The organism is Psychrobacter sp. T6-6 (genome assembly GCF_052258185.1).
Taxonomy (GTDB): Bacteria; Pseudomonadota; Gammaproteobacteria; order Pseudomonadales; family Moraxellaceae; genus Psychrobacter.
The window spans coordinates 403,700-449,648 of record NZ_JBQQEX010000003.1 but is presented as its reverse complement, the minus strand read 5'-3'; the positions used below and the strand labels follow the sequence as shown (position 1 = coordinate 449,648).

Below are 45,949 nucleotides of genomic sequence, written 5' to 3'. Positions count from 1 at the left end.
CTGTCTTTGTCCGTTGCGCCCGTTTGGCTGATACTAAAGACGATGCTGTCGTCTGCCCCTTCGGTAGCGCTATCACTCACCGCGGCAATGCTCACCACAGGAATGGCATCTAAAGCATCAATGATGGTGCCAGTGCCACTGTCATTGCCAATGGTAAGCTCGGTGGTTTCATCGTTCTCAAGGATGGCATCATTTGATGTCGGATAGCTGACGGTAAAGTCGGTCACCCCAGCAGGGACGGTGATGGTGCCATCATTATTGTTGATGACGCCGTTGCTAAAGACGGGGGCGTTGCTAAAGTCGGTGGCCTCGGTGGCGCTATTACCTGCCAAGTCAAAGTCATAGGTGACATCCGCTTCGGTGATGCCATTGACGGTGACTTGGTGAACCAGATTGTCCCCTTCTGTGGCGCTGGCATTGCCCACACTAACGCTCGGTTTGTCGCCCTCGTTGACGGTGCCGTCTGCTGCATTTTCATCGAAGATGGTGGCGACATCAGTGGCGGTGCCAATGCTGGCGTTGATCGGATTGCTGATGCTCATGCTTAGGGCTTCTGAGACCTCATAGATGGCATCGTCGACCACTGTGACATTAATGACTGGTGCCGAGCTCTGTCCTGCTGGTATTCTGACACTCGTTCCATTGATAAGAAAATCTTGGATATCATTTGCATTACTCAGAAATACAGTAACACCATCAATGTCAACATAACTAATAGAAGCAATATCTGCCAATTCGATACTGCTTGTATCACTAATTTTTACGTCAACTAAGGTGTTGAAGTTACTAATTTTGTTTTGTGATACAGCGAAAACTAACCCATTATCAATCCCTTCAATCGCTTGACCATCAGTTGCCACAATGCTGACCACGGGTACATCACTTCCTGTCATCGGATTGTTAGGATCGACCGGTGTACTACCATCAGTCGTACCATCATCATATACAGTCGTTTCTACAGTACTATTGGCAGTATCAATAGTAGCTCTGCCCGTGCTGACACTTGTGATCGCTACTTGAAAACCTTCTGCTCCTTCATAGACATCATCATTGACAATCGGCACACTAAAATCAACAGAGGTCTGTCCAGCCGGAATCGTGACTGTTTGCGTGGCTGGCGCACTATAGTCATCACCATCAGCAGATCCAGGTGTGATCGTTATCGTAACTGTAGTATCTGTCTCACTCACTTTATCCAGACTGACTGTGTACAACGCTGTATTCGCATTATCGGCAGCATCTGCTTCGCTTAGGTTCATCACCCCACTAAGGCTCACTATAGAAGCAGGTTCAGCTGGCTCATTGTCATCATCACTGCCACTACTAAGGGCTGCTACTAGACCAGCTAAGCCAACTCCTGCTGCTGCAGGTATCCACCAAGGTATCGCAGCCGCCGCTATATATTCAGTGCCACCCAATGCCTGACCTTCCACATCCCCTGTCTCTAGCTGCGTGACATAGTCGTAAGTCTCACCAGTATCCGGAATATAGTAATAGTACTCACCATCTTCAGCGATTCCGAGCAGTGCACTGTCTGCCTCGTCGTAGAACCCTTCTATTATAAGATCACTGTTTTCGCCATCTTTTTCGAACGAGACATGCAGATCATTTTTTAGACGCTTGGTAATAATATGATTGGGCGCACGACCGATTGCCGTATCATGAAACTCGTAATTAACCTTGTCCACAGCTTGAATAATAGTAGGCTTTCCATCTTCGGTGACTACTTGTACTTGCGCGACAGTCTGAGTTGCACTATTGGTTTTCACTATAATCGTGTTCATATTTTTTACCTTCTATTTATTGTTATCTGTTTTTCAATTGGGATAATATAACTTGAGAGAGATATCACGCGGCACTCATTGCCAAAGAATAATCGGTCAAAGCCGTTTTAAATGAATAAAATCCACTTGGATGCCTTTTATTATTCATTTTGCGGCTGCTCTTCTACTACAGCGATGACGCGGCGATTAAGCTGTCTTCCTGCTGCAGTATCATTACTTGCTCTTGGCTGCGACTCGCCATAGCCAATAGCACTTATACGGTTGGGTGCAACACCGAACTCGTTAACTAGTATCTCTTTCACTGCATTGACTCGGCGCTGTGATAATGCTTGATTGTAGTCATTTTGACCACGGCTATCTGTATGTCCCTCGATAGTTACCACAGTATTCGGGTACTGCTTCATAAACGTGACCAGTTCGGTCGTTTTTGCATAATAGGCTGGACGTACCATCGACTTGTCTGTCTCAAACAATATTTCAAGATCAATAGATATTCTTTCGGATAATGCTGGTGTCGGTGTTTTGATAACAGCAGGTGGATTAATTGGTGGTGCGGCTATGATAGGTAATGGGCAGTTAGGAACAACGCGACTGATTTGATGAGACTGATAACGCTTTTTCTCTAGTAGTTGCAATGCGCTAGCGGTAGTGATCTGCTCTAAGGTGCTTTGACCCTTTTGAGCCATATTCACATAAAAAAAGTAAGTTTGACCACCTACTAACTCATACTCTTTTTTATTTGCCAGCAAGTTATTGTCCTTAAACCCCGTGGCATGAGCGCTTAACTGGTTTATACCAACACATGATTCAACAACCGTATAGTTGCCTGCATGGAGACTCACTTGAAACCGATTGTTTACTGCGATGTTGGCACTCGTTTGTTCAGAGTAACGGTCATTGGATCTAATAAATACCAAACGGGTTTTATCAGAAGATACATTTTGGTCTAATATATAGTTGATATCAGCATCAGTTTGGTTGTTCCATGCAACCTTACTCACATGGCGACTATCTCCATCGTTATCTATACTGTTGTTACCAGTCACAGAGCATGCTGTCATTCCTAATAACATGATCGGTAAGACAATGATATTGATAGACTTTCTGAGTATATTTCCCATGACTACTCCCTTACTTACTGTATTCCGAATCACCTTTGGGCACTTATGTATACTTTTATGCTACCTGTTACTATAGTTGCAAACCAGTACGGTCAAACCATCCAACCGACCGTACATCGCTTTTTACCTGCAAATTTTATCTTAAGTCATTAATTTTATTAATATAAATCAATTATCCAGATCGCTTTATCGTACAAAAACCTCTCATTCTTCTGAGCAGGTGCTATCTTACATGAAAATTCACCCCATCATTAAACAAACTATTGTTTATTTAAATATTTATAAAAATAATAGTTGCTGGTTCTTTAATGTTGCAAAATAAATGCCAACTCATACCACCTTTCAGAAATCCGTACTACCATAAAATAAACCTCGCAAGCTGTTATGCTTGACGAGGTTTGTTTTATGCAGAGTATTCTGTAGTAGTGACTACGTTAATGACTGTCATCCAATAATTCAAAGGTAATGATTAAATCATGACGATAAATCATCTCGATGAGATCTAATATTGCAATATGATGGTCTTGATCTCTAAGTCTATAATACTCAATGCGTACTAATCTAACGATAAAAGACTTATTACTCAAGCAATATATACTATGAAGTAGAAGTTTATATACGCTGAGGCGGTACAGAATATGTGCCGACTACGTGTGCGACAACGTCATCCGAGCCTTCCGAATACAGAGACACCTCACCCACTATCAGCGCTCGCCCTACTTTGAGTAAGGTGCATTCAGCGATAATACGAGCATCTGCTGATGGTTTACGCAAAAAGTTGATAGTCAAGCTCGTCGTCACCGTCAATGGCACGATGCCGATTTTTCCGAGTATTGCCACATAGATAGCAACATCAGCAACAGCCATCATGATAGGGCCAGACACGGTGCCACCGGGACGTAGCTCATTGATACCAATATCGTGTGATAAGGTCGCGCCATGCGCGCTTACTGATTCAACGACGCATTTTGTTTGTGGGAACTCCACTGCCATAAAGGCGTTGATTTCTTCTTTGGTTGCAGACATAATTCTTCCTTGAATGTCACTATCTCGAATATCACTATCTCAAATGTCGCTATCCTAAATGGAACTACCGCTATTGCCGTTGTTAACACTGCCGACATTGCTATTTTCTTTAACACATCCGATTAATGTATCACAGGCGTGCCTTCGGTACTAAACGCAAATCCTTTGTTGCTAAAATTGCCAATCATGACCGCTTCAATGACAGGTTTGACCGTCTCATCCGCGCCTTCAACTTCGATAATAAAGTTAGCACCAGCGCCGCCTTTGTTCTCTTCTTTTTCAACGATATAGTTGAGCGTGGCCATCGCAGGTAGCTCGATTGGCTTGTCTATATAGGATTTGACAAGAGCGCCATCGGTATCGTAATAATCAATTTTATTGATATATAGTGATTTTTCCAACGTGGTATTACGTACGCTCAACGTCGCAGCCAGTAACACTTTACGATTGTCTTTATCAGTATAGATATCAGAATAGATGGGGACATAAAAGGTTTCTTTATAGCTGAACTCGCTACGATCCACATTGGACGTCACCTCCAACGCCTCAATCGGGTCCTGTTGATTCTCGGACAGGGTGACGTTCGGATCTTGCGCGGACGGATCACAGCCAGACAGTAGTGCCATAGCGGCAACCAATAGAGCGGCTACACTGCGCTTATTCATAAACTCCCCCTGTATCTTCTCATGTCACTACGCTGTTGAGCCGTTATTTGATTTTCACACCCACACTACGTAAAAACTGGTTGATGTGTTTGTTCGCGCCATAAATGACCAGTACATCGTGGTCTTTTAATACTTGCTCTGGCGTTGCCAATCCTTGAATGCTCGGTTTGCTCTGAGTACGACCAAAGCTGTCTTCATAATACTCATAGCGCAAGGTACTAAGCAATCGTATATTGAACTTTTGCTCCAATTGCAATTCATCGATGGTCTTACCGATCAATACACTTGGAATATTAATCTCTACCATACTGAAGTTATCGCTTAACTCAAACGAATCGACAAAATAACGTAGCGACAGTCGTTTGGCCCAGCGATTGGCCGCTTCTTTTTCAGGATGAATCAAATCGTCCACCCCAATAGCCTGTAGGACTTTTTCGTGCAGTGGGTTGATACTGCGGCTGATCAACCGTTTTGCTTTTAGGGTCTTAAATAACGCCGTTGCCATCACGTTTGCGCCTTGATCTTCGCCAACTGCCACGATGACGATGTCAGTATCAATGATGGGTAAGCCGCTTACGGTATACTCATCTGTGGCATCCATACAGAGCGTATGAGAGATAACTTCCTTATAGGTTTCGACCCTTTGCATATTGCTATCAATGCCAATCACTTCATGCCCTTGGCTAGTCAATGCAGAGCCTAGTGACGCGCCAAAATTCCCCAATCCTACGATAATATACTTCATGACCTTGATGACCTTTTTTAAACTATATTTTTCGCTTCTAAACGTAAAATTATTTATGTATAAAAATTTAGTTAATCGTAATTTCCTCAGTTGGATAGCGATAATTGCGTTGGCGCATGTTTTTGAGTAGCGCAATAAATATCGTTAGCATACTGACCCGACCAACAAACATAATGACCGATATCACCACTTTGCTAAAATCTGACAAATCTGCTGTTAGATTCAAACTCAGCCCTACTGTACTGTATGCTGAAAAACACTCGAACACTACTTTGATCAAATCAAGCTCTGGCTGATCATAGCTAATGAGTGTCACGCCTGTACCGATAACCAGCAGTGACAACCACATAATAGAAAATGCGCGGCGCACGGAGATTTCCGCAATTTGACGTTTGAACACCTCGATCTTCGTTTGCCCACGGGCTAGACTGAGTGTATTCAATAAGGCAATCGCAAAGGTACTGGTCTTAATACCGCCCCCTGTCGAGTTTGGTGACGCGCCAATCCACATCAAAAATATCGTCAGCATGATTGTTGGGAATGCCAGCTCACCCATATCAATCACATTGAATCCCGCGGTTCTCGGCGTGGCAGCGGTAAAGAATCCTGTGACCAGCTTACCAAAAATACTGGTATGGTCAGCGAGCACATTATCGTATTCAAATATCATTACCCCAACCAGACCGACCAGCAATAGCGCACCAGTCGTAATCAAGGTAATGCGGCTATTGATGTTGAGCAACCAAGGCTGATAAAAATAGCGTTGATCATGACGATACAGTAGTCGCTCAATGCGATGCCGTAGATAGCGCAGTACATTGACCACAATAGTAAAACCCATACCACCAAAGATAAAGGTCATCGCCACGATCAGCTGTAGCGGGTAATTAAAGCGTAGCGAATCGTCATACATGCCAGCACTAAAGGTCGAAAACCCCGCATTACAAAAAGCTGAAATTGCATGAAAAATCGAAAAGAACAACTGCTCAGACCAACTCATATCGGGTATATCATAGATACTGATATAAATCAGTGCCGCTGCTACTGCCTCAACACCAAAAGTCACGTATAAGATTGACTTCAAGGTCGAGACTACGTTGCCCATACCGCGCATATACGACATCTCGCTGATACTGGCTTGCGTCTCATAACTGACGCCGCCCTTAAAAAAGTAACTAAAATAAGTCACAAATGTCAAAATACCTAAGCCGCCGACTTGTATTAAGCCCATAATAATGGCCTGTCCAAACGTCGTAAAATGGGTCGCCGTGTCCACCACAATAAGTCCTGTCACACAAACCGCACTGGTCGCGGTAAAGAGCGCATCAACAAAGGATAACGGCTGCGTTGTGGCATTGGGCATCATTAGCAGCAGGGCGCCTATCAGCACCACCGCCAAAAAGCTTAGAATAAAAAACTGCGCAGGATGCAGAAAGGTACGATTAAGATTAAAATTGTGATCAGAAAGTTCACGGATAAAGGTGACAAACACGGCTATCTTGATGGCGACGAAGCCATCAACAGCGGCAGACAACCCAAAACGCATTAGGTCAGTAAAGTGTGCCGCAAGTAAAATAATAATAGCGATACTGGTAAAGGCATCGAATACCGCCACTTTATTAAGCGTGAACGGCTTATTTGTGTAGATATAACGGCCAACCGTCACCACAAAGCTCAAAAAAATAATGACTAGATAAAAAATATGGAAACCTTGTTGTAGCCACGTCGGCAGTGTAAAACCACTATCTAACAAGGCAACAACGACCCCAATGACACTTATCAGAATCGTAATATTATTCAATAATCGATAACGCATGGCTGCATTCATAGCCTGAATCCATGACAACAATAACCCCGATACTTATACTCCTTTTTTGCCCTATTCACAAAAATTGATTTGAGAGAATCGTAACCAATTATTGGATCTATATAGACTGTATAAGTAATTAAGACAAGATATCAGATACTTGCACGATTATAGAGTATTGATCAGATATGCTTACCTATTGGCGCGTTTGCTAAGTGCCCTTCATTCTTTTTTTGTTGTGACCGTCGACATTTTTACACCGCCCCATGTCACCAGTGCTATGCCAATAGTAATCAGACAACCTCCTAACAGCAAACCCTCAGGCGGATGCTCTCCCTGCAAAAATATCGCAATAGGGACACCAAAGATGGCCCCGACCGCCCCTAGTAGACTGAGCAAAACAGGACCGCCTGTTTTTTGTAATAGAAACAGTAATAAGAATTGTCCAGAAAATACACCTGCCTGTACAGCTATCAACCCAAGCGGTAGCCCACTCTCTAAAGGTATCGTGACAGAAAAGTTAAATACCGCACTAAATAGAACCAGCAGTAGAGAGGCGGCGACTAGCATCCCCGGAGCGAGTGCACTAAATGCGGCATTATCAGGCCAGCGTAGTGTCCGGTATATGTTACCAATGGCGAGTAGTACTGGTCCACACAGCGCGACCAAAATCCAAAACACGCTGGTATCTGGGGCGGAGAGCTTATGGATAGCCAACACCCCTGCTCCTAAAAGTGCCGCAGCGACACCAAGCGCACGGGTGAGGTAGAAGCGCTCTATGCGCAGCAGCAGTGCGCCAAGATACGTCAGCAATGGAGGTAAGGATATAATAAGAGCGACGAACCCTGCGCCAACATGAGGAATCGCTGAAAATAACAGTAAGTTGGCAGCAGCCACACTGACAAAGGCAGCAACGAAATAGTACTTAAAGCTTCTGGCACTAAAAGGAAGTGTTTCTTGTCTAATGAAGGCAACTATCATTAGAATAATAGCTGCACCAGTGATCGACCAAAACAAAAACGCTAGTGGCGTAAGACCGATATCGACAGCGTATTTGGCGAGATTGGTTGAGATACCTGTGAGCGCACCACCGACCAGTAGGCAAGCAACAGGTACCAGCCAAGTCGCATTATAATCAGGTTTTTGCTTGAGGGAGTCATTCATCAACTATCCTATTAGATGACGATGTTTTTGTATAACTATATGGCTTTTGGCAATACTTACTCTTTGGATAATACTGTCGCAGGTAAGCTCTGCACTGCTATAACTGCTGCATCAATAGCGCCAGCAATATAACCAGGAAACGGTGCTGACCACTCGCTACCGCAGCCTGTTAGTTGGTCTTGCCATGCGCCTGTTTTTGGTTTGGCTGGTGGTGCTGCGGCATGTTGCCCGTTACCATTGATATCAGCAGGCATCGCTGTCAATAGGTCTTGCGCCCAGTCCTTGAGATACTCAGCTACCGGACTACTCGCCTGCGTACCAAACAAACGTACCAATTGTGCACGGCAATGTTGTTTTAGCACGATATCAGAGACACTTTGGCGTGCCTGCGCCGGTACACCAAAGAAGCCAAATAGGGCACCATGACTGTCTACAGTAGAAGCATCATGTATCTCAGTGAGTGGTCCTATCGCACTACGCGCGGCCCCTGAGAGACCATTATCTCGCCAAAACGGCGTTTCATAGACTGCCACATATTTGGCATGGGGCGCCATCCACGTTGCTGTATGTTGCCACTGTGTTATTAGCTCCTGTGGTAGCGCTGGCTCAAATGCTATCCGACCCGCTACCAGTCTGGGCGGTAGCGCAAGCAGGACATGACGCGCTCGAGTTATGGTCAGTTGTCCAGAGGTATCTACGCTCTGTACGTTAATATACTCACCTACTCTACTTAACTGCTGCACAGTTTGGTTGGTAATGATGGTTTTAACGTCTAAGCGGGCATATAGCGCCTCAATCAAAGCCGCCATTCCACCGACTAGGCGCATAGAAGACGGCGCGCTTTTATAGCCTTGCATTCGCACGGGTTGCTGATCAGTAGCGCGCTCAACCATCATATCGCCCGCTTCAAACTGCGCAAAACGTGATAAATTCAGCGATTCAATGAGCGTACTTAACTGCGTCTGATAGTCAGGCCAAAACCAAGAGGGACCCAAATCAAATGCATCATCTGTGATTAATGCGTTAGCACTATCTTGATTAGCACTATATTTATTAGCTATGCCTGTGTCATGAGCAGCCTGTCCATTATGGAGCGCACCTGAGAAACTGGCGACTGCAATACGACCGCCCAATCTATCACGCGCTTCTAGCAGCCTATAAGCAATACCTTTTTGCTCTAATAAAAAGGCAGCATACAGTCCACTTAGCCCGCCACCAACAATCACTACCGGTACGTCTTGCATATCAGATTACTCAATTCATAGAGGATTGATTATAGTTGAGACTACTCTGCCAATAGTTTGGTAAGCATCTCATCGATCTCAACCTTAAATTCTTTGTCTTCAATTTTGTTTGCCGTGACTTTGGCATTTTGCAAACTTTGGATGGCTGTTTCTTTTTCACCCATCTCAAGCTGTAGTACTGCCATAGAAAAAGCTATTGAAGACATATGATCTTTTGAGTTGATAGCAGTGGCTTTGATTAGTGCTTTGTCATAGATAACCAATGCCTCATCTAAATCCTCTGTAAAATCAGCCAAGGTTTCCCATTGCTCTGGATGGTCTTTATCAGTATTTTCATTATCGGTACAGATGGCTTTTAGCTCAGTATAAAGCTCGTCAAATTTCGCTTGATTGCCTCTACGATCAGCTTCTAATAGCTCTTCGGCTAACGTATAGATGGCTTTATATATTTTGGTATTGATCATTTTTTTCTCTATTTTTAGTGAAGTAATAAAAGAGTACGTATGTGTATTTATGGTTTAATTGCGAATAGTTTGATGGCAAAAATTTTAATACAGGCAAGCTTAGCACGGTTACTGCAAATGATGAGTGTTTTCAGTTATCAGCAAACACATGGTATGGCTATATAACGTCCATGTAATCAGCGCTCTTGCCAATGCAACCATAAACGCATATCCAGCTCCAGTTGATGATATTCAGGCTCCATATGACAGCACAGCTGATAAAACGCCTTGTTGTGGTCATGCTCTTTGAAGTGCGCAAGCTCATGCACCACTATCATGCGCAAAAAATCTGGCGGCGCGTCTTTGAACAAACTGGCCACCGTGATGCTGTTGTGCGACTTGAGCTTACTGCCTTGTACCCGAGACTGTGTGGTATGCATTCCTAGCGCATGTTTTAGAACTTTTAATTTACTGCTATAGCTGACATTTGATAGCGGGCCAATCTTACGCATGTATTGGTTTTTTATCTCATTGATATAGTGATAGAGCGCCTTATCACTTTGGATCTCATGCTGGGTGGGGTATTTATTTTTGAGATATACCCCTAACCTGCCATCACTCATCATCTCTGCAACTTGAGTTTGGATGTGCTCTGGATAATGAGCAATGTATTTTAATGTAGTCACAACGATATCCTTTGCTTAAATGCTCAATTTATTGGCTGATCAGCACAGTCTTAGTTAATTTTACCTTATACATGCTGCTTGTATTGACTTCTTGCTTTATTAATTACTTTGACTGGTCATCACCTGCTTTCTGACTGAGTTTTTGTCATAAAGAAACCCCATAAGCTGTCATCAACTTATGGGGTGTTTTCTTATATAAGCGTTCAATGATGAGCTATCGTACCTATATAAATGGATAGCTATTTATAGTCAATTAACGCTCTAGATATAAATACTGCAAGTGACGCTCGTACTGATTGAGAATATCGACCAGTACCTGCTCTTTGGTATAACCAACCAAGTCATACTCTTGCGACCCTTCTCTCAAGAATACCTCAGCACGATAATAGTACTCTGCATGCTTGCTTGACGTATTCAGCGTAAAGTTAGGGCGCTCAGCTTTGATCAAATGTACTTCATAAATAAAGTCATCTTCATCACCATGACCGACACGCAGTTTTAGACCGTCAACTTGACCGCTGTCTTGATCCATACCAGCATCGATACCTTCACCAATACTCGCAAGATTATGGATATCTAGCGAGGTTTTTAGACCACCCGCTTCGAACTCTTTTTCGACATCACTCATGGCAGGCATCACCACAGTGTGCAAGAATTTTTCGACCTGCGCATGTCCTGGGAAACTCACAATACGTTGCAAGCGGGCTTTCCAGCCTTTACCGTTATCAAGGACATTGGCAGTACCAATAGTACTCGCTTTGCGTTTGTTGCCTTCTTCTTTTAGTGACTTCCACATCGCTATCATGTAGAGCACAAGAATGATAGAGAATGGCAAGCCTGCGATCACAGAAACCGACTGCAATGAGCCAAAACCACCAGCAAACAATAAGCCTAGCGTAATAAGACCCGTTGCTGCCGCCCAGAATAAACGCAGCCATACCGGTGCATCCGTATCATTAGTCATGCCTCGTGAGCTCAGGTTTGCAAGTACCAACGCCCCTGAATCCGCTGAGGTCACAAAGAATATCAGACCAATCACTACACCAGCAAATGACAGCACCTCGCTATAAGGGAAGTACTCAAATAACGCAAACATACCCATCGCAGCGTCATTAACAGCGATTTCGCCAAGCTCAGTTGCACCATTGGCAACCAAGTCTATTGCCGTGTTACCAAAGATAGAGAACCATGCAAAAATGAAACCCAGTGGAATAAACATCACGCCAAACACGAACTCTCGCAGCGTGCGTCCACGGCTAATACGCGCAATAAATAGACCTACAAATGGTGCCCAAGCAACCCACCATGCCCAGAAAAATATCGTCCACCAAGATTTCCACTCGGCACCAGCAGCACCATCATAAGCATAAACATCGAAGGTCTTATAAATAATGGTCTGGAAATATTGACCGATATTCTGGGTAAAGGTGTTCAATAGGTATACGGTATTACCCATCACGAGTATGGCAAGCAATAGCAAAATTGATGACAACATGTTGAATTCAGACAGACGACGTACGCCTTTTTCGACACCTGTCATCGCAGAGATAGCAGCTGCCGCGACAACGCCCACAATGATCAGTGCCTGAACCATCTTGCTAGATTCGATGCCAAATACATGGGTCAAACCAGCATTAGCTTGTAGCACACCAATACCTAGACTCGTTGCAATACCCATCAACGTACAGACGACACCAAAGGTATCAATACCATCGCCTAGCCAGCCTTTGATTAAGCGTTCACCAAATACTGGTGTCAGCGGCGAGCGTAGTGCCAGCGGCATGTTTTTGCGATAAGCAAAGTAAGCCAACGCCATACCAATCAAGGCATAAATACCCCAGCCATGCAGACCCCAATGTAAAAAGGTTTGCGCTAGTGCTTCGCGCATGGCCTCAGTACTAGCAGGTTCTAAACCTGTATGCGGGGTCAAATAATGCATCAAAGGTTCAGAAGCACCAAAGAACAACAAGTCAATACCGATACCTGCTGAGAACAGCATGGCTGCCCACGCCAAAAACGGAAATTGTGCTTTTTCGTGGTCTTGACCAAGCTTTATGTCGCCGTACTTAGAAAAACCAACAAACAATGCAAAGATACTATAAGCGGCAACCACCAACATGTAATACCAGCCAAACTTGTCTGATACCCAAGTCATGCTAGCGCTCAGCAAGGTTTCACTATAATCTGGAAAAGCAATGGTCCAGATTATCAATAAAATAGAAATAATAGCAGAGCCCAAAAACACCGTTTTGTTTAGGCTCAAAGGTTTCGTCACATCTTGTGATGGCGAACTGTACATAAAAGACCTCAATAGGTAAATTAAACAGGGTCCGATATTGCTTTGTCCGGCATAGTATTATGGATAATTGTCACACAATATATAAATCACCGCATGACGGACAAAGCAGTACCAATAAATAAAACGCAAATAGAATTATAAACAGCTTCAACCATAACGATATTTATCGTACCAATACGTTAGCGCTGATAAAAAAGGCCTCTACTTAGAAAGGCCTTATAGTTAAAATTTTCTTATATTGTTATTTATTCAGTTACTGACATGTAAGTTTGTATTTAACTTAAATAGTCGAGAGATAGTCACGCATAGGCTCAGCGCGCAGCGGTGCACCATTGGCGACATAGTAATCTGCCGTTGATCGTGGCAACTGTACACCTCTCATTTTATCAACGATTTTTTCTGCCAACATGATCGTGGTGGCATTGAGGTTGCCACTGATGATGTTGGGCATGATGGACGCATCGACGACGCGTAAGCCATCGATACCGTGTACCAGACCTTCACCATTGACGACGGAGTCATTGTCTTCGCCCATCGCACAAGTACAAGATGGGTGATACGCGGTCTCACTATGGTTACGTACGTACTCATCCAACTGAGCATCCGTCACCAAATCATCAGTCGGTGCAATAGCACGTCCACGATAAGGATCGAGCGCTGGCTGATGCATGATCTCACGCGTGATACGCATCGCCGCGCGGAACTCTTGCCAATCCTGATCATGAGACATGTAATTGAACAAGATACTTGGATGCGCTTTCGGGTCACGTGACGTCAGCTTGACGCGACCACGACTTGGTGAGCGTAACGACCCTACGTGTGCCTGAAAGCTATGCGATTTGACTGCACTACGTCCATCGTAACGTACCGCCAATGGCAAGAAATGATACTGAATATTTGGATGAGTGAACTTCTCATCGGTACGGATAAAACCGCCGCCCTCGAACTGGTTAGAGGCACCAAGACCAGTACCATTAAACAACCACTCAGCACCGATAGCAGGCTTATTCCACCATTTGTTTGCAGGGGCAATGGAAACGGGTAGCTTACATTCATACTGCATATATAGCTCTAAATGATCTTGTAGATTATTACCCACACCTGGCAACTCTAGTACTTCAGTCACGCCCGCGTCTTTTAGCCACTGACCAGGACCGATACCTGAGCGCTGCAATAGCTGAGGTGAGGCAATCGCACCAGACGAAACTACCACTTCACGAGAGGCATAGAACTTTTTGGTCTGACCGTCGTGCTCTACTTTGACACCAACGGCACGCTTACCATCGAATAAGATCACATCGGTCAGCGCCCCTGTTAAGATCGTGATATTGCTACGCGGCTTGGCGCGATCTAGATAACCGCGAGAGGTTGACGCGCGGCGACCATTAGGGGTCACGAATCGATCCATCGGGCCAAAGCCTTCTTGCTGATAGCCGTTCAAATCTTCGGTACGTGGATAGCCCGCTTGTACGCCCGCTTCGATCATGGCTTGGAACAACGGATTGACCCCTGGCTTTGAGGTGGTCATCTCAACAGGGCCGCCCGCACCGTGATAGTCATTTTCGCCAACATCGCGGTTTTCTGACTTTTTGAAATACGGTAGGCAATCTGAATATGTCCAGTCTGATAGCCCTTTTATCTCAGACCAATCATCAAAATCCAGCGCATTGCCGCGGATATAGCACATACCATTGATAAGCGATGAGCCACCAAGCCCTTTACCACGACCACAATCCATAACACGGTTATTCATATAGGGCTCAGGGTCTGTCTTGTAACCCCAATTATAAGTCGTGCCTTGCAATGGCATGGCAAGCGCGGCTGGCATTTGGGTGCGAAAATCTAGTCGATAGTCTGGGCGACCTGCTTCTAATAGCAATACTTTAATACTGGCATCTTGGGTCAAACGCGTGGCCAGCACATTTCCTGCTGATCCTGCACCGACTATAATGTAGTCGTACTCAGGTGTGGTTGATGTCATAACATGCTCCATAATATGGAAAAAACATAAATCGTTTCGTATCAGAAAGGTCAAGTAAAGCTGGAGGATGACCTTACTGTCTTAGTTTCTTTTAATACAAATTGCTAAACTATCAACGCTTAAAAGACCGATTCAAACGCGCCCAACTCTACTTGGATAGATTTGGTTTGAGTATAATGCTCAAGCGCCTCAACACCGTTTTCGCGGCCAATACCGGAGTGCTTGTAACCACCGACTGGCATCTGTGCTGCTGACTCACCCCACGTATTTAACCAGCAGATACCTGCTTCGATCTGAGCGATGACGCGATGCGCGCGCTTCAGATCAGCCGTCACCACACCAGCTGCTAAGCCATAATCGGTATCGTTAGCACGGCGAATCACTTCCTCTTCGGTCTCATAGGTCAATATCGACATGACTGGACCAAAGATTTCTTCACGGACGATAGTCATATCGTCGCTGCAATCTGTAAATACAGTCGGTTCGACAAAAGCACCATTTACAAGCTCGTTTGTCGTGACGCGTGCACCGCCTGTTAACAGACGAGCACCACTTTGCTTGCCTTGCTCGATATAGCCAAGCACGCGCTCCATATGTGGGAAGCTAACCAGTGGACCCATGTTGATGTTCTCATCCACCGGATCGCCTAGCTTGATACGATTGACGCGCGTCAAGATGGCTTGCTCAAACTTTTCTTGTAGCGCTTTAGGGATAAAGACACGCGTACCATTAGTACATACTTGACCGGTACTATAAAAGTTGGCCATCATCGCGATGTCAGCGGCGGTATCAATATCGGCATCTTCAAATATAATCAGCGGTGACTTACCACCAAGCTCTAAAGTCACGTCTTTTAAAGACGAGCTTGCTGCGCTTGACATAACTTTTTTACCTGTCGGTACGCCGCCTGTGAACGATACTTTGGCGATATCTGGATGATTGGTTAGTGCTTGACCTACTTCGTAATTACCTTGTACGACATTGAACACACCATCTGGCAGTCCTGCTTCTGTAAAAATCTCAGCCAGTTTTAAGGCAGTCAGAGGAGTAACTTCTGACGGTTTAAAGATCATTGCATTGCCAGCAGCCAGTGCAGGTGCTGCTTTCCACATTGCGATCTGAATAGGATAGTTCCACGCACCGATACCAGCGACCACGCCCAGCGGCTCGCGGCGAGTATAGACAAAGCTCGTATCACGTAATGGAATCTGACGACCCTCAATCATTGGTGCCAGCCCTGCATAGTACTCAACGACATCAGCACCAGTGACGATATCGACATATTTTGTCTCAGAGTATGCTTTGCCCGTATCTTTTGTTTCCAGCAATGCCAGCACATCATTACGCGCACGTAATATCTCAACAGCCTTTGAGAGAATTCGACCACGTTCCACAGTCGTCATCGCGGCCCAAATTTTTTGACCTTTATGCGCGACTTTTACCGCCTCATCAATCTGCTCATTGCTTGTTTGTTGAATGGTAGCCAATACCTCGCCAGTCGCTGGGTTGATATCTTCAAAAGTAGTGAGCGTGTCATCGACCGCCAAATAACGACCATTAACATAAGCAGTTTGTACTTGTTCTAGGTCGATAATATCTGTCAAATTATTAATGTCTGTCATGAATATTCCTTAGGACGATGGGTAGCAGCAGCGTTGCAAAGGCGCTGACCATGTGATGTCGTTATGAGTTAAATTTGTGAATATAGTCTTTCGTCGTTAGATGTTTATTAAGTGGTTTATCTACGCCTATCAGAGCTTCGCTGCCTAACAGCTGAACCCTTATCAGTCTAAATATTTTCTGATTTAAGCTTTTATTTGGTTGTTACTTCTATTTGACCTGTGTGCTGTCATTTAGTCAGCATTGTCATTTAGTCAGTGCTGTTATCAAAATCACGCTGCGTCATTTTTATCAGTCGATCACGCAGCCTCTTTTTGTCTGCTATATCGACACCTGAAAAGTCCGAGAGCCAAATACCATCAGCAGTCAGACGGACCATGCATAAGGTTTCGGTATCGTCAGTTGCGGCATGTTTCTTTAATTGGGCATTGGCCCACTGAGCCCACATTTCACGTAATTCGCTATCCCCTAGCATCAACACATATAAGGTTGCTTGATTGTCATATTCTGCCTGCGCTTTTTCGCCCAGACTGATAGTGGCATCGATATAAGCACGGGTGAAAGCACCATAACTCACAGGATCCTTTGCCATAGCGGCATCTACTTCTGCCTCAAATTTGGCCATCGCATCATTGAACACTTCGATAACCAGAGCGTTTTTGGTAGCGAAATGATGCATAACACCGCCTTTAGTTACCCCTACTGCATCAGCGACCGCCTGAAACGTTACCTTAGTCAGCCCTTGCTCTAGTGTTATCCGTGCCGCTTGATCCAGCAGCGCCCGACGAACCACTTCTGGCTGTTTTTTACGCTTATGAGCATTTTCCACTTCTATATTCATACTAATGCACCACAGAATTAGACAATAAGTTCATGACAACAACACCGCCAACAATCATAGCAATGCCGACTACTGCTGCCGTATCAAGGGTTTGCTTGAATAGCACCACACCCACAAGCGAAGTTAGCACAATACCCAACCCGCCCCACAATGCATAGGCAATGCCCAGCGGTATGGTCTTGAGCGTCTGTGCCAATAAATAAAATGAGACTGTATAGAGCGCGCCCATCATGATGGTCGGCACCAGACGGGTGAACTGCTCTGACTTCATCAAAAAAGTCGTGCCAATCACTTCACATATGATGGCAATGGTCAGGTAACCGTAGGCAATTGTTGTAGGACTCATCTTTAGCACACCCGCCTTCATTCAAGCATTTACTAACAATATACTTGTTAAATACATATTAAAGATACCGTATGGTAGGTATTTTATAGCAATACTCTAGCAATGTGAAGGCTGTCTTGCGTCTTTATTGTGTCAAATAGTGTAGTACCTGCCTTAATATTCAAAAAACCGTATGTTTTTGCAGTCAATTAGTATGCCGTGTTGATATCTAGCTGAACTTGTCTATATGCTGGACAAGATTTTTATGGATGTCCGTCATTGCTATAGCCAATTGCTACTTGTATTCGGCAAATATCAGTACCGAAATAACTTATTTGGTAAGGCACAAACGTCTATTTTCGATAATTGTAATAATATTTCTGATTAATGGCATAATAAGGTTGACAGCCCCTAATGACTTGGCTAAAATGTGCCCCACATAACGCAAACAAGCCAAGAAATTGATTGGTAACAAAGCTAAAACGCTTAGTGTTATGACAGCTTATTCTCCAATAGCTCAGTTGGTAGAGCAACGGACTGTTAATCCGTGTGTCCCTGGTTCGAGCCCAGGTTGGAGAGCCATATACTAAAAACCTTCATCACTATTTGATGAAGGTTTTTTTATTGTTGCCTCTTTTATAGGCACTTATAATGATATTAATATGTACTTATAAGTTTAAGCGTATTGCATGGCTATAGTGTTATTTTAGGCGTTTTTGTTGTATGGTAAGATTAATTTGGATTGGGTTCGTTTTTGTTTGAGTGCTTTGCTCCTACTCACTAAAAGTAATGGTTTATTATGATACCTGTACGTATAAAAAATAAGTTTTCTGATCATCCGCAAAAAATTATGCGCCCGATCAGTATTCGTTTGTCTGAAGAAATGATTGAGCTATTAGAAACAACGTCATCAGACTTGGGTTTCAAACGCATTCAAGGGCTTATTCGCTTATATATTCGCCAAGGTCTCGATCGTGATCATCAAGACTATACACTGGCTCATGATGAAGTTTTTATCGAGACACTACGCAAGCGTGGCGTGAGCCAACGTATCATTGATGAAGCTATTGTGGTTACTCATAACAATCATATCACCCACTCTTTGTCTGAGCTTCAAGACAACGATCAATAATGCTGTCGATATCGAAATGAAAGTCGATATTGAAACGACAGCATAGACATCATCACTTGGCACATAAAGCCTAATAATGAGTGTCAAAAAAAAAAGACCACGTTTGCTGATGCGAATGTGGTCTTTTTTTGTCGATTGCTTTATTACTGTTAATGAACAATGCACCTTTTTTATTCTTGCACTCTCTTTTATTTATGCTGTTATCTGTCCTATTTAAAGGTATTCACTTTTTAGTACTTTGGACATTTTACTACCGCAGTTAGCCATAATTAAACACAATCTCCCCTTAAACGAGGTATATTAAGAAAATAGCCATCACTATTAGACAGGCTTTATCATAATAAAAATGCATAAGGGGGTATACGATGAAAGGTTTACAGCGGCGTTTTAACAAGGCTTTGTATTTGACCATGACGGTTACGGTGCTCGCGCTTGCCTCTGGCTGCTCGTCGCCGCAAACAGATCCAAGCCAAAAAACCATACCTACTGATTCTGACCAGTGGCAAGACGAATTAGGACAAACCTTTGAACAACTACCTGCAGCCGATCAGCAAGTCCTCAGTCGCTATATGCTGCGTATGAAACTCAGCGATGCGTATGAGTCAGGTGCCATGCCGCGTACCACGATCAAGCAAGCCTTGATACAACAGCGTGAATACGAGCGCCTGCATCCTAACAATCCAACAGGTAAGAAAAGCCCTATTGTCACTGGTGAGACAGCAAATGCGACAGCTCAGAAATATCCTGTCGCCCTGCTGCCCATCAAAACCAGTGATAGTGACAGTTTAAACCAAGTTAAAATGCAGTTTATGCTATCAAATCATGGGACAGTACCTATTGAGAGCTTCAAAGGTACGCTGACGATGCAAGACGATAACCTTGAGCAAGGCAAGAACTTCAATGTCCCTTTGATCACATTTGATCCTGCTATTGAGCCTGAGCAATCTGGAAAGATAGTCATCGATAGCAGTATCGAGGACATCAATGTCATGCGTGCGATCAAAAACACCACAGGCATGACCATTGAGATAAAAGAAGGTACCCTAGTATTAGTGGATGACCAGACCATCGAGTTTGGCAACTCATTGGCAAAATAGCCATCCAAAGTAGACTAATTAAGACATCTATGAGATGTATGACTTAAACCTTTATAAATGCCCATAAAAAAATCCCCAATCAGCAGTGATTGGGGATTTTTTGAATTTGGCGGAGACGGAGAGATTCGAACTCTCGAAGGGCTATTAACCCTTGTCGGTTTTCAAGACCGGTGCATTCAACCGCTCTGCCACGTCTCCATTGGTGCATCATTATATAGATATCATTTTATAATGCAAGCCCCTAATCTAAAAAAATTCAATTAATTTTCAAATACGTTCTAACCAGATGATTATCGCTTGCTATAAGCCAGATGTAGGCACATATCTAGCAGCCTATTGGCATAGCCCCACTCATTGTCGTACCACGCAAAAACCTTGTACTGGTCGCCTACTTGCATGAGCTGCTGACCATCGATGATCAGCGACTCGGTCTGATGAATAAAATCACTGGATACTAAGGGCTCGTCGGTATACGCCATGATGTCATGCAGATGTGCCTGACTGGCCGATATGAGTGTCTCACGGATATCCTCAATACTGACATCTGGCGTATCAAATACAAAAGTCACATCAATGGCTGCCACATCGATAGTAGGTACACGTATCGAGTGCCCATTTATCTTGCCGACCATGGCTGGCAAGACACGTTCTGTTGCAGCGATACTACTGGAGGTCGTTGGGATAATATTATAGCCAGAAGCACGTGCGCGTCTTGGATCTCGATGCGCTTGATCGAGTACAGTCTGATCGGCAGTAACCGCATGAATCTCTGTCATCATGGCAGATCTTACACCAAATGCCTTGTCCAGTGTGTCAATCAGCGGCACCAATGCCTGCGTGGTACAAGACACGCTAGAGATAATCGGTAGCTCAAGTGTCAGCGCGTCTGTGTTGACGCCCATAACGATACAAGCGTCCACATCATCGAATGGTGCAGCACCAATAATGACCTGCTGCGCGCCTGCATCGATATGTAACATCGCCTGCTCGTAAGAGCGAAAATGACCGGTACACTCTAGTACCACATCGACGCCCAGCGACTGCCAAGATAGGTTTTGTGGATCAGGCTCTGATAGCATATTGATACAATATGTTAGATTGTTTTTGGTTAGACAAAGCTGGGTTTTGCCTCCATTATCCGCGTTACTTTCTATGATCTCAGCATCGACGCCCAATCGACTAAGGCGACCGTGTGTACTATCGAATTTTAGGAGGTGAAGCAAAATATCTGCCGGCGCCAAATCATTAATAGCGACGACATGGATAGCACGTCCCAATACCTCAAAGCGCTCTAGCAAGGCGCGCAGTACATTGCGTCCTATACGTCCAAAACCATTGATGGCGACTCTTAGTGGCTGTGAGTGCTCACCAGTCGTACGAAACGTCGTCGCGATGGGATCGGAGGTCAACTGGTAAGTCGCATTAGAAAAATCAGGCATAACAAGGTATCGCTATCAAATAAGAAAGATAAAGAGTGAGCGCGGTCACTCTTGGCACGCTCTAATAGTGGGTTTGGTACTGTCGTACCATAAGATCTGCAATGACATTCTGTGCGGCAATAGATAGCTACCTATGCAGCAACAAATACTTATGGCGTAATAAAAATCAGAGCCAAGCGAATGGTATTGTAGTCGATGCTCTGCTTGAGATGATCAAATATTGGGCGCAGCTTGATACTACCATCATCATTGAAGTCATTTGGATTGTTAGCGACCTTGATGGCGACATATGCATTGCCTACAGCTGTCATCACCTCATCGTCTGGGCGCAGATGATCACAGGCAAGGCTGGGGTCTTGTGATTTTAGCTCACCGATATGACGCATGATGGTTGATTGTGACAGCTGACGCGCTTGTGAGATCTCTGCTATGGTCAGACTCTCCTCTAACAGCACTCTAGTCGCAAGCAAAGTACTCTCTGATTTATCAGAGACTTGATTGCCTAATTTTTGTTTTTTTTCTATTTGCGCTTGCTGCTGCTCGCGGCGCTTTTTTTGCAGCGCCGCATAGGCATCAATGACAGATTTACTCAGCGTGCCACCTGATTTCAAAACAAACTTTTCATGTGCCTGCTGCATACTCTCTTCATCTAGCATGGCGTAGTTGGCATCTGCCTCTGCAGACAGCACTAAGAATCGCTTGTCTGCTCCGCGTGCTAGCGGATCAAGTTGCAGACTCATGTCATTCATACCGAGCAGCTGTAACCCTGCCAGTGACTTGAGTCGTGACAATGCTACGTAGCCTTGACCCAACTCAAAGGTGCGTGACAGATCAATTTCAGCCGCATCAAGGGTCATGCCCTGTGATTTGTGAATGGTAATCGCCCAAGCCAGACAGAGCGGAACTTGCAAGTAGCTTGCCAGCACATCGCCTGTTTCATCTTCGATTATCCATTCTTCAGGTTCAGCGATGACTTCACGTCCTGAGTTGAGCCGCACCACAGGCATTTTTTGCGTGGTTATTTTCTTTGTTTTTGGTTTTTCTTTATCTTTCTTAGCAGTGGACTTCTTACCTTTCGTCTTTTTTTCGCCAGCAGCATCTTCATCAATGTCATCGCTGCTATCGTCTTCGATTAGCGCATCACTGTTGTCCTTGTTGTCATCTATTTTAACTGCCACAAAACCAATCAGCTCACCCATTGTACCGTTAGAGACACCAAGCTCAGCATTGTTTTTGATAAACATGACCTTTGCACCAACTTTGAGGATCAGCTCATCTTGAGTCCGTACGGTCTTTTTTAGGGTTTCAACCAGCTTACTGTCGCCTGTGGCAGTCGCCTCAAAGCGCATCGTCTCTCCCTCTAAAGAAGCAAGCTCTTTGTCATTGATTTTATTGACGTTGAGATTATGCGTGTACAGACGCGTGCGCTTGATATCGACGCTTTGATCATAAGTCGCCTCCAACGCCGCAATCGCCTCAAAGGTCACTTCCTGACGACGGATTTGGTTAAGGATATCGTCCAAATCTAGTCCGCCATTGGCCGCTTCGCTAACCTGTCTGTGCTGCTCTGATAGATAGCAAATATGAAACTTGGCATCGAGCCATGCCTCAGACATAAACGCGAACTTTTCACGATTGCTCTCGCCCTTGCTACCGATAGGCGGCAACTGAAAGAAGTCCCCTGCGACTACCACCTGAATACCACCAAAGGCTTTGTCACTTTTGCGAATGTGCTTGAGTACTTGGCTGACTAGATTGAGCTGCTTGGCATGTAGCATCGATATCTCATCGATGACCAATACTGCCGTATCTTTTAGTCTGTCTGCCAAGAACTGCTTGCGTGATAAGGTGGTTAAATCCCGATCCGTCAGCTCATCTTTGATGCCGATCCCTGACCAACTATGAATCGTTGTGCCATTCATATGCGTGGCTGCAATACCCGTACTGGCCGTCACCGCGACGGGCACACGGCGTGCGCGCAGATAGTCGATATATTGGTTGAGCGTATAAGTCTTGCCTGAGCCTGCTGAGCCAGTCAAAAAGACGTTTTGACCTGTTTTTAGGATATCAAGAGCAGAAGATTGACGCATAGACCCAAACCAACCAATATTATGAAAAAGAATAGTATAAGAAACAGTAAAAGAAGAAAGCTGCCACGGTTAATTCGATAACCATAGCCAGCCAAAATCGATGCTCACAATTATAGCAGCTGCAACCACTTTGCGGACCACTTTCACCCGCTCATATCACATAACTTAAAGTTATATGATACAAAATATATCATTATAAAAAGTCATTATCGTTCTGCAAAAAAGCTCAGTACGATAGGATGATAACTTGGTCAGGAAGACCAAGGATTATTTTTAAATGGCCCTACACCAGTGACCATATTTTAGATAACCATAATACACAACAAGGAGTGGTTAATGTTATACGCTTATCCCAATACTGAAGACAGCCCCGTTCAATTCCGCGAAAAATACGACAACTTTATTAACGGTGAGTGGACGCCTCCTATCGATGGTGAGTACTTTGATAACTCCAGCCCAATCGATGGAAAAACCTTCTGTCAGATCGCCCGTTCAAAAGAAGCCGATGTAGAAGCGGCATTAGATGCAGCACACGCAGCAAAAGACGCCTGGGGCAAAACAGGTGTCACTGAACGCTCCAATATGTTACTCAAACTTGCTGACGGTATCGAAGCCAACCTAGAAGCCATCGCGATCGCCGAAAGCTACGAAAACGGTAAACCTGTACGTGAGACCCTCGCCGCTGATATTCCAATCGCTATCGATCATTTGCGTTATTTTGCTGGCGTTATCCGCGCACAAGAAGGCGGCATCAGTCAGATTGATGAAGATACCGTCGCTTATCACTTCCATGAGCCACTAGGTGTCGTCGGTCAAATCATTCCTTGGAACTTCCCTATCCTCATGGCGATCTGGAAAATTGCCCCAGCACTGGCGGCGGGTAACTGTATCGTCCTCAAGCCTGCTGAGCAAACCCCTGCTTCTGTCCTATACATGCTTGAATTGATAGGGGTAGCTGATATTCTGCCTAAAGGCGTACTAAACGTCGTCAACGGCTTCGGTGTTGAAGCCGGCAAGCCTATCGCTGCTAACCCACGTATCGATAAAGTCTCCTTTACTGGTGAAACCACGACTGGTCGCTTAATCATGCAGTATGCCAGCGAAAATATCATTCCAGTCACGCTAGAGCTAGGCGGCAAAAGTCCAAATATCTTCTTTGCTGATATTATGGATGAAGACGATGACTTCTTGGACAAAGCGGTCGAAGGTCTGGTGATGTTTGCGCTAAACCAAGGCGAAGTATGTACCTGTCCCTCACGCGCGCTCGTTCACGAGAGCATCTACGATGAATTTATGAAACGCTGTATCGAACGCGTCAAAGCTATCAAAATGGGTAATCCGCTCGATACCGATACCATGATTGGGGCACAAGCCAGCTCAGATCAATTAGAAAAAATCCTATCTTATCTGGATATCGGCAAAAAAGAAGGTGCAAAAGTCTTGGTAGGTGGTGAGCTCGCCAAACATGATGGCGATATGGCAAACGGTTATTACGTACAGCCCACTATTTTTGAGGGCACCAATGACATGCGTGTGTTCCAAGAAGAAATCTTTGGTCCTGTACTCGCTGTCACTACTTTCAAAGACGATGAAGAAGCGATGACGCTTGCTAATGATACTTTATACGGTCTCGGCGCTGGTATCTGGACACGTAATGGCACTCGCGCTTATCGTTTTGGCCGTGGCATCCAAGCCGGCCGCGTATGGACCAATTGCTATCACCTCTATCCTGCACATTCAGCCTTTGGCGGTTACAAGCAATCTGGTATTGGCCGCGAAAACCATCTGATGATGCTCGATCATTACCAGCAGACCAAAAACATGCTGGTGTCGTACAGCCCTAAAGCGATGGGTTTTTTCTAAGCAGATTTTGACAACTCTTAATTTGTGACCATGCTGAAACAAGCATAAAAAATGCAATCTGTCGCAAGGTAGGTTGCATTTTTGCTTTAATAAACCATTAGAGTGCTGTTTTTGGTGATTTATAGACTGGTGACTTATAGATAGAGGAAATATGAGGAGTTAATGATGAAAATTATGGCAACAGAAGCGTGTGAGGCGTTGATTGCGCTATTGAAGTCCAAGCACGGTGAGCTGATGTTTCACCAATCAGGTGGCTGCTGTGATGGTAGCTCGCCGATGTGTTATCCACTAGGAGAGTTCAAGGTAGGCGGTCAAGATGTGCTGGTTGGCAAGCTTGCTGGCTGTCCATTTTATATGGGACGCGCACAGTACGATCTGTGGCAGCATACCGATCTGACTATTGATGTGGTCAATGGGCGCGGCGCGAGTTTTTCGTTAGAGATCCCTGAAGGCAAGCGCTTCATCGTACGCTCAGAGATCTGTTCGGTATGAGACTATTCGGGACAAGATGAAAGATTATTTGAAACAAGACAATATGGCATCAGTACTACGCCATGCACCCTGTGCTGCCCCATGGGCGGTTATACCCTACTGGTATACACAGACACCGCCGAGTCATTTTTATTTTATTATTTCAGCAAAATAATAGATACTGTAAAGCATAGCCTATTTTAATTAGCATGGATGCTATAAGGAATATAAAATGGAATTTGACAAAACATTTGATTACGTCATTGTGGGCGGTGGCTCGGCAGGTTGTGTACTTGCAAGCCGTCTGACCGAAAATCCAGATATCAGTGTCTGCTTATTAGAGTACGGCGGTGATGGCAAAGATCTGGCTGTACGCGTACCTGCCGGACTGATTCTGATGGTGCCGGGCAAGCCGCTCAAACTGAACAACTGGTGCTTTCATACCACACCCCAAAAGCATCTTAATAACCGTAAAGGTTTTCAACCACGTGGGCAGTGCCTAGGCGGCTCATCAGCAATCAATGCCATGATCTACACGCGCGGCAGTAAACTAGATTACGAGCGCTGGGTAGAAGAAGGCTGTACTGGCTGGGGATTTGATGATGTACTCCCTTACTTTATAAAAGCTGAAAACAACGTCCATGGCAGCGATGACTTACATGGCGATGGTGGACCACTGCATGTCAGCGATCTGCTCAGCCCGCGAGACATCTCAAAGGCTTTCGTAGAGGCGGCTATAGCGAACGGTTTGGACCATAACAAAGACTTCAATAGCGAAAAACAAGACGGTGCAGGGTTATATCAGGTCACCCACTTCCATGGTGAAAAACAAGGCCAACGCTGCTCCGCGGCTGCCGCCTATCTACATCCCGTACAAAACCGCTCAAACCTAACTGTCATCACACATGCACAGGCTAACCGTGTCATTATTGAAGACGATCAAGCGACTGGTGTTGTCTACGAAAAAGACGGTGTGGAGCACACGGTTCTGGCACGTCACGAAGTTCTCTTGTCAGGTGGTGCATTCGGTTCACCTAAGGTCCTTATGCTCTCAGGTATTGGTCCCGCCGAGCATTTACAGTCTCATGGTATTGAGGTCATAGTAGATGCCCCTGAAGTTGGCGGTAATTTACAAGACCATTTAGATGTGGTCTTTGATTACGAGGTCAATACTACGGATGTCATCGGTATTGGTATAGCAGCACTCTCGACATTGACCAAAAGCATTCGCCAATGGAGAAAGGACGGTACAGGCATACTCTCTACTAACTATGCAGAAGCAGGTGCGTTCTTTAGTGTGGGTGATGCGCCAAAAGAATGGCCAAACACTCAGCTGCATTTTGTCATCTCACGTGTGGTTGAGCATGGTCGCGACCTCAGGCGTGGCTATGCGGTTTCTTGCCATAGCTGCTACTTACGACCTGAGAGTCGCGGTACGGTAAGACTGGATTCAGCGGACCCCTCTGCTGCCGTCTTGATCGATCCAAACTACCTCTCACATCCAAAAGACGTTGAGCAGATGGTGGCAGGCGCCGAGCGTACTCGAGCCATCATGCAAGAGTCAGCACTCGCCAAGTATATTACAGAAGACTACCCTGCCCCCTATCTCGAAAAAGATGGCATGCTTGGCTATATCCGCAATAAATCTGACACCATCTACCATCCAGTAGGCACCTGCCGGATGGGCTCAGATGACAGCTCGGTGGTTGACTTGGCGCTAAAAGTGCGCGGTGTAAAAGGACTACGGGTTATTGATGCCTCAGTGATGCCAACGCTTATCAGTGCCAACACCAACGCACCGACGATTATGATTGCCGAAAAAATAGCAGACCTTATCAAGGCAACTCATGATCATGCCAAAAATATCTCTGCATAAAATATAGACAAAGATAATGTCGTCACATAGATAATTACCTTAAAAACATGTCATAACTGGTTACGTCAGATGCACGTAACCAGTTTATTTCTCGTCGTCTGTATTTAGTAAAAAACCATATAACACTGGATCTTAATCACTTTTTGGCACAAATTAAATGTATAGACAAAAATCAATAAAATTTAGCATATTCTACTAAATTCGTGCTATTGACAGCATAATGATGCAATTATTATCAAAATTAGTTCATTTATAGCTTGCACTACTGCAGATTAAGAGAGTATATTCGAACGACTTGTTTATATTTTTAGTTTCTGCCGATATAAATTAAAGTTATAACAACCCATAATATGTTTCTTTTTGTATATACGAAAATATATAAATAAACATTCCAAGGTCATCAAACGCTTGCTCATGGTATCCGTAGTTGAACACCGCTATCTGGATATCATAAGTAACTACCTATCACTACATAGGATGTAATAATGCAAAAATCTCTCTTCAAACTTACCCTGTTGACGACACTTATTTTAGGCGTTAGTGCCTGTAGCGGAGACAATAAAACCACTGATGACTCTGCTGCCAGCTCTGATGCAAAAGCTGCTAAGACTTTGCTTTATTGTTCAGAAGGTAGCCCTGCTGGTTTTGATCCAGCGCAGTATACTTCGGGTACAGATTTTGATGCGAGTGCATTCCCTATTTATAACGGTTTGGTAGAATTTAAAAGAGCGGAGACTGAGATTCAGCCAGGGTTGGCTGAGAGCTGGGAGATTAGCGAAGATGGCAAGACCTATACGTTTAACCTACGCAAAGGAGTTAAATTCGGTACAACTGATTACTTTACCCCGACTCGCGATTTTAATGCCGACGATATTGTCTTTACGCTAGAGCGTATTACCGACCCAGACTTTGAGTTTAATAAATCTTATCCTGCTGAATTCCCTTATTCAGTTGGCATGGGGCTACCTGATATTATCTCTGATATCGAAAAGGTCGATGACTACACGGTAAAAATTACCCTGAGCGAAACCAACGCCCCATTTTTACAGAACCTAGCGATGCCATTCGCTTACATCAACTCTGCTGAATATGCAAACACACTGATGGAAGCTGGTAATGCCGCTGATATCAATACCAAACCAGTTGGTACAGGACCATTTGTCTTTACCTCTTATCAAAAAGACGCACAAATTCGTTATACCAAAAACCCAGACTACTGGAATAAAGACGATATTCATATCGATAATCTTGTGTTTGTTATCACTAAAGACTCAGCAGTCCGTGCTCAAAAAGTACAAGCTGGTGAGTGTCATGTATCGGCCTATCCAAAACCTGCTGAGATTGAATCTGTCAAACAGTCTGGCAAGGCCATGGTTCTCGACCAACCTGGTTTCAACGTGGGCTATGTTGGTTACAACGTTGAAAAACCTCAGCTTAGTGATCTAAGAGTCCGTCAGGCATTAGATATGGCTGTGAATAAAGACGCGATTATCAACGCGGTTTATCAAAGTGAAGGTCTCAAAGCGACCAACCCAATGCCACCAACACAGTGGGGCTATGACGAGTCTCTAAAAGATGCGCCTTATGACGTCGAAAAAGCAAAAGCCCTGATCAAAGAAGCTGGTGCAGACAATCTTTCTATCGACCTATGGTATATGCCAGTCCAACGACCATATAACCCAAATGCCAAGCTGATGGCTGAGATGCTACAAGCAGATTGGGCTAAGATCGGTGTCGATACCAAGCTGGTCACTTATGAGTGGGGCGAGTACCTCAAGCGCGCTGCTAAAGGCGAGCCTGATGTCATTCTAGCTGGCTGGACCGGTGATAATGGTGACCCAGACAACTGGCTAGGCTCATTACTGTCTTGTGATGCTGTGGGTGGCAATAACTACTCACGCTGGTGCAACAAAGACTTTGATAACTTAGTGACCAATGCCCGTCAGATCAATAATCAAGACGAGCGTGTCGCTGAATATGAACAAGCACAGCAAATCTTCAAAGAACAACTTCCTTGGACGACAATGGCACACTCGGTCGTAACCGTATTCACTGCACCAAACGTCGTCGACTATAAGATTAGCCCACTTGGCTCAATACGCTTCGATGGCGTAAAAGTTGAATAACCTTGGCTGATTACGTCCTTGTATGACAAGCACTCTTAATTCATTAATATTTGTATTTATTGATATTCGGCTGGGTCAGATACTCTGCCCCAGCCGCACTTATATAAATGATATCAATAATATGGGTTAAATGCTTGTTCACGGATACGCTCATCACTGCTAATTTTCTAATCATCGAACCACAACTATTGAGCAGCCCATGCTACTTTATATTCTACGTCGCATCGCCATCCTAATACCTGTCTATCTTGGTCTCACCCTATCCACCTTTACTCTAATTCGCCTCGTCCCTGGAGATGCAGTCGAGATTATGATGGGTGAGCGTATGGTCGACCCTGAGCTACACGCTCGCGCGCTAGAGAGACTGGGACTGGACAAACCCCTCATCGCCCAGTATTGGGACTACCTAACGGGTATTTTGACAGGTGATTTCGGTCAGTCCTTCCGTACCCGTACCCCTGTATTACAAGACTTCTTTGCCCACTTTGTGCCCACGTTAGAGCTGGCGCTATGCGCTATTGTCATTGCTAGCGTCGTTGGGATAAGTTTGGGTATTTTTGCAGCGCTACGCCGTGGCACATGGATTGACTACACACTCATGTCAGGGGCGCTGGCAGGCTATTCTATGCCCATTTATTTGCTGGGGCCTATTTTGACTGGCATATTTGCCCACTACCTAGGACTTTTACCTGTCGCTGGGGTGATCTCTGTCGCACAGTTTTTGGATGTGCAGCCGCTATATGGCTCATGGCTACTCGGTTCCCTGACATCAGGCGAGCCTGGTGCGTTCTGGAACGTGGTCAAACACTTCATCCTGCCTTCTATTGCGCTATCGACCATTCCGTTAGCGATGATAGCGCGGATGACGCGCTCTGCGATGCTAGAGGTGTTAGATGAAGACTATGTACGTACCGCGCGTGCCAAAGGTTTGTCACCGCGCCGCGTGATACTGGTACACGTCATGCGTAATGCGTTAATCACTGTCGTTACAGTTGTTGGCTTACAGATGGCAACATTGCTCGCAGGTGCGATCATTACCGAGACAATCTTTAGTTGGCCAGGTGTTGGCAACTGGTTACTCGATGGGTTCTTCACACGTGACTACCCAATTGTACAAAACGGTATTCTACTGGTCGCCACCGCCCTAATTTTGGTCAGTTTATTTATTGATATTTTGTATGGTCTGATCAACCCACGCATTCGACATACGTCTTAATTCAACAGTGATAAATACACATATTATAAATAGTGAGGATTAGCGCTTATTTGGTTTTAAAGGTTTGTAGCAAATTTCTAATAATTGTTAGAAAAAGAAGCCTAAAAATCCAATGCACTAGCCACTATAGGAACTGCTCATGAAGCCTTCTGTTCTCCCCTCCGATGTCAAGCTTATGGCCGCCACACCGCCATCTTCTTGGCAGCTATTTTTGTCGACGTTCTGCCGAAACAAAGGCGCGGTGCTTGGTTTTATCGTACTGGCATTGATGGTGCTTGTTGCCATACTCGCGCCCACCATTGCACCCCATGACCCTTATGAGCTATTTACCGGTCAAGAGCAATTGCCCCCTGCTTTTTTAGATGGTGGCAATACGATGTTTTGGCTAGGTACTGATGATGCTGGCCGAGATACCTTGTCGCGAGTGATGTATGGCGCGCGTTATTCACTGTTTATCGGTTTGAGCGCGACCACCCTTGCTATGCTGGTCGGTATTTCTTTAGGACTTAGTGCCGCATTTTGGCCAAAGGTTTGGGGCAAGGCGGTCATGCTGGTTAATGATATTTTGATGTCCTATCCCAGCTTGCTTTTGGCCATCATTATTGCCGCTATCTTAGGCCCATCTATGACCAATACGATTATCACGATTGCACTGGTCTGTACACCGCCCTTTATTCGTCTGACTCGCGCCACCGCGATGGTAGAGCTTCAGCGCGAGTACTTTATTGCCTCACAAGTCATGGGTGCTGGCGTACTGCGTCTACTGTTCGTGACCATTCTGCCCAACTGTATGGCACCGCTTATCGTGCAGGCAACGATGATCTTCTCCTCTGCTATCTTAGAAGCAGGTGCGATTGGTTTCTTAGGCTTTGGCGTACAGCCACCAGATGCTGAATGGGGCGCGATGCTCGGTACGGCTCGTCAGTATATTCAAAGTAATGTTTGGCTCGCTATTTGGCCAGGTGTCGCTATTTTCTTAGCAGCATTGTCGATCAACTTGACGGGTGATGGCTTGCGTGACGCGCTAGACCCTAAACTCAAACAGGTGACCTAACATGACTGAATCATTAATTAAAACACCTACCAACCACACGTCTATGAATGGCGCATCAACAAAAGACTCACCGTTGCTGTTAGATATCGAAAATCTGTCTGTCACTTTTGGACAAGGTGTGCGTGCCTTTCGCGCAGTGGATGATGTGTCGTTAAAAATTACTCAAGGTGAGGTCATCGCTGTCGTAGGAGAGTCAGGCTCAGGTAAGTCGGTCACGATGATGGCGCTGATGGGACTACTGCCACCGTCTGCTAGCGTGCGTGCTCAGCGGGTGATGTTTGATGGTAAAGACATGCTCGGTATGCCGCCGAAACAGAGACGCGGCATCATTGGTAAAGACATCTCTATGATCTTTCAAAACGCCATGTCTTGTCTTAATCCAAGCTTTACCGTTGAAATGCAATTGGGTGAAGTTCTGCGCAAGCATCTTGGTTTGCGCGGCTCCGCCGTACAAACACGTATATTAGAGCTGTTAGAACTGGTCGAGATGCCTGACGCCAAAAACCGTCTCAAGGTCTATCCGCATCAACTATCAGGGGGAATGAGTCAGCGAGTCATGATTGCGATGGCGCTTGCTTGTGAGCCAAAACTGCTCATCGCAGATGAGCCGACCACTGCGCTTGATGTCACGGTACAAGCGCAGATTATGGATTTGCTCGGTCGTTTACAACGTGAAAAACAAATGGCGATGGTTTTGATTACCCATGACCTAGGCCTTGTCGCACAAAACTCACGTGATGTCGCGGTCATGTATGCTGGACAAGTGGTTGAAACCAGTACCGTACCAGAGATTTTCCAACATCCTGCACATCCTTATACAGAGGCGCTGCTACAAGCCATCCCAGAACTGGCTATTGGTCAAGACCGTCTAAACAGTTTGCCTGGGGTCGTACCCAGTCAATACGATCGCCCAAGTGGTTGTTTATTGTCGCCCCGTTGCCCCTACAAAGAGCCCACTTGTGACGTACCGCCACCTATATTAGATACACCGAACGGTAAGGTTCGCTGCATTTATGCTGATCCTTCTTCTCGCACCCCTATCTCTCACGCTGCTACTTTGGAGTCACAAGTATGAGTAATAAAGTGGTTTTAAAAGCAGACAATTTACACAAACATTACCCAGTATCACAAGGTCTGGGCAAAGCAAAAGCATACGTGAAAGCGCTCAATGGTGTCTCATTTGAACTTGAAGCTGGTAAGACACTGGCAGTCGTTGGTGAGTCAGGCTGCGGCAAATCAACCCTTGCCCGCCAGCTAACATTGATCGAAGCGCCTACGCAGGGCGAGCTATTTATCAATGATGAAGGCACTACGGGCTATAGTAGAAAGGCGCTAAAAGAGTTGCGTACTGAAATACAAATGGTCTTCCAAAACCCGTATGGGAGCTTGAACCCACGCCATACCATTGGCTATCAATTGACTGAACCATTGGATATTCATACCAAACTGTCCAAAGAAGAGAAGCGCGACAAGATCAACGAGATGATGAGAAACGTAGGTCTACGTCCTGAACATGCTGGTCGTTTTCCGCATATGTTTTCGGGTGGTCAACGGCAGCGAATTGCCCTCGCCCGCGCCATGATGCTCAATCCAAAAATTGTCGTCGCTGATGAGCCAACTTCCGCGCTCGATGTGTCGATTCAAGCGCAAGTCTTGAATCTATTTATGGATTTGCAGGATGAGTATCGTACTGCCTACGTCTTTATCTCGCACAACTTATCGGTAGTACGCCATGTCGCTGATGATGTCATGGTGATGTATTTAGGTCAGGCCGTCGAGCATGGCCCCAAAGAAGCAATTTATAATGCGCCAAAACATCCGTATACCATCGCGTTATTGGCTGCTGCACCCACGGTAAATGGTCATAAAAACGATCTAACCCTGCAAGGTGAGTTACCAAGTCCGCTTAATCCGCCAAGTGGCTGTGCACTACATAAACGCTGCCCCTATGCCAAGCAGCAATGTAGCGAAGTAGAGCCACAACTGCGCGAATGGGATGGTCGATTGGTCGCTTGTTTACGTTTGGAAGAGATATATGGTTGAGATGACTAACAGTTAAGCTACATTCACCACGCCTCGGCACTTAGGAAACTGCGCGCACCCATAAAAGGACTGTCCTTGGCGTGCGCCTTTTTTCGCAGTGCGTTCAACCATCTCACCATTACATCTTGGGCAGGTTGGTGCTTGGTCGATATCAGCGGCGTTGTCTGCCGCCTTAAGTAACTCAGGCTCATCCATTTGTGATTCAGACTCTATACTTTCAAATGGCGTAAGGAAAACCTTATTAGCCATATCGTGTGGTATAATTGTCTGCTGAGTGTCTGCTTGCTGAGTATCCATACTATCAATTGATAAATCTTTAGATTCGATCTCAGTTTGACCCGACCATCGCTGCACTTCTCTGCTTTTTAGAATAGCTCGTTTAGCGGTCTCTTTTACTATCGGCTCTGGTGTAGGCTTATTAGCTACTTTAGCAACAGCAACTGGTTTATCATTAGCGTTACCGCTAGGCTGCTTATTCGTATTCTGGCTTGGATTGCTATGCTTGTCTTTTAGATAGGCTTTATGCTCTCGATTGGTGCGCCAAGACTTACTAAATCTATTGCTATTAATCTGCTCAACAATGGATGTAACCTCGTCTTCAGTCAGTAGCTTATCTTGTTTCTTCTTTACATAAGAGACCATACCACCTGTCAATACGTGCTCGGGCAACTCATCGCGGGTTTTCAGCTCACATTCACCAATGAAAGCAATCATCGAGTGAAAGTAACTCAGATCCAATCCCAACAAATCAGCCAGTGTCTTAATGTGCAAGTAGTTTTGACGCAATGGATTTTGGAATTTGAATTTGCTGCCATTTGGGAATACTTGTGTCCACTGCTTTTGCTTCTCGCTACCATATATCCAGCCTTTATAGTTCTTGGTCTCAATCACAAAAATGCCGTATACAGAGACAATGACATGATCGATTTGGGTACTGCCACCTTTGTCTTTCGGCAAGGTGATACTGTTTAATCGGTGGTATATATCTTTTTCAAGCTTAAGCCACATGGCAACATTGATGACGGTTTCACCTAGGAAACCTTTAAAACTGGATTTTAGGGACATTGTTTCTAGCTATAAAGTAATATCTAAACTAGATAGGTTATACTTCAATAATCTATCTAGCTCAGCTAAGTATAATTAAGAATCTGATTGGAAAAATCAGTACTATTATGTTGATTCTAAATGAATTTTATAGTTTAAAATGCTCGATACTTAAAGCCTTATTATTTTTGGAGTTGCCATATAACTTAGTATTTCTACTGAAGTGAGCATTCTTGACATTTATATTTAACTTATCAGCGACCCATTGTAAGTCTTGATATGTTAACTCATATAGATATAAATGATTATGTATTATCTGATTAATTAGTTTTTTGAAAAAAGTGCTATTTGTTTCATTCATAATACTTTGAATGTAATCTTTAGGTAGTGTTGTCGGGTGAAGTTTTAATTTCACTGCCAAATTAATTAGCTTATGCGAAAGACTTTCAGAAGATATATCAATAAACTTTTCTATCTGCTTCTGTGAAATGCTTTTTGCTACTAAATCTACTATGAAATATGATAAGTTGAAGGCTATAAGCCTCACATATGTTTTTGCTTTTTCCTGAGCTTCAAGTAACGTTAAACTTTCATTTTCCATTATAATATTTGTTAGCAAATTTACGAATTCATCTTCAGTCATGATGATAGAGTCTACGAAAAACCTTACTATTTTGAACCCTAAAGTATTACATTGTTCTATCGCATATTTGATCTGACTGGTTGGAAGCGAGCCGAACCTATTTTTGAGCACCTGACCTATAACTTCTATGCTTCTAAGGGCTGAACCTGCTTCATCTAATAATTTTAATTGTTTGGCAACTTCAAGATCATCAGAAATATGCGGCTCCATACTTTGAGTTGCATGAATGGTTATTTCTTCTACAGTATCTTTTTCATGTGATGCTCTATCTTTTGACTTTAACAGCTCTTGTCTTTTCTTTGTTGTACTATCCCCATTATAAGATAGCGTATAATTTTCTAGAAAATTCTGAAAAAACTTATTATCACTTCTGATATCAAACTCCTCTAAGTCTGATAACAACTCAGAGGAATATAAGATAATATTATCTACTAAGTCCGTATTCCTCGCATGATGAACTAAGAATATTAAAACGCTTGCCTTCTTCTCATTATTTAAATTCTGACAAATATCTTCAACAACATCTGTCATATTTCCGTAGTTATCAGCTATATGTTTTCCAGCACAGTAATAGAATACATACTGCTGATTAAATCTGTAAGTATTCTCGTGATCTATATAAATAATATGAGAATTTACCAAAATTTCTTTGATATTATCAATAGTAATGAATTTTTCGCTATATTCTCTAAACCATGAATTAAAATCACTCTCTGAAAAACTATCTTTATCAACTTTTAATAGTCTAAAAGAAAGATAGGATAAGAAGCTAATAACTGAGTCAAACGACTCATGGTTAACTTGCTTAGATAAAAGAGAATATAGAAGAACTCTATAACATTCACCTAAAGAAGTCATAGTATAATTTCGAGTAGAGAAGTTTTCATGCGTCTGAAGAATAGTTAAAATAAATATTGGCTTTGCATCAACGACATTGTTTTTAATAACAGACTCTACATGCCCTGTTAGACTATCAACTCTTTCATGGTATTCATTATTATTGATAGTATATATGCTAGGGTTACCAACAGACAGCCATTTGCTATATAACTCATCCCTCTTAACATATCCAAAATCTTGAATCCTATAACCTTCTATTTCAGAATGCTCACTATAAATACTATTAGAAAAATAGTCTCTTTCTGAACAAAAGAATATTACTATATCGTAAAATTTAATAGAACTTGAAAAGCATATCTCTAAATACTTGTCATTCAGTGCAATATCCTGAATATCATCAACTACTAGTGCTTTTTTACCATTAAATACTTTTCCCTGAAAGAACTCTCCTTTTTTGTTTTGCTTTTCAAAAAACTTTTCAGCACTTACTTCTTTTAAATCACGGCCGTTTACTTTTATTAGACCGTATCCTGCTTCAAGTAAGTCAATAGCTATTTTTTTACAAAGACTTGTTTTCCCAGAATACTCAGAACCAACAAAGGTTATTTTTTTGTCTGACTTCCAGATATCAACACTATCTATTATTTCGCCATCCTCTAAACTTTTCACATGAGGATAAACAAATATATCTTCAAGCAATAACGAGTCTTTTTTAGGATGCTTTATCCTATCTGAAAAGTTATTTAAAGACGCTTGAAATTTAAGTAATGGACTGTTTGAAGCAAGTAACTCAGTATTTAATTCTTTTTTTTTAGCTCATCTAGAACCCTTACTAATTCATCATTAATGTTAACTAAGCATTCATTACGGTCTTCAAATTTATCAAGTGGCTTAGCGTCTTTGGGTTGACAAATAATTTCCTTGAAAACGTACTGATTCCAGGTGCAACTGGATAGTATAATTGGAAAGATTGCTGTCTTATCAATCTCGTTTCGTTCTATTGCAGTCTTAAGCTCAGTATTCATACATACATTGGAAGATAAATAATCTTGAGAGAGTAGACATATAAAGATAGAACATTCTTCAAGAGCTGAATTAACATCATCTATAAAATTACTACCTGTTAAAATTTCTCCATCATGCCACAAATCGTATCCATAGTTATTTAATGTACCTCTGAGATACTTCATAATTTGTAGCTTATCATTCATATCTTCGTGGCAATAACTTAAAAACACTTTGCGATTTTCCATAATATTTTCTTGACCTTTCAGAAAGGGAATTATTTAGTTTACTTGTATAAGAGTTTGAAATAACATATTAAATTTTATAATTTCTGACGATTAATAAGTTCTGCTACAACTTGCTCATCAAACTGAGAGTACTGAAGTCTAAGCTAAACTTAATTTACCATAAATACTCAACTCATGACTATTGTTATCTCTGATTACAGTAGGCAACTGATGGAATAATCACGGACAATAGCGCAAAGCAGGATTAGCCTCAAAACCTAAATATCACTCACAAAAAAAAGCCACCAGATTTCTCTAGTGACTTTTTTTTAAACACTAACTCAGTCAGGTTTATTACACCAAACTATTTACCGCATCAACCACAGCATCAGTCGTAATACCAAACTCTTTATACAAATCACTAGCAGGTGCAGATTCGCCATAAGTGGTCATACCAATGACTTTGCCATCAAGACCAACGAACTTATACCAGTAATCTACATGCGCCGCTTCTACGGCGACGCGAGCACGGATATTGGCAGGCAATACCGCTTCGCGATAGCTAGCATCTTGCTCAACGAAAATCTCAGCACATGGCATAGATACCACACGGACGCCAACACCATTTGCGCTCAGTGCTTCATACGCTTCCATCGCTAGGCCAACTTCTGAACCAGTTGCAATGATGATCGCTTGTAGCTCACCTTGCTCTTTTGCCAGTACATAGCCACCTTTGGTGATATTCGCTACTTGCTCGCTATCACGTACTTGATGTGGCAAGCTTTGACGACTAAAGATCAATGCTGATGGATTGTTTTCTGATTTGATCGCTTCTACCCAAGCGCTGGCAGACTCAGTTGCATCACACGGACGCCATGTGCGTAGATTTGGCGTGGTACGTAAGCTAGTCAATTGCTCAACTGGCTGATGCGTTGGGCCGTCTTCACCCAGACCGATAGAATCATGCGTATAGACATGGATGACGCGCTGCTTCATGAGTGCGCCCATGCGTACCGCGTTACGTGCATATTCCATAAACATGAGGAAAGTCGCTACGTAAGGGATAAAGCCGCCATGCAGTGCAATACCATTGGCAATCGCGGTCATACCGAACTCGCGTACGCCGTAATAGATATAGTTGCCATCAGCGTCTTTCTCGATGCCTTTCGCACCTTTAAATAGCGTGAGGTTCGAGCCTGCGAGATCCGCTGAACCGCCCAATAGTTCTGGCAATAATGGCTGCAAGCTATTAATAGCGTTTTGGCTGGCTTTACGGCTAGCAACATCACCACCCGCTTCTTGAGTTTGCTGAACATAGGCTTGCGCTTGGCTAGCAAAGTCAGCAGGCAATTCACCATTTAGGCGGCGTGAGAGTTCTGCTGCAAGCTCTGGATAGGCTTTTTTGTACGTTTCAAAGTCTGCGTCCCAGTTCTTTTGCTGGACGTCGCCTTTGGCTTTAGCATCCCACGCTTCATAGATTTCATCAGCTAATTCAAATGGGGCATGCTTCCAAGACAATGCATCACGCGTCAGGGCGATTTCGTCATCACCAAGTGGCGCGCCATGACTGGCTGCGAGACCTTGCTTGTTCGGGCTACCAGCACCGATAGTCGTTTTACAAATGATGAGGCTTGGCTTGCCAGTTTCTGCAATCGCTTGCTCAGTTGCTTGCGTGATTGCATCAGTATCATGGCCATCAACTTTGATAACTTGCCAGCCGTAAGACTCAAAACGCGCTTCGGTATCATCAGTGAACCAACCTTCGACATTACCATCGATTGAGATACCGTTGTCATCATAGAAGAAGACCAGCTTGCCAAGACCTAACGTGCCAGCGAGCGAGCACACCTCATGACTGATACCTTCCATCAAGCAACCATCGCCTAAGAACGCATAGGTATGATGATCGACGACATTATGACCGTCGCGGTTGAACTGAGCCGCGAGTGTCTTCTCTGCAATCGCAAAACCAACGGCATTGGCAATACCTTGTCCTAATGGACCAGTCGTCGTCTCTACGCCAGGCGTGTAACCAAGTTCAGGATGACCTGGAGTTTTTGAATGCAACTGACGGAAACCTTTTAGGTCATCAACGCTCACATCATAACCTGATAAATGTAGCAATGAATAAATAAGCATTGAGCCATGACCGTTTGACAGTACAAAGCGATCACGGTTGTGCCAATTAGGATCTGCTGGATTGTGCTTCAAAAATTTGCGCCACAAAACTTCGGCAATATCAGCCATACCCATTGGCGCACCCGGATGTCCAGAGTTGGCTTTTTGAACCGCGTCAAACGACAGTACACGGATGGCATTGGCTAGTTTACGTTCGCTAATTGGAGCTGGCATAGAGTGTCCTAATATTCGAATGAGTCGTATAAAGATAAGAGGAAGGTTTACTCAAAGGATAATCCACCAAAAACGCGGCGGGCGTCATCAGTGGATAGGCTATAAAATAAAAATGCAATTTTAACATATTTGCTATGAGCCTAGCCAAAAATGCGGTGACAAGACCGTTTATATTTAGCAATGACTCACATCAGTTTTGTTAACCGATAAGTCGTTATAGGTTTTAATTTACGTTATCAGTAACAAGCTGCGAGTGACCTAAGTGTCAAGCAGCTCATTACTGATAGTCAATTGGTTAAACTAAAATAGTCTCAGCACCGCCCATGAACGGACGCAGTACTTTTGGAATCGTAATGCTACCGTCAGCATTTTGATGGTTTTCCATGACGGCGAGCAGCGTACGACCAACTGCTAGACCTGAACCGTTTAGGGTATGCGCAAGGCTGGTTTGCTTGCCATCTTTGACACGGGTACCCATACGGCGCGCTTGGAAGTCACCACAGTTAGAGCAGCTAGAGATTTCACGATAGGTATCTTGGCTTGGTAGCCATACTTCGATGTCATAGGTCTTTTGTGCGGCAAAGCCCATATCGCCGGTACAGAGTTGTACCGTACGGTACGGCAACTCAAGCTGCTGCAAGATGTATTCGGCTTGTCCAGTCATCGCTTCTAATAGTTCATCAGATTGCTCTGCAGTGCCAACATTGACCATTTCTACTTTTTCAAACTGATGCTGACGGATCAGACCACGAGTATCACGACCATGCGAGCCCGCTTCACTACGGAAACATGGCGTATGCGCCGTGAATTTCAATGGTAGCTCTTTGATATCCAAACGCTCGCCGCGTACCAAGTTGGTCATTGGCACTTCAGCGGTTGGAATGAGATAAAAGTCCATCTCATCGTTATTCGTGTGATTGCTGAGCTTAAACAAATCATCTTCAAACTTAGGTAACTGACCCGTACCTTTCAAGCTGTCGCTATTGACGATATAAGGCACATAAGTCTCAAGATAGCCGTACTTCATGGTATGGGTGTTGAGCATAAATTGGATTAGTGCACGATGCAATTGTGCGAGCTTCCCTTTAAGTACATTGAAACGACTACCAGTCAACTTAGTCGCTGCTTCAAAATCCAGCATACCAAGTGTCTCACCAATATGCGTATGGTCTTGAATCTCAAAGTCAAACGTACGCGGCGTGCCCCACTGACGCACTTCTACGTTATCGTCTTCTGACGTACCCACTGGCACATCTACCGCCGGAATATTTGGAATCTGCAGAGCCGCTTGAGTGATGCGCTCTTGTAGCGTACGTAACTCGTCTTCCGCAGCTTTAATCTCACCGCTAACGCTTTGCATCTCAGCCAATAGCTCACTGGCATCTTCGCCTGATTTTTTTAGAGCACCTACTTGCTTAGCACCAGCGTTACGACGCGATTGCAACTCTTCGGTTTTGACTTGTAGCGACTTACGCTCGTTTTCAATGGTTTGCCAAAACGACATATCAAGCGCATAGCCACGCGTGGCTAGCTGCTGCTGTAGGTCGCTCAAATCGCCGCGTAAGAGTTTCGGATCAATCATAGTAGTTGCCTGTAACACTAAAGGTGAATAAAAGGTTTATTAATATAATAGTTGCCCAACGTCTCGCTATCACTGTCTTTGTGACAACGGGCTATGGCGTTATGTCTTGTACCAACATATCTTGTAGCCGCTATAATACCAAGACCCAGCAGATTTGACCATGTTTTGGTCATTTTTGGCGGCTGTAGGTTTATTTTTGAGCGACCATTTCCGTTATGGTTAGCAGGTTGCATTTATCTTAGGACCATATTCAAAGGTTTGACCGACCTGAATGCCCTTCACTCACCCTTATAAAATCATTAATATCACCCCTATCAGCGAACAGCCTTGCTTATATGTTTCATTTAAGAGTACTTTTCGGTAAGATAAGCGCATACCTTTATTCGCCTCCAGCCAAGTGGCGCATCATAGCTCGGCTTTGGCGATACAAACCCAACACTTTTAACACAAGTATTTGAGAAACCTTTATGGCCCTGTACCCTTACACGCTCCAACCTGTCGCCTTAAATCTGACTGAGGCGGAATTTCACCAAGCACAGTATGAACTGTTTGCCAGTGCCAGCCCTTCTTTTGGTTTATCAAGCTTTAAGACCAAAGAATGGATCATTATGGCAGTGGTTGTGATACTTGCCATTGCAGGACTCATCTTTGTGACTGGCTACTCAACCATTATATTTTGGTTAATGCTCGTTGGTGTAGTGATTTATCTATTGGCTCGTACGTTGGGTTTTAAATGGTATGTAAAAAGAGAGTTTGAAAAACAAGTCGCCGATCAGGAAATGCCAGATGAGATGCGTCAGATGAAGCTGGGTGTACAAAAGCATGGTTTAGTTATGGCAATGCCAAGCAACCAACCTGATATGATGAAAAACTCACAAATGCGCGGTATGCAGATGCGTGCAGGCGCAACTCAACAAGCCGTTATTCCTTGGACTGCTATCAAAAGCTGGGATGAGACTGACGACTATATCTTTATGATGTTTGAGTTGAAAGGTCAACAAGGCAGCCAAATCGTACCGAAACGCTTGCAAGCGCAGAAATTTCCAATCGACACTGTTCGTCAACATCTACAAGAAGTGGTTCCTGTGAAAGGATTGAACCCTGAAAACTTGCAGCCACCAGCATAGCTGTAATTAGGGCTCTCTATCGTTTAGGAAAACGATAGAGAAATTTGATTTTACTTTTATAAAACCAATCGTAAAATTGCATTTATTAAATTTAACTTATTAATGATAGTTTGCTATTATTATAAGCATCAAAAGGAGACAGACATAGAGAAATAGCTGGTATGAACAGTGATTATTAGAATTGAATCACTTTTTTTACCAACCTGATCTCTATTGATTTAAGCTACCAAAACTCTTCTTTATTACGTATCACAACACTCACATTATAAGGATAATACTATGAGTAATTCTAACAATGCTACTAACCAGATCGGCTTAGAAAAAGCAGACATGAGCGAAGTTATTGCGCAACTGAATAACCTACTATCAACATACCATGTATTTTATTTGAACGTACGTGGCTACCACTGGAATGTAAAAGGTGAGCACTTCTTTACGTTGCATCCTCAATTTGAAGAGCTATATACTGCTTTACAACTACAGATTGATGAGATTGCTGAGCGCATCCTAACATTAGGCGGCACACCACTTCACGCTTATAGCGATTTTTCTCAGCATACTAGCATCAGTGAAGACAAAAACGTTAAGGATGGCACAACTTGTGTAAAAGGCGTAGTAAATGGTCTGCAAGCCCTAATCACTGAACAGCGCCAAGTATCTTCTCTAGCAGCAGAAAGCGATGACCAAGGTACAGCTGACCTTGTAGATGCCTACGTACAAGAGCAAGAAAAATTGGTATGGATGTATAATGCATTTTTGGGTTAGTAATGATTAACTCTGACTAAATGACTACCAAAATCTAAACAATAAAAAAGCACCTCGTAGGGTGCTTTTTTATTGTCAAAATTATAAAAGAAGAGAGCTATTTTTGCATCCATTGACGCATTTTTTCACGCTCAGCAGGCGTTGCTTGTAGCCAAATTTGCATGAATGAATCTAACGTATTGGTAGACGTACTTACATTTGCACTTTGCTGGACAGCAGTCGTCGTATTGACGTTGCCTTTAGGCATCGCTGCTGGACTTGTATTCGTAACTGCTGGCTGATCCAATGATGCAATCGCGCGCTGGTTCTGTAGCTCAGCATCGCCTGCGCCGCCGAACACACCACCTATTGCCTTACCAAGTCCTGAGAACAAGCCACCTTTGTTACCAACCATACCTTGTTGGCTGGCAATAACCGTATTATTTTGCTGTATAGCAAGCGTTGGCTGATCGGCATAATCTTTGGCTGCCTCATAGTCTTCTGGCTGATTAGGCATGGTCAAACGATACGTTTGGTTATCAGCCAGTTGTGCGGTCACACTAACATTACCTGAACGCAAGTAGTCATGCTCATCACGAGGTAAGTTATATAAGCGGTCGTATTTGGCCGTGATTGCGTGTTGACCTGGCTGGAGTGTAAATGTCTTCGTTAGTGGCTGAAACGCACTCTGTTTGATTTCCTGTCCATTAATGGCAGTGACTTTGATATTGTCATCAACCAATACTGTCACTGCTGCCTGTGACATCATAGAGACCGAAGTGGCACCTACCAATAACGACCCGATAGTTAATTTTTTTAGCAAAGAAATATTCGATTTCATAAGGCATTCCATTAATAGTAAAAGCATGTTGGATAAACAATTCGTATTCTTACGGTTATTCGTGTTCTGACTGCTAAAATTCTGACTACCAAAATTATAAATACTAAAAATCAAGCGGCATCGTATGTTGATCTTGATCCGTTGTCTCGTTGTCTACTTGTGTCTCTTGAGCGATATCAGCAAGCTCTGCTGCAAGCGTCTGCTCATCGATCGTTTTGAGCGCATCACTTATCACTGCTTTTGATATGTTGCTACGCCCAAGATTAGAGAACATTGGCTGAATGTAGTTGAGCACATCCATCATCGCACCAATCCGGTGTGGCCCTTCTGTCAATAAATAATCAATGATTCGATCATCAAACTGCCAACCGCGTCGACGCAAGATAGACTGTAGCAATGCTTGTCTGTCTGCCAAATCATGCCCAGTAGGCACCTTAAAGGTAGGCGCTTGTGCCAGACGCGTCAACAAATCCCTCAATTGAAAGGGTAAATCATCAGCAGGTTTATTGGCAGCAAACAACAGCTGACGCTGCCCCTCGCGGCTACGATTGATCAGGTGGAATAAGGCTTCTTGCCATTGACTGCTTTGCTCAAGCACTTCTAAATCATCGATAGCAATAAGATCAAAATTTTCTAAAGAAGATAGTACATGGACATCGGTATGAATCAACTCATTAAGCGACAAGCAGATTGCTGACTTGTCCATCTCAATAAACGATTCACAAATAGCAGAAAGCAGATGAGACTTACCTGTGGCAGGGCTACCAAACAGATATAGTTGACCAATCAGGCCGACATGTAACTGCCGTACTGCGTCAATAATAGACATCCAACCAGGACCGGCAAAGTCGCTGAGACTTGCATCATGCTTAATGTCCAGATTGAGACTTAGCTGTGCTTCTGCCATGAATCATCAACTCGTGTTGCGTAGCGCAATATAAAAGTACAATAGAAAAAGGATAAACGGCTTTAACACTACATTAAGTGCTATCAGCGCCATCCGGTATAAATGTATGTGATAAATATATTTTTTTGATAAGTCAATTCAATGACTAAGAACATGATGATGAAAAAGCCACTGATGAAATTCAATCTTTATGAAACGATTATCGTAGCGACTGATACTATCAACACTGCGCCTATATATAACATATTTGTAAAATGACTGACAAGTCTTTTACCTACTCAGCCTTGTCGATTATGGCTATATCATAACGCTATGATCATTTACACCCTATTTATCCGGAACATCCAACGCTATAGTATTTACTTCTTTTCAAACAACGCCAGCTGCTTGCGACCTCTATAAAAGTCAGTCGTACGATAATGGGCATACAAATGGCGGAACAATACATTCAAGACAGCAGATACAGGTAGCGCAATTAA

Annotated in this window: 37 protein-coding genes and 2 tRNA genes (1 of these 39 only partly in view); 13 read left to right on the top strand and 26 right to left on the bottom strand. The window is 43.9% G+C overall.

Annotated features, from left to right (window positions below):
- The 15 genes from ACTXGL_RS07825 to ACTXGL_RS07755 form a co-directional block, all read right to left on the bottom strand.
- Nucleotides 1-1,784: Calx-beta domain-containing protein (locus ACTXGL_RS07825; protein WP_443526046.1), on the bottom strand; the 1,784-nt coding region annotated here is incomplete at its 3' end.
- 140 nt (nucleotides 1,785-1,924) lie between these two features.
- On the bottom strand, nucleotides 1,925-2,905 hold the full coding sequence (locus ACTXGL_RS07820) for an OmpA family protein (protein ID WP_443526044.1): 981 nt from the start codon (nucleotides 2,903-2,905) through the stop codon (nucleotides 1,925-1,927).
- Nucleotides 2,906-3,517: 612 nt separating this feature from the next.
- On the bottom strand, nucleotides 3,518-3,931 hold the full coding sequence (locus ACTXGL_RS07815) for a PaaI family thioesterase (RefSeq protein WP_443526043.1): 414 nt from the start codon (nucleotides 3,929-3,931) through the stop codon (nucleotides 3,518-3,520).
- 122 nt (nucleotides 3,932-4,053) lie between these two features.
- A complete protein-coding gene (locus ACTXGL_RS07810) occupies nucleotides 4,054-4,596 on the bottom strand; it encodes a DUF3124 domain-containing protein (protein ID WP_443526042.1) in 543 nt (180 codons plus the stop codon).
- Nucleotides 4,597-4,639: 43 nt separating this feature from the next.
- Nucleotides 4,640-5,341, bottom strand: a complete 702-nt coding sequence (locus tag ACTXGL_RS07805) for a potassium channel family protein (RefSeq protein WP_319052200.1) — start codon at nucleotides 5,339-5,341, stop codon at nucleotides 4,640-4,642.
- Nucleotides 5,342-5,408: 67 nt separating this feature from the next.
- Complete coding sequence (locus ACTXGL_RS07800; RefSeq protein WP_443526041.1) at nucleotides 5,409-7,169, bottom strand: potassium transporter TrkG; 1,761 nt, start codon at nucleotides 7,167-7,169, stop codon at nucleotides 5,409-5,411.
- A 201-nt stretch (nucleotides 7,170-7,370) separates the two neighbouring features.
- The gene (locus ACTXGL_RS07795; protein ID WP_443526038.1) at nucleotides 7,371-8,312 is read right to left on the bottom strand and encodes a DMT family transporter; all 942 of its coding nucleotides are present in this window, start codon (nucleotides 8,310-8,312) and stop codon (nucleotides 7,371-7,373) included.
- A gap of 56 nt (nucleotides 8,313-8,368) precedes the next feature.
- Entirely contained in the window at nucleotides 8,369-9,556 is a 1,188-nt protein-coding gene (locus ACTXGL_RS07790) for a flavin monoamine oxidase family protein (RefSeq protein ID WP_443526037.1), read from the bottom strand.
- Nucleotides 9,557-9,597: 41 nt separating this feature from the next.
- A complete protein-coding gene (locus ACTXGL_RS07785; protein ID WP_443526035.1) occupies nucleotides 9,598-10,020 on the bottom strand; it encodes a tetratricopeptide repeat protein in 423 nt (140 codons plus the stop codon).
- A gap of 176 nt (nucleotides 10,021-10,196) precedes the next feature.
- Entirely contained in the window at nucleotides 10,197-10,685 is a 489-nt protein-coding gene (locus tag ACTXGL_RS07780; RefSeq protein ID WP_319052195.1) for a M48 family metallopeptidase, read from the bottom strand.
- A gap of 253 nt (nucleotides 10,686-10,938) precedes the next feature.
- Nucleotides 10,939-12,984, bottom strand: a complete 2,046-nt coding sequence (gene betT / locus ACTXGL_RS07775) for a choline BCCT transporter BetT (RefSeq protein ID WP_443526034.1) — start codon at nucleotides 12,982-12,984, stop codon at nucleotides 10,939-10,941.
- Between the two features lie 280 nt (nucleotides 12,985-13,264).
- Nucleotides 13,265-14,965: a choline dehydrogenase gene (betA, locus tag ACTXGL_RS07770; protein ID WP_443526033.1), complete on the bottom strand. Its 1,701-nt coding sequence runs from the start codon at nucleotides 14,963-14,965 to the stop codon at nucleotides 13,265-13,267.
- 119 nt (nucleotides 14,966-15,084) lie between these two features.
- Nucleotides 15,085-16,587, bottom strand: a complete 1,503-nt coding sequence (betB, locus tag ACTXGL_RS07765) for a betaine-aldehyde dehydrogenase (RefSeq protein ID WP_443526032.1) — start codon at nucleotides 16,585-16,587, stop codon at nucleotides 15,085-15,087.
- A 248-nt stretch (nucleotides 16,588-16,835) separates the two neighbouring features.
- Nucleotides 16,836-17,426 carry a TetR/AcrR family transcriptional regulator gene (locus ACTXGL_RS07760; RefSeq protein WP_443526031.1) on the bottom strand — a complete coding sequence of 197 codons (591 nt, stop codon included), beginning with the start codon at nucleotides 17,424-17,426 and terminating at the stop codon, nucleotides 16,836-16,838.
- 1 nt (nucleotide 17,427) lies between these two features.
- Complete coding sequence (locus ACTXGL_RS07755; RefSeq protein ID WP_443526030.1) at nucleotides 17,428-17,793, bottom strand: DMT family transporter; 366 nt, start codon at nucleotides 17,791-17,793, stop codon at nucleotides 17,428-17,430.
- Nucleotides 17,794-18,257: 464 nt separating this feature from the next.
- On the opposite strand from ACTXGL_RS07755, the gene ACTXGL_RS07750 reads away from it, so the two are divergent.
- The 3 genes from ACTXGL_RS07750 to ACTXGL_RS07740 all read left to right on the top strand — a co-directional run bounded on the left by ACTXGL_RS07750 (nucleotide 18,258) and on the right by ACTXGL_RS07740 (nucleotide 19,980).
- Nucleotides 18,258-18,333, top strand: a tRNA-Asn gene (locus tag ACTXGL_RS07750).
- Nucleotides 18,334-18,550: 217 nt separating this feature from the next.
- The gene (locus ACTXGL_RS07745) at nucleotides 18,551-18,883 is read left to right on the top strand and encodes a CopG family transcriptional regulator (protein ID WP_443526028.1); all 333 of its coding nucleotides are present in this window, start codon (nucleotides 18,551-18,553) and stop codon (nucleotides 18,881-18,883) included.
- Between the two features lie 365 nt (nucleotides 18,884-19,248).
- The gene (locus ACTXGL_RS07740) at nucleotides 19,249-19,980 is read left to right on the top strand and encodes a hypothetical protein (protein ID WP_443526027.1); all 732 of its coding nucleotides are present in this window, start codon (nucleotides 19,249-19,251) and stop codon (nucleotides 19,978-19,980) included.
- A gap of 107 nt (nucleotides 19,981-20,087) precedes the next feature.
- On the opposite strand, the gene ACTXGL_RS07735 is transcribed toward ACTXGL_RS07740, so the two are convergent.
- The 3 genes from ACTXGL_RS07735 to ACTXGL_RS07725 form a co-directional block, all read right to left on the bottom strand.
- Nucleotides 20,088-20,178, bottom strand: a tRNA-Ser gene (locus tag ACTXGL_RS07735).
- Between the two features lie 92 nt (nucleotides 20,179-20,270).
- Nucleotides 20,271-21,419, bottom strand: coding sequence for a type I glyceraldehyde-3-phosphate dehydrogenase (locus ACTXGL_RS07730; protein ID WP_443526026.1), 1,149 nt, complete (start codon nucleotides 21,417-21,419; stop codon nucleotides 20,271-20,273).
- Nucleotides 21,420-21,568: 149 nt separating this feature from the next.
- Nucleotides 21,569-23,509, bottom strand: coding sequence for an AAA family ATPase (locus ACTXGL_RS07725; protein WP_443526024.1), 1,941 nt, complete (start codon nucleotides 23,507-23,509; stop codon nucleotides 21,569-21,571).
- A gap of 336 nt (nucleotides 23,510-23,845) precedes the next feature.
- On the opposite strand from ACTXGL_RS07725, the gene exaC reads away from it, so the two are divergent.
- The 8 genes from exaC (at nucleotide 23,846) to ACTXGL_RS07685 (ending at nucleotide 34,158) form a co-directional block, all read left to right on the top strand.
- The gene (gene exaC / locus ACTXGL_RS07720) at nucleotides 23,846-25,372 is read left to right on the top strand and encodes an acetaldehyde dehydrogenase ExaC (protein WP_443526023.1); all 1,527 of its coding nucleotides are present in this window, start codon (nucleotides 23,846-23,848) and stop codon (nucleotides 25,370-25,372) included.
- 165 nt (nucleotides 25,373-25,537) lie between these two features.
- Entirely contained in the window at nucleotides 25,538-25,864 is a 327-nt protein-coding gene (locus ACTXGL_RS07715; protein WP_443526021.1) for a DUF779 domain-containing protein, read from the top strand.
- Nucleotides 25,865-26,075: 211 nt separating this feature from the next.
- Nucleotides 26,076-27,719 (top strand): GMC family oxidoreductase, encoded by a 1,644-nt coding sequence (locus ACTXGL_RS07710; protein ID WP_443526019.1) that lies wholly within the window; start codon nucleotides 26,076-26,078, stop codon nucleotides 27,717-27,719.
- Nucleotides 27,720-28,204: 485 nt separating this feature from the next.
- Nucleotides 28,205-29,845 (top strand): ABC transporter substrate-binding protein, encoded by a 1,641-nt coding sequence (locus ACTXGL_RS07705; protein WP_443526017.1) that lies wholly within the window; start codon nucleotides 28,205-28,207, stop codon nucleotides 29,843-29,845.
- A 199-nt stretch (nucleotides 29,846-30,044) separates the two neighbouring features.
- On the top strand, nucleotides 30,045-31,061 hold the full coding sequence (locus ACTXGL_RS07700) for an ABC transporter permease (RefSeq protein WP_319052180.1): 1,017 nt from the start codon (nucleotides 30,045-30,047) through the stop codon (nucleotides 31,059-31,061).
- 139 nt (nucleotides 31,062-31,200) lie between these two features.
- On the top strand, nucleotides 31,201-32,115 hold the full coding sequence (locus ACTXGL_RS07695; protein ID WP_443526016.1) for an ABC transporter permease: 915 nt from the start codon (nucleotides 31,201-31,203) through the stop codon (nucleotides 32,113-32,115).
- Nucleotide 32,116: 1 nt separating this feature from the next.
- Nucleotides 32,117-33,190, top strand: coding sequence for an ABC transporter ATP-binding protein (locus tag ACTXGL_RS07690; protein ID WP_443526014.1), 1,074 nt, complete (start codon nucleotides 32,117-32,119; stop codon nucleotides 33,188-33,190).
- Nucleotides 33,187-34,158 carry a peptide ABC transporter ATP-binding protein gene (locus ACTXGL_RS07685; RefSeq protein ID WP_443526012.1) on the top strand — a complete coding sequence of 324 codons (972 nt, stop codon included), beginning with the start codon at nucleotides 33,187-33,189 and terminating at the stop codon, nucleotides 34,156-34,158. The genes ACTXGL_RS07690 and ACTXGL_RS07685 overlap by 4 nt, the downstream gene beginning before the upstream one ends.
- A gap of 12 nt (nucleotides 34,159-34,170) precedes the next feature.
- On the opposite strand, the gene ACTXGL_RS07680 is transcribed toward ACTXGL_RS07685, so the two are convergent.
- The 5 genes from ACTXGL_RS07680 to serS all read right to left on the bottom strand — a co-directional run bounded on the left by ACTXGL_RS07680 (nucleotide 34,171) and on the right by serS (nucleotide 41,851).
- Nucleotides 34,171-35,223 carry an NERD domain-containing protein gene (locus tag ACTXGL_RS07680; RefSeq protein WP_443526011.1) on the bottom strand — a complete coding sequence of 351 codons (1,053 nt, stop codon included), beginning with the start codon at nucleotides 35,221-35,223 and terminating at the stop codon, nucleotides 34,171-34,173.
- Between the two features lie 127 nt (nucleotides 35,224-35,350).
- On the bottom strand, nucleotides 35,351-37,384 hold the full coding sequence (locus tag ACTXGL_RS07675) for an NACHT domain-containing protein (protein WP_443526010.1): 2,034 nt from the start codon (nucleotides 37,382-37,384) through the stop codon (nucleotides 35,351-35,353).
- Nucleotides 37,385-37,482: 98 nt separating this feature from the next.
- Nucleotides 37,483-37,938, bottom strand: coding sequence for a toll/interleukin-1 receptor domain-containing protein (locus tag ACTXGL_RS07670; RefSeq protein WP_371548126.1), 456 nt, complete (start codon nucleotides 37,936-37,938; stop codon nucleotides 37,483-37,485).
- A gap of 333 nt (nucleotides 37,939-38,271) precedes the next feature.
- Nucleotides 38,272-40,269, bottom strand: a complete 1,998-nt coding sequence (tkt, locus tag ACTXGL_RS07665; protein WP_443526008.1) for a transketolase — start codon at nucleotides 40,267-40,269, stop codon at nucleotides 38,272-38,274.
- A 295-nt stretch (nucleotides 40,270-40,564) separates the two neighbouring features.
- Nucleotides 40,565-41,851 (bottom strand): serine--tRNA ligase, encoded by a 1,287-nt coding sequence (serS, locus tag ACTXGL_RS07660; protein WP_443526007.1) that lies wholly within the window; start codon nucleotides 41,849-41,851, stop codon nucleotides 40,565-40,567.
- 467 nt (nucleotides 41,852-42,318) lie between these two features.
- Between serS and ACTXGL_RS07655 the strand changes: the two genes are divergently transcribed.
- Together ACTXGL_RS07655 and ACTXGL_RS07650 are read left to right on the top strand one after the other, a co-directional pair.
- Nucleotides 42,319-42,978 carry a YcxB family protein gene (locus ACTXGL_RS07655; RefSeq protein ID WP_319051247.1) on the top strand — a complete coding sequence of 220 codons (660 nt, stop codon included), beginning with the start codon at nucleotides 42,319-42,321 and terminating at the stop codon, nucleotides 42,976-42,978.
- A gap of 279 nt (nucleotides 42,979-43,257) precedes the next feature.
- Nucleotides 43,258-43,743 carry a Dps family protein gene (locus ACTXGL_RS07650; protein ID WP_319051248.1) on the top strand — a complete coding sequence of 162 codons (486 nt, stop codon included), beginning with the start codon at nucleotides 43,258-43,260 and terminating at the stop codon, nucleotides 43,741-43,743.
- Nucleotides 43,744-43,840: 97 nt separating this feature from the next.
- On the opposite strand, the gene ACTXGL_RS07645 is transcribed toward ACTXGL_RS07650, so the two are convergent.
- From ACTXGL_RS07645 to ACTXGL_RS07635, 3 genes are all read right to left on the bottom strand, one after another.
- Nucleotides 43,841-44,563 (bottom strand): DUF2057 family protein, encoded by a 723-nt coding sequence (locus ACTXGL_RS07645; protein ID WP_443526004.1) that lies wholly within the window; start codon nucleotides 44,561-44,563, stop codon nucleotides 43,841-43,843.
- Between the two features lie 103 nt (nucleotides 44,564-44,666).
- Complete coding sequence (hda, locus tag ACTXGL_RS07640; protein ID WP_319051250.1) at nucleotides 44,667-45,470, bottom strand: DnaA regulatory inactivator Hda; 804 nt, start codon at nucleotides 45,468-45,470, stop codon at nucleotides 44,667-44,669.
- Between the two features lie 359 nt (nucleotides 45,471-45,829).
- A protein-coding gene (locus ACTXGL_RS07635; RefSeq protein WP_443526002.1) for an AI-2E family transporter crosses the window boundary here: on the bottom strand, nucleotides 45,830-45,949 show its end. The gene runs 987 nt beyond the window's last position; the window shows 120 of its 1,107 coding nt (coding positions 988-1,107); the start codon falls outside the window, past its right edge — the gene reads right to left on this strand; its stop codon occupies nucleotides 45,830-45,832.

What these genes read in the sequence shown, in the direction of transcription:
- ACTXGL_RS07820 (WP_443526044.1), bottom strand. Translation starts at nt 2,905, where the DNA reads ATGGGAAATATACTCAGAAAGTCTATCAATATCATTGTCTTACCGATC.
- ACTXGL_RS07815 (WP_443526043.1), bottom strand. Translation starts at nt 3,931, where the DNA reads ATGTCTGCAACCAAAGAAGAAATCAACGCCTTTATGGCAGTGGAGTTC.
- ACTXGL_RS07810 (WP_443526042.1), bottom strand. Translation starts at nt 4,596, where the DNA reads ATGAATAAGCGCAGTGTAGCCGCTCTATTGGTTGCCGCTATGGCACTA.
- ACTXGL_RS07805 (WP_319052200.1), bottom strand. Translation starts at nt 5,341, where the DNA reads ATGAAGTATATTATCGTAGGATTGGGGAATTTTGGCGCGTCACTAGGC.
- ACTXGL_RS07800 (WP_443526041.1), bottom strand. Translation starts at nt 7,169, where the DNA reads ATGAATGCAGCCATGCGTTATCGATTATTGAATAATATTACGATTCTG.
- ACTXGL_RS07795 (WP_443526038.1), bottom strand. Translation starts at nt 8,312, where the DNA reads ATGAATGACTCCCTCAAGCAAAAACCTGATTATAATGCGACTTGGCTG.
- ACTXGL_RS07790 (WP_443526037.1), bottom strand. Translation starts at nt 9,556, where the DNA reads ATGCAAGACGTACCGGTAGTGATTGTTGGTGGCGGGCTAAGTGGACTG.
- ACTXGL_RS07785 (WP_443526035.1), bottom strand. Translation starts at nt 10,020, where the DNA reads ATGATCAATACCAAAATATATAAAGCCATCTATACGTTAGCCGAAGAG.
- betT (WP_443526034.1), bottom strand. Translation starts at nt 12,984, where the DNA reads ATGTACAGTTCGCCATCACAAGATGTGACGAAACCTTTGAGCCTAAAC.
- betA (WP_443526033.1), bottom strand. Translation starts at nt 14,965, where the DNA reads ATGACATCAACCACACCTGAGTACGACTACATTATAGTCGGTGCAGGA.
- betB (WP_443526032.1), bottom strand. Translation starts at nt 16,587, where the DNA reads ATGACAGACATTAATAATTTGACAGATATTATCGACCTAGAACAAGTA.
- ACTXGL_RS07760 (WP_443526031.1), bottom strand. Translation starts at nt 17,426, where the DNA reads ATGAATATAGAAGTGGAAAATGCTCATAAGCGTAAAAAACAGCCAGAA.
- ACTXGL_RS07755 (WP_443526030.1), bottom strand. Translation starts at nt 17,793, where the DNA reads ATGAAGGCGGGTGTGCTAAAGATGAGTCCTACAACAATTGCCTACGGT.
- ACTXGL_RS07745 (WP_443526028.1), top strand. Translation starts at nt 18,551, where the DNA reads ATGATACCTGTACGTATAAAAAATAAGTTTTCTGATCATCCGCAAAAA.
- ACTXGL_RS07740 (WP_443526027.1), top strand. Translation starts at nt 19,249, where the DNA reads ATGAAAGGTTTACAGCGGCGTTTTAACAAGGCTTTGTATTTGACCATG.
- ACTXGL_RS07730 (WP_443526026.1), bottom strand. Translation starts at nt 21,419, where the DNA reads ATGCCTGATTTTTCTAATGCGACTTACCAGTTGACCTCCGATCCCATC.
- ACTXGL_RS07725 (WP_443526024.1), bottom strand. Translation starts at nt 23,509, where the DNA reads ATGCGTCAATCTTCTGCTCTTGATATCCTAAAAACAGGTCAAAACGTC.
- exaC (WP_443526023.1), top strand. Translation starts at nt 23,846, where the DNA reads ATGTTATACGCTTATCCCAATACTGAAGACAGCCCCGTTCAATTCCGC.
- ACTXGL_RS07715 (WP_443526021.1), top strand. Translation starts at nt 25,538, where the DNA reads ATGAAAATTATGGCAACAGAAGCGTGTGAGGCGTTGATTGCGCTATTG.
- ACTXGL_RS07710 (WP_443526019.1), top strand. Translation starts at nt 26,076, where the DNA reads ATGGAATTTGACAAAACATTTGATTACGTCATTGTGGGCGGTGGCTCG.
- ACTXGL_RS07705 (WP_443526017.1), top strand. Translation starts at nt 28,205, where the DNA reads ATGCAAAAATCTCTCTTCAAACTTACCCTGTTGACGACACTTATTTTA.
- ACTXGL_RS07700 (WP_319052180.1), top strand. Translation starts at nt 30,045, where the DNA reads ATGCTACTTTATATTCTACGTCGCATCGCCATCCTAATACCTGTCTAT.
- ACTXGL_RS07695 (WP_443526016.1), top strand. Translation starts at nt 31,201, where the DNA reads ATGAAGCCTTCTGTTCTCCCCTCCGATGTCAAGCTTATGGCCGCCACA.
- ACTXGL_RS07690 (WP_443526014.1), top strand. Translation starts at nt 32,117, where the DNA reads ATGACTGAATCATTAATTAAAACACCTACCAACCACACGTCTATGAAT.
- ACTXGL_RS07685 (WP_443526012.1), top strand. Translation starts at nt 33,187, where the DNA reads ATGAGTAATAAAGTGGTTTTAAAAGCAGACAATTTACACAAACATTAC.
- ACTXGL_RS07680 (WP_443526011.1), bottom strand. Translation starts at nt 35,223, where the DNA reads ATGTCCCTAAAATCCAGTTTTAAAGGTTTCCTAGGTGAAACCGTCATC.
- ACTXGL_RS07670 (WP_371548126.1), bottom strand. Translation starts at nt 37,938, where the DNA reads ATGGAAAATCGCAAAGTGTTTTTAAGTTATTGCCACGAAGATATGAAT.
- tkt (WP_443526008.1), bottom strand. Translation starts at nt 40,269, where the DNA reads ATGCCAGCTCCAATTAGCGAACGTAAACTAGCCAATGCCATCCGTGTA.
- serS (WP_443526007.1), bottom strand. Translation starts at nt 41,851, where the DNA reads ATGATTGATCCGAAACTCTTACGCGGCGATTTGAGCGACCTACAGCAG.
- ACTXGL_RS07655 (WP_319051247.1), top strand. Translation starts at nt 42,319, where the DNA reads ATGGCCCTGTACCCTTACACGCTCCAACCTGTCGCCTTAAATCTGACT.
- ACTXGL_RS07650 (WP_319051248.1), top strand. Translation starts at nt 43,258, where the DNA reads ATGAGTAATTCTAACAATGCTACTAACCAGATCGGCTTAGAAAAAGCA.
- ACTXGL_RS07645 (WP_443526004.1), bottom strand. Translation starts at nt 44,563, where the DNA reads ATGAAATCGAATATTTCTTTGCTAAAAAAATTAACTATCGGGTCGTTA.
- hda (WP_319051250.1), bottom strand. Translation starts at nt 45,470, where the DNA reads ATGGCAGAAGCACAGCTAAGTCTCAATCTGGACATTAAGCATGATGCA.